A 57671-nucleotide genomic window follows, 5' to 3' on the forward strand; every position below is an offset into this window, starting at 1 on the left:
CGCCTGACACGTTCACCGTCTGTCGGGCGCCGCAGCGTGTCAGGATGGAATGACTCAGCCGTGGGAAGTCAAGGTCTGGCGGCGGCGAGGCTTCGTGTGAGGAGACCCGGGTGGGCTACATCGCGTACATCAACCTCCTGAACCCGCTCTGGTGGCTGTCGGTCGGGATCATCCTGTTCAAGGGGTTCGCCTTCGTGGACGCCGCCGTGCGGCGGGAGGACGCGTACCGCGCCGCCGACAAGAAGACCAAGACGTTCTGGCTGGTCGTGCTCGGGATCGCGCTCGGCCTCGACCTGCTCTTCGGGGCCAACTTCATCGGCAGCTTCCTGACCCTGGCCGGTCTGGTCGCGGCGATCGTCTACATGGTCGACGTCCGCCCGGCCATCAAGGCGCTGACGGGTGGCCGCGGCGGCAAGGACGACCGTCGCAACATGGGGCCTTACGGGCCCTGGTGACGCTGCGGCTTGCCAGCGAGCTTGGGCTGAGGCGGCGCTGCTCCCGGAGCGGGTCCAGCAGCCGCCACTCAGCCCAGTAGCGGTGGCTGCTGGATCCGCTCCAGGAGCAGCACCGCGACGTCATCGGTGAGTGCGCCGCCGTTGAGGTCCTCGACCTCGGCGAGGGCGCCGTCCACCAGCCGACCTCGGGTCAGCCCGTTCGCCTGGTGGTCGCCGATCAGGCCGAGCAGGCCGTCCTGGCCCAGCCGGCGTGAGCCGGCGCCGACCCGGCCCTCGATCAGGCCGTCGGTGTAGAGCAGCAGGCTCCAGCCGGGCGGCAGTTCGAGGTGGTGCGGCGGCCAGCTGGCCTCGGTGTCGTCGCAGGGCAGCAGGCCCAACGCCGGGCCCGCCTGGTCGAAGGAGACCACCACGGGACGCTGGGACGGCGTGAGCAGCAGCGGCGCCGGGTGCCCCGCGAGGTAGAGCTGGGCGTGCTCCACGCCGGGCCGGTCGGACGGCAGAGGCTGCTGACCGACCCCGGGAGCCGGGCGCTCGCCGGGCGTGCGACCGCCGTCGGTGGCGCGGCGGTGGCCGCGCGGAGCCTGGTCCGGCGGCGCGCCCGGAGTGATCACCAGCATGCACAGGGTCGCGAAGATCTCGTCGCTGCGCCGCTCGTGCTCCAGCACGTGCTGCAGGGTGGTCAGCAGGGTCTGGCCGGTCAGGCCGGCGAAGACGAGGGTCCGCCACGCTATCCGCAGCGCGACTCCGAGGGCGGCCTCGTCGGGGCCGTGCCCGCAGACGTCGCCGATGACCACGTGGACCGTGCCGTCGTCGGTGCGGACGGCGTCGTAGAAGTCGCCGCCGAGCAGGGCGCGACGGCGCCCCGGCCGGTAGCGGCGGGTGAAGGAGAGTTCGGCGCCCTCCAGCAGCGGGGTGGGCAGCAGGTGGCGCTGCAGCCGGGCGTTCTCCTGGCCGCGCAGCTCGGCCTCGACCAGCCGGCGCTGCGACTCGTCGGCCCGCTTGCGCTCCACGGCGTAGCGCAGCGCGCGGGCCAGCAGCGGGCCGTCGGTGTCGTCCTTGGTGAGGAAGTCCTGGGCGCCCGCGGCCACCGCGGCGGCGCCCAGCTGGGCGTCGGCGGCGTCGGTGAGCACGACGACGGCCGCGTTCGGGGCGAGCCGCAGCAGCTCGCGCAGCCCGTCCAGGGGGTCGGTGCCGACGGCGGCCGCGGCCCGGGCCGGGTCGGCGGTCGGCGGGGTGGCCAGGTCGAGCAGCACGCAGCTGAAGTCGATCGGCAGGGTGCGGGCCCGGCGGCCGGGGACGGCGGGCTGCGGGGTCAGCTGGGCGGCGGCCTGGTCCAGACCGCGAGCCCAGGAGAGCTCGACCGGCGTGCCGCTGGCGGCGATCAGCTCCTCGAGCAGCCGGGCGTCGCTGGTGTCGTTCTCGATCACCAGCAGCTTGAGCGGCGCGGCGGCCCGGTCGATCGCCGCGCGGCGCCAAGTGGAGCGGGGGCCGGGCAGCGCGAGGGCGGCGGCGGGCTCGCCGTCCGTGGCCGCCGGGTGCCCGGCGGCGTGCGGGGGCTCGCCGAATGCGCTCAGCGCGCCGAGTCGACCGAAGGTCTCGAGGGTCTCCAGGCCGTGCAGGGAGTCCAGGCCGCCCAGTCCGTTCAGCCCGTTCAGTCCGTCGGCACCGAGCGTGGCGGTGGCCGGATCAGGGCAGGGGGCAGCGACACGCTGACGGACGCCAGCTCCTGTCGGGGCACCGGACCGGCTTTCGGCGCCGAGTCCTGGCCCGTCTCCCGTAGCGGGCACGGATGTTCCTCCCTTTCCCTGACGGGGTAACGGTTGCGGTCCGCGCGCAGTGCCCGCGAGGCACCGCGAGTCAGGGAGCTTCTCGCGACCATAACGTGATCTCCGGGCATTTCCCTGACGGGCCGCTGTGGATGTGGTTATTGCCACGCAGGTGGCGGGCTTGCTCGCTAGCGTGAACGGGTTGGGGCCGGGCGGCGGCACGGCCGGATTGCGGGAGGCTGACGGTGACGCAGATCACTTTGGTTCAGGGTGATATCACGAAGCAGCGGGTGGACGTGGTGGTCAACGCCGCCAACTCGTCGCTGCTCGGTGGCGGTGGTGTCGACGGGGCGATCCACCGTGCGGGCGGTCCCGAGATCCTGGCCGAGTGCCGCGCGCTGCGGGCCTCGCACTACGGGCGGGGGCTGGCGGTCGGCCGGTCGGTGGCCACCACGGCCGGTCGGCTGCCGGCCGATCATGTGGTGCACACCGTCGGGCCGGTGTACGGGGCGGAGCGGTACGAGCAGGGGGCACGGCTGTTGGCCTCCTGTTATCGGGAGTCGCTCCGGCTGGCGGTGCTGGAGCTGGGGGCCAGGAGTGTGGCGTTCCCCGCGGTGTCCACCGGGGTGTACCGGTGGCCGCTGGAGGACGCGGCCCGGATCGCGCTGTCGACCGTGGCCGAGGTGCTGGCGGAGGATCCGGTCGAGCAGGCGGTGGACCTGGAGGTGCGGTTCGTGCTGTTCGGCGCGGAGGCGTACGAGATCTTCGCGCGGGTGCGGGAGGAACTGGGGTTGGCCGGCTAGTCGGGCGGGGCCCGACAGCAGTGTGATCGAGTCAAGGAGCGGGTGTCACCAGGTGCGCCCCCATAGTGGCCTGATGCCCCGTCAACACGCCAGGGGAATTCGATAACTCGTTCGAGTGAACCTGAATGCCCTGCTCAGGGCGCCAGTGCCGACCAGGGCAGCGTGACCTCGCCCTGCCGCCAGCGCCCCCGCGCGTCCACCAGCGGCCACTGCCCCGACAGTGCCGTGCACGCGGCCACCCAGCGCTGCCGGGCGCCGAACGCCCCGTACGGCGCGGCGGCGGCCCAGGCCCGGTCGAAGTCGGTGAGGAAGGCGTGCACCGAGCGGCCCGGCACGTTGTGGTGGATCAGCGCCTTCGGCAGCCGCTCGGCCAGGTCCGAGGGGCGCTCCAGGCCCGCCAGTCGGGCGGCGAAGGTCACCGTGCGCGGGCCCGTCGGGTCGAGCGCCACCCACACATGGCGGCGGCCGATCTCGTCGCAGGTGCCCTCGACCAGCAGGCCGTCCGGCGCCAGCCGGCCGCAGAGCCGCTCCCAGACCCCGCGCACCGCCTCCTCCTCGTACTGCCGCAGCACATTGGCGGCCCGGATCAGCTGCGCCGCACCACCGTCCAGCGGCACTTCGAAGCCGCCGCGGCGGAAGGTCAGCGCCGGCGGCTCGGCGTAGGGCAGCGCGGCGGCGACCCGGGCGGGCTCGATCTCGATGCCGACCGTCCGTAGGTCGGGCCGGACCGTCCGGAGCCGGTTGGACAGCTCGACGGCCGTCCAGGGCGCCGCGCCGTAGCCGAGGTCGACGGCCACCGGCGGCCGGTCGGCGGCGCGCAGCCGCGGGCCCAGGGTGTGGACGATCCAGCGGTCCATCCGCCGCAGTCGGTTGGTGTTGGTGGTGCCTCGGGTGACCGTGCCGACCGGGCGGGCCGTGGCGGTCGGCGTCCTAGACGTCCTGGGCGTCCTGGGCGTCCCCGTCGTCCTGAGTGTCCTGGGCGTCCCCGGCGGCCGGAGCGCGGCGGAGTGCCCGGACGAGCCCGGGTCGAAGGAAGCGGCCATCCCCGCAGGGTACGCCGGGCCGGGTCGGGGCCGGGCGCGGCGGTCGGCGTGATGTGCGTCGCTCCGTCGGCCCGACCTGCCCGGTCGCGGGAATGCGGCGTGCACTCTGGGAGGTTGTCTTCCAGTTGGAACCACAGGAGTGGTCGTCGCCCAAGGCGTCGCAGTGCAGACCAGAGAGGCCGCAGCCACGTGATCAAGCCCCCCGTGTCGACGGTATGGCGTGACCGGCAGACCCCGCCGATCCGCGGGCGCCTGCACGCGCTGGCGGCCGGCCGGCCGCGTCGTCCGCGCCGGATCGCGATGCTGAGCGTGCACACCTCACCGCTCCACCAGCCGGGCACCGGTGATGCCGGCGGCATGAACGTCTACATCGTCGAGCTGGCCAAGCGCCTGGCCGGGCTCGGCATCGAGATCGAGGTGTTCACCCGGGCCATCTCCTCCGAACTGCCGCCGACCGTCGAGCTCGCGCCCGGCGTGCTGGTCCGCCACGTCACCGCCGGGCCGTACGAGGGCCTGATCAAGGAGGACCTGCCGGCCCAGCTGTGCGCCTTCACCCACGGCGTGCTGCGCACCGAGGCCGGGCACCGACCCGGCCACTACGACCTGGTGCACTCGCACTACTGGCTCTCCGGGCAGGTCGGCTGGCTGGCCGCGCAGCGTTGGGGCGTGCCGCTGGTGCACACCATGCACACCATGGCCAAGGTCAAGAACGCGGCGCTGGCCGAGGGCGATACACCCGAGCCGGCGGCCCGGGTGATCGGCGAGACCCAGGTGGTCGAGGCGGCCGACCGGCTGATCGCCAACACGGCGGACGAGGCGGGCGAGCTCGCCGCGCACTACGGCGCCCGGGGCGACCAGCTCGCCGTGGTGCACCCGGGGGTCAACCTGGAGGTCTTCCGGCCGGGCGACCGCCGCGCCGCCCGGGCCCGGCTCGGCCTGCCGGCCGACGCCGCGGTGCTGCTCTTCGCCGGCCGGATACAGCCGCTCAAGGGCCCCGAGGTGCTGCTCGGGGCGGTCGCGGCACTGCTGGAGCGGCGGCCCGAGCTGCGCGAGCGCCTGGTGGTCCCGGTGGTCGGCGGCCCGTCCGGGACGGGACTGGCCAAGCCGCTGGGCCTGCAGAAGCTCGCCGCCCAGCTCGGCGTCGCCGATGTGGTGCGGTTCCACCCGCCGGTGGGCCAGGCCGAGCTGGCCCAGTGGTACCAGGCGGCCACGCTGCTGGCGATGCCCTCCTACAGCGAGTCCTTCGGGCTGGTGGCGCTGGAGGCGCAGGCCTGCGGGACGCCGGTGGTGGCCGCGGCGGTCGGTGGCCTGCCGGTCGCGGTGCGGGACGGCGAGACCGGCACGCTGGTCCGCGGCCACGAACCGGCCGCCTGGGCTCGGGCGCTGGAGCCGTACGTGACCGAGCCCGAGCTGGTGGCCAGGCAGGGCGCGGCGGCGGCCCGGCACGCGGCCGGCTTCGGCTGGGGCGCGTCCGCGGCGGCCACCGCCGACGTGTACGCGGGGGCGCTGGCCCGCCCGGCCGGTCGGCTGGCCGGAGCGCGGCGGCGGCTGAGCCAGCAGTAGGCAGCGCACCAGCGGCGGACCCTCCAACAAGGGGAGAACACGGCGCGGACCGGTACCAGCCGGTAACGTCACGGTCATGGCAACCCGTACCAAGGACGAGGCCCTCGGACTGCTCGCCGCCGCGCTCGACGAGGCCGGTGTCGACTGGGAGCCGGCCGTCGCCGACCCCTACACGCTGGTCGCGACGCTGCCCGGCACCCGCAAGCTCAGCACCACCTGCGCGCTGCGGGTCGGCGACCACACCCTCTCGGTGAACGCCTTCGTGATCCGCCGTCCGGACGAGAACCACGAGGCCGTCTTCCGCTGGCTGCTGGAGCGCAACACCAGGCTGTACGGCGTCGGGTACGCGCTGGACCCGCTCGGCGACGTCTACCTGACCGGCCGGCTGCCGCTGGAGGCGCTCACCGGGCCGACGGTGGACCGGCTGCTCGGCACCGTGCTGGAGAACGCAGACGAGCCGTTCAACACCCTGCTGGAGCTGGGATTCGCCTCGGCCATCCGGCGGGAGTGGGAGTGGCGGACCAAGCGTGGCGAGTCCACCCGCAACCTGGACGCCTTCAAGCACCTGGCCAAGCCCGGGCAGCCCGTGCCGGACGCGGGGGCCGGGACCGACGCTCAGGCCGAGACCGGTACCGGCGCCGGCTGACGCGCCGCGTCCGCCCGGCGGCCCAGCACCAGGTAGCCCACCGCCGCGACCGTGCCGACCACCGCGCAGCCGTACCAGAGGGTGCGGTGGCCCGCGTGGTCCAGCAGCAAGCCGCCGGCGGCCGGGCCCAGGAACGAGGCGGCTGACCAGGAGAGCGAGTAGACCCCCTGGTAGCGGCCGCGGGCGTGGGTCGGCGAGAGTTCGGCCACCAGACCCATGCTGGTCGGCGCCTGGATGATCTCGCCGAGCGTCCAGACCGCGACGCTGCCGGCGTAGATCAGCGCGGACGAGCCGGCGAACGCGGTCAGGCCGAAGCCCCAGCCGATGAGCAGCGCGGCGGCCAGCAGCAGCACCCCGCGGTCCCGGCCCTGGAGCAGCCGGGTGACCGGGATCTGCAGCAGGACGATCAGCAGACCGTTGAGTGCGATCACCAGACCGTACTGCTCCGTGCTGAGCCCGGACTTGCCCATGCTCACGGCCAGCGTGGTACTGCCCTGCTGGAAGACCAGCGCCACCAGGAAGGTCAGCCCGACCAGTGCCATGAAACGGCGGTCCCGGAAGACCGTCCCGAGGCTGACCGCGGACCCGGTGGCCGCTGCCTGGCCGGGCGCGCCCGGTGCCTGGCCGGACGCGGTCGGGCGGCTCTCCGGGACCTTGACGAAGACCACGAACGCGCAGAGCAGGGTGGTGGCCGCGTCGGCGATGAAGAGGGTCAGGTAGCCGTGCGCGGCGATCAGCCCGGCCACCGCCGCCGAGACGCCGAAACCGATGTTGATCGCCCAGTAGTTGAGCGAGAAGGCCCGCACCCGGTCGGCGGCGGGCACCACGTCGGCGATCATCGCGGAGACCGCGGGCCGTGAGGCGTTGCTGCTCAGGCCGACCAGGAAGGCCACGGCGGCGATCATCAACCGCCCGTCGGCGAAGCCGAGCGCCGTGGTGCTGAGCGCGGTGAGCGACTGGGCGACCAGCAGGGTGGGCCGCCGCCCGATCCGGTCCGTCAGCACCCCGCCGACCAGCGCGGCGATCGCCCCGCCCAGGCCGAAGAGCGAGGCCACCAGACCGGCGAAGGAGGCCGAGTAGCCGCGGTCGACGGTGAGGTAGAGCGCCAGGAAGGTGACCACGAAGCCGCCGAGCCGGTTGACCAGGGTCGAGGTCCAGAGCCACCAGAACGCCGACGGGAGTCCGCCGACCGACTCGCTGGTCGCGGTGCGCAGCCGGCCGGTCAGGGAGGCAGGGGCGACTGGGGCGGTGGGCATGGGGCGTCTCCCGGGCGGCAGGTGTCCCGGTGAGCGGTCGGTGGGGTTCGCTCAGCAGGGGGACGTGCGACGGTAAGTGGTGCGGTGGCAGGGAGCACATTACCGGTGCCGCCTTGGGACAGGCCAGCCGTTTTTCGGGCTCCACTAAGCTGTGCCTCATGGCTGACACGACCTACCGACTGATCCTGCTCCGCCACGGCGAGAGCGAGTGGAACCAGAAGAACCTGTTCACCGGCTGGGTCGACGTCGACCTCAACGAGAAGGGCGAGAAGGAGGCCGCGCGTGGCGGCGAGCTGCTCGCCGCCGAGGGCCTCTTCCCGGATGTGGTGCACACCTCGCTGCTGCGCCGTGCCATCCGCACCTCGCAGATCGCGCTGGACAAGGCCGACCGGCACTGGATCCCGGTCAGCCGCAGCTGGCGGCTGAACGAGCGTCACTACGGCGCGCTGCAGGGCAAGGACAAGGCGCAGACCCTGGCCGAGTTCGGCGAGGAGCAGTTCCAGCTCTGGCGACGCTCGTACGACACCCCGCCGCCGGTGCTCGCCGACGACAACGAGTTCTCGCAGGCCGGCGACGCCCGCTACGCGGAGATCCCGAGCGAGCTGCGGCCGCGCACCGAGTGCCTCAAGGACGTCGTCGAGCGGATGCTGCCCTACTGGTACGACGCGATCGTGCCGGACCTGGCGGCCGGCAAGACCGTCCTGGTCACCGCGCACGGCAACAGCCTGCGTGCGCTGGTCAAGCACCTGGACGGGATCTCCGACGAGGCTATCGCCGGCCTGAACATCCCCACCGGCATCCCGCTGGTCTACGAGCTCGACGCGGACTTCAAGCCGGTCGCCGCCGGCGGCCGCTACCTGGACGCGGAGGCCGCCGCCGCCGCCATCGAGGCCGTGAAGAACCAGGGCAAGAAGTAAGCCCTGAAACGATCAGGCCCGGCCCGGTGCACTGCGCACCGGGCCGGGCCTGCGTCGTTCCGTCAGTGCCCGCCGCAGCAGCCACCGCTGGCGCTGCCGCACTGGCAGGGGGCGCCGGACTGGCAGCCGCAGCCGCAGCCGGGGCCGCAGCCGCAGGCACCGATCAGCACCGGAAGAGTGGTCCGGGCGGCCGGTGTGGTCGGTTCGGCGGTACCGGAAGTCGGAGCGGGCCGGGCGGGTGTGGTGGTCATGGTGCGGTGCCCTCCTCGATCGAGGCAGGCAGTGGGTGACGGGCTGCCTGCTCCTCGAGTGAAGCCCGGCGGCTGACGGAGCGTCAATGGGCGCGTAGGTGTGGGACGCTGCGTCGCCGTGCGCCCCCGCACCGATCGCCGGCCGTTGTGGCGGCCGTCAGGTTTGGGCCTGCTCGGCTTCAGGCCTGCTCGGCGACGAAGTCGCCCGCGTGCTCACCGGTGACCAGGAAGACCACGCGCTTGGCCACCGAGACCGCGTGGTCGGCGAAGCGCTCGTAGTACCGGCCGATCAGGGTGACGTCCACGCCGGTCTCGATGCCGTGCTGCCAGCGGTCGTCGGCCAGGTGCGCGAAGAGCTGGCGGTGCATCTCGTCCATCGCGTCGTCGTCGCGCTCCAGCTGCAGCGCCGCGTCCACGTCCTTGGTGGCGATGACCTGGCCGGCCTTGGCCACCAGGCGCTGGGCGAGCTGACCCATCTCCAGCACGATGGGCTGCAGGTCGCTCGGCACGGCGGTGTCCGGGTAGCGCCGCCGGGCCACCTTGGCGACGTGCCGGGCGAGGTCGCCGCAGCGCTCCAGGTCCGCGCTCATCCGCAGCGAGGTGACCACGATCCGCAGGTCGGTGGCGACCGGCTGCTGGCGGGCCAGCAGGTTGATCGCGGTGTTCTCCAGCTCGTGGTGGAGGGCGTTGACCTTCTCGTCGGCCGCGATCACGCTCTCCGCCAGCTCCAGGTCGGCGTCGAGCAGCGCGGTGGTGGCACGACCCATGGCCGAACCGACCAGCCGGGCCATCTCGACCAGGCCGTCGCCGATCGAGTCGAGTTCCTCGTGGTAAGCGTCACGCATGCGCTTCTCTTCTCCTTCTTGCTTGCGGTGTCGGTGGCGGTGCCGACCGGCCGCCGGACCCGGGCTCCGGGTGGGCGGCCGCTGCTGGTGGCGCGCATCGTACGCGCGTTCCCTACCCACACGGGCTGCGCGATCGAGACTGCGCTGTCCGGGCGACGGCCCACGGCCGCCGCAGTGAACCCGCAGCTACCTGAAGGTGAATTCTCGGCAACGCATGGTCGATGCCTTGTTCTGATGCTTACAAAGCGGCCGGTCGATGCGCTTAGGCTGGCCGCATGGACGTGAATGTGGCCGCCGCCGCTGCCTGCGCCATCGCCGGCCTCGGCGTCGGTCTCACCGCCTCCATCGCCTTCCGCTGGAGCGAGCGCGAACAGGGCCGGGGCAGCAGCAGCGGCAACGGCAAGAGAAGCAGCTCATCAGCAGTGAGCAGGCCGCTGCAGGACGCGGCGCTGCCCCCCGGCGTGGACACCGTGCTCTCGGTGCTGCGGTCCTGCGCGATCGTGCTGGGTGACGGCGACGAGGTGGTCAAGGCGAGCTCCGCCGCCTACTCGATGGGCCTGGTCCGCGGTGGCGCGGTGGCCGTCGAGCAGATGCTCGCGCTGGCCAGGGCGACCCGCCGGGACGGCGAGATCCGCCAGGCCGACCTGGACGTCCCGCGCCCGGGGGTGGCGCGCCACGGCGAGCCGCTCTCGGTCTCGGTCCGGGTCGCCCCGCTCGGCTCCCGGCTGGTCCTGGTGCTGGTCGAGGACCTCACCGAGCGCCGTCGGATCGAGGCGGTCCGGCGCGACTTCGTGGCCAACGTCAGCCACGAGCTCAAGACGCCGGTGGGGGCGCTGTCGCTGCTCTCCGAGGCGGTCGCGGACGCGGCCGACGATCCGGAGGCGGTGCAGCGTTTCGCCGGCCGGATGCAGATCGAGGCCACCCGGCTGGCCAGCCTGGTCCAGGAGATCATCGACCTCTCCCGGGTCCAGGACGACCGCCTGCTGATGGACCCCGAACCGGTCCCGGTCGACGAGCTGATCGCCGAGGCGATGGACCGCTGCCGGCAGCAGGCCGCGGCCAAGCAGATCCACATCGCGGCCGGTGGTATCGCCGGCCTCCACCTCTTCGGCGACCGCGGCCAGCTCGCCGCGGCGCTCGGGAACCTGGTCGAGAACGCCGTCAACTACAGCCCGCCCCGCACCCGGGTGGCGATCGCGACCCGCCGGATAGCCAGCGCCGCCGCGATCGGGGAAGCGGACGGCGAGCTGATCGAGATCTCGGTGACCGATCAGGGCATCGGCATCTCGGAGAAGGACCGCGAGCGGATCTTCGAACGCTTCTACCGGGTGGACCCGGCCCGCAGCCGGGCCACCGGCGGTACCGGCCTGGGCCTGTCCATCGTCAAGCACGTGGCGGCCTCGCACGGCGGAACCGTCTCGGTCTGGAGCGTCGAGGGCCAAGGCTCCACTTTCACCGTCCGGCTCCCCGCCGGGCAGAACCCGGCCGCCACCGGCGGCGCGGCGAGCAGCGCAACTGACGCATCCGCAACCCCAACCCCCCTTCCTGCCCCGGAGGCCCGATCGTGACCCGAGTACTGGTGGTCGAGGACGAGGAGTCGTTCAGCGACGCTCTCTCCTACATGCTTCGCAAGGAAGGCTTCGAGGTGGCGGTCGCCGCCACCGGGCCCGACGCACTGGAGCAGTTCGAACGCAACGGCGCCGACCTGGTGCTGCTCGACCTGATGCTGCCCGGGCTGCCCGGCACCGAGGTCTGCCGCCAGCTGCGGGTGCGCTCCAACGTGCCGGTGATCATGGTGACCGCCAAGGACAGCGAGATCGACAAGGTCGTGGGCCTGGAGATAGGCGCTGACGACTACGTCACCAAGCCCTACTCGACCCGCGAGCTGGTCGCCCGGATCCGCGCGGTGCTGCGCCGCCGCGGCGAGGAGGGTGGCATCGGCAACGACGGCGGCGGCCCCGGCGCGCTGGAGGCCGGCCCGGTCCGGATGGACGTGGACCGGCACGTGGTCACCGTGGACGGTGGCAAGGTCGACCTGCCGCTCAAGGAGTTCGACCTGCTGGAGATGCTGCTGCGCAACGCGGGCCGGGTGCTCACCCGGATGCAGCTGATCGACCGGGTCTGGGGCGCCGACTACGTCGGTGACACCAAGACCCTGGACGTCCACGTGAAGCGGCTGCGCGCCAAGATCGAGCCGGACCCGGGCGCGCCGCGCTACCTGGTCACGGTCCGTGGCCTGGGCTACAAGTTCGAGCCGTAAGTCGAACCGCTCGCAGTGAGTTACGACTGAGGGCCGCACCCCGGAGAACGGGGTGCGGCCCTCGGCCGTACGCGGGGCGCGCCACCCTTGCGCCGGGTGCGCGTCCAGGGCATCAGTGCGTGGGGCTGGAGCTGGGGGAGCCGGTGGTCGAGCCGCTCGCGGTGGCCGAGGTGCTCGCGCCCGTCGAGGCGGCGGCGGAGCCGCTCGCGGCGGGAGAGGTGGAGGCGGCGGCCGAACCGCTCGCCGAGGCCGCGGCGGAGCCGGACGGCATCACCGGGCCGAAGGACTCGTACGGGCCCTGGGCCGGGTTGACCAGCGCCGAGGCGTCGACCTTGCCCGCGCTGGAGAACGAGAACGAGGTCGGCGTGAAGCCGCCCAGGGCCAGCGTCGCGGAGGCGACCCGCGCGGACGGCTGCCCGCTGGCGCCGAGCGCCACCGCGCTGTTGGCCGGGATCACGATGCCGCCGGGCAGCGGCGCGCCCGAGGCGTCGTCGAGGGTGGCGGCGACGCCGCCGACGGTGACGTTGGTCAGCGTCTGCGGGGTGCTGCCGGTGTTGCTGATGTTGACGGTCAGGTTCGCGGGGCCGGGCTGGCCCGGGCTCTGGTCCTGGCTGACCACGACGACGATGCCGTTGAGCTTGAGGTCGGTGCCCAGTGAGGTGGCCGGCGTGTTCGGCTTGATCGTCTGAGTCTCGGCGCTGCTCCCGGCGGAGCAGGCGGACAGCGAGACGGCGGCGAGGGCGAGGACGATGGCAGCAGTGCCACCGCGTCGAAGGCTGCGGCTCACGGCGGCGCATCTCCTTGGGTCACGTGTCGGGTTGTCAGCGCTCAGCGTACCCACCACACTTATCCGCCCCTCACGGGGTGGCCCCGTGTCGCGTGCGGACCACTCCAGTGATCGGATCCGCGCCGGGCGCCAGGATCGGCTCGGCGGGTCTGGGCGAGTCGGGGCGGGTTGAAGCGGTCCGGTCGGGGCACGGTGTGGCGATGTTGTGTGTGGTTCCGGAACCGCGTCAAGATCAGATCACGATCGGGAAACGGTGAATATCCGGTGTCGACTTCAAGATCGAATGCCGATCGGCCGGGTGTTGCCCGCGCTTTCGATCGTCGCGAGAAGGGCCTCCGACCTGCGAGAAGCCGCTCACGCGGGGTGGTCGCAGCACGCCGCAGGGGTCCTTGTCAAGCCCCGAGACCGGCCCTGACCTGCGAAAACGCCCTTCGGGCGGACGGAAAAGCGTGTTATTCTGGAAAGCCACGGAAGGGGTCCTGTCACATGACGTTCAAGGTTGGCGACACGGTGGTCTACCCCCATCACGGGGCTGCACTGATCGAGGCCATCGAAATTCGCCAGATCAAAGGTGTGGACAAGACCTACCTGGTGCTGAAGGTTCAGCAGGGTGACCTCACGCTGCGCGTCCCCGCGGAGAACGCGGAGTTCGTCGGCGTGCGCGACGTGGTCGGCCAGGAGGGTCTGGACCGGGTCTTCGAGGTGCTGCGCGCACCGTACACCGAAGAGCCCACCAACTGGTCTCGCCGTTACAAGGCGAACCTGGAAAAGCTCGCGTCCGGTGACGTCATCAAGGTCGCCGAGGTTGTGCGTGACCTGTGGCGGCGGGAGCGCGAGCGCGGCCTGTCGGCCGGCGAGAAGCGGATGCTCGCCAAGGCTCGGCAGATCCTCGTCAGCGAACTGGCGCTGGCGGAGAACACCAACGAGGACAAGGCGGAGACGCTGCTCGACGAGGTGCTCGCCTCGTAGGGCGTCGCCCGTTCGCCGTGACGTACGTGTGTGGTGCGGCTGAGTGCCGTTCGACTGCGGCCGTTCAACAGCGCCCGGTGCCGAGAAGGCACTCGGGCGCTGTGGCATGCCCGGGGCCGAATGACCGCGCCCGGGTGTGACGTGTGATCTGTCGTGCTCGTAGCGTGGGGGCCTGCACACCGGTACCCGAGAGGCGGCGCCGGGGTGGAAGGGGTCCGGTGCACCGTCTGACGGGTACGCCTGGGCCATACCCACTTCGCCGAAGGAGTGAAACCCTGAACAGCACAGGAGTAGTGGCGGCGGCCGTGGTTCCGGCCGCCGGGCGGGGCGAGCGGCTCGGCCCCGGGGCGCCCAAGGCGCTGCGCGACCTGGGCGGCGCGCCGCTGCTGGTGCACGCGGTCCGCGCGCTGGCCCGCAGCCGGGCGGTCGGGCTGGTCGTGGTCGCCGCGCCGCCGCAGGGGGTCGCCGAGGTGCTGAGCCTGCTGGACAGCCACGGGTTGGACGGCAAGGACATCCGGGTGGTGGCCGGTGGCGCGACCCGGCAGGAGTCGGTCCGCCTCGGCCTGGCGGCGATCCCGGAGTCCACCGAGATCGTGCTGGTGCACGACGCGGCCCGCCCGCTGGTGCCGGTCGAGGTGGTGGACGCCGTGGTGGCCGCGGTGCGGGCCGGTGCCGAGGCCGTGGTGCCGGCCGTGCCGCTGGCGGACACCGTCAAGCGGGTCCGCCCGGTGGCCGCCGGCGAGCCGGAGCCGGTGCTCGACACGCCCGACCGCGCCACGCTGCGGGCGGTGCAGACCCCGCAGGGCTTCCGCCGCGAGACGCTGGCCGAGGTGCACGCCAAGGCGCTGACCGAGGAGGCCGCGGGCGGCTCGCCGGTGGTGACCGACGACGCCGGCCTGGTCGAGTACTACGGCGGCCGGGTGGTCGTGGTGCCGGGCCACGAGGAGGCGTTCAAGGTGACCCGTCCGCTGGACCTCGTGCTGGCCGAGGCCGTATTCGCCCGTAGGAGGGCCTCCGATGGCTTCTGACGTCCCGTCACCGATCATTCCCCGGGTGGGGATCGGCACCGATGTGCACGCCTTCGCGGACGGCGTGCCGCTCTGGGTGGGCGGCCTGCGCTGGGACGGCTACGAGCAGGGCCTGGCCGGCCACTCGGACGCCGACGTGGTCGCGCACGCCGCCTGCAACGCGATCTTCTCGGCCGCCGGGCTCGGCGACCTGGGCACCCACTTCGGCACCGGCCGCCCCGAGTGGAAGGGCGCCTCGGGGGTGACGCTGCTCACCGAGGCGGCCCGGATCGTGCGCGCGGCGGGCTTCGAGATCGGCAACATCGCGGTGCAGGTGATCGGGGTGCGGCCGCGGATCGGCAGCCGGCGCCAGGAGGCCGAGGAGGTGCTCTCGACTGCGGTCGGCGCGCCGGTCTCGCTCTCGGCGGCGACCACCGACGGGCTCGGCATGACCGGGCGCGGCGAGGGGCTGGTGGGCCTGGCCACCGCGCTGGTCTACCAGCGCGGCTGAACCGGGACCGCCATTGGGCGAACGGAACTGATGGAGGGTCAGGTGCGCGGGTGGTGGTCGGTCCGCCCGCGCAAGCCGGCCGGGCGGCTGTGGCCCCGGCTCGTGGCCGGCGCAGGGCGGTCCGGCTCGGACGAAGAAATCGGAGCCGGATCGTCCGGTTTGCCATGAACTCGTGACGGGTGGGACGCCCAAACGTCGCGGGGCATCCCCTGATTCCCACTACGCTGGACGGTGTGAGCCTTCGCCTGTACGACACCAGCACCCGCCAGGTACGCGACTTCGTCCCGCTTGTACCGGGCTGCGTCTCGATCTACCTGTGCGGTGCCACCGTGCAGGGGGCCCCGCACATCGGGCACATGCGGTCCAACCTCAACTTCGACGTGATGCGCCGCTGGTTCGCCTACCGCGGCTTCGAGGTGACGTTCGTGCGCAACGTCACCGACATCGACGACAAGGTGATCCGCAAGGAGCACGAGCTCGGCGTGCCGTGGTGGCAGATCGCCTACGCCAACGAGCGAGCCTTCGACGACGGTTACACCGTGCTCGGCTGCCTGCCGCCGACCGTGGAGCCGCGGGCCACCGGCCACATCCCCGAGATGATCGACATGATGCAGACGTTGATCGCCAAGGGCCACGCCTACGCGGCCGACGGCAACGTGTACTTCGACGTCAAGTCCTTCCCGCAGTACCTGGAGCTCTCCAACCAGAAGCTGGAGAACCTCCTGCAGCCGGAGGGCGAGGGCGAGACCGGCAAGCGCGACCCGCGCGACTTCGCCATGTGGAAGGCCGCCAAGCCGGGCGAGCCGAGCTGGACCACGCCGTGGGGCCAGGGCCGCCCCGGCTGGCACCTGGAGTGCTCGGCCATGGTGCACAAGTACCTGGGCAACGCCTTCGACATCCACGGCGGCGGGCTGGACCTGATCTTCCCGCACCACGAGAACGAGATCGCCCAGTCCAAGGCCTTCGGCGACGACTTCGCGAACTTCTGGGTGCACAACGCCTGGGTCACCATGAGCGGCGAGAAGATGGCCAAGTCGCTCGGCAACTCGGTGCTGATCTCCGAGATGGTGCAGCGCTGGCGCCCGATCGTGCTCCGCTACTACCTGGCCGGCCCGCACTACCGATCGATGATCGAGTACAGCGAGGAGTCGCTGCGCGAGGCCGAGGCCGGCTTCGCCCGGATCGAGGGTTTCATCCAGCGGGTGGTCGAGCTCTGCGGTCCGGTCGAGCCGGCCGCCGAGGTGCCGCCGGCCTTCGCCGAGGCGATGGACGACGACTTCGGCGTGCCGCAGGCGCTGGCCGTGCTGCACACCGCCGTTCGGCAGGGCAACAGCGCGCTGACGGCGGACGACAAGGAGAACGCGGTAGCGCGACTCGCCGAGGTCCGTGCGATGCTCGGAGTGCTGGGGCTCGACCCGCTCGACCCGCAGTGGACCGGCACGGAGCGCGGCGAGGACCTGCACGGGGTCGTCGACTCGCTGGTCCGGCTGGTCCTGGACCAGCGCCAGGCGGCCCGGGAGCGCAAGGACTTCGCCACCGCGGACGCCATCCGTGACCAGCTGGGCCTGGCCGGCCTGGCGATCGAGGACACCCCGTCCGGCCCGCGCTGGACGATCAGCAACCAGTAGCCCCGCGCGTACTCGCAGGGCGCCGGTGGGCCGTACTCCGAGGAGTCTCGACGAGCCTCGACCAGTACGGCCCATCGGCATGACGCAGACGGATAGAACAGGAAGTATCGCCATGGCCGGCAACAGCCAGCGCAGGAACGCACGCAACCCCGGATCGAAGAAGGGCGCGAGCGTCGGGACCGGCGGCCACAGCCGGAAGGCACTGCAGGGCAAGGGCCCGACCCCGCCCGGTGAGGCCCGCAAGGGGCACCCCAAGCAGCGGGCCGCCAACGCCGCGGTCAAGCGCGAGCGGGACGCCAAGGCCCGGGCCGGCATGCGCCGCTCCGGCGGTGGCGGCCGCGGCGGGCGCGGCGGCGCGGGTGCCGCCGAGCTGGTGGTCGGCCGCAACTCGGTGGTCGAGGCACTGGTCGGCGGCGTGCCGGCCAGCGCGCTCTACGTGATGCAGTTCATCGACACCGACGACCGGGTGCGCGAGGCGTTCCAGGCCGCCAACGAGCGGGGCATCCCGCTGATGGAGGCGCCGCGCCCGCAGCTGGACCAGATGACCGGTGGCCTCAACCACCAGGGCCTGGTGCTGCAGGTCCCGCCCTACGAGTACGCGCACCCCGAGGACCTGCTGGGGGCGGCCGCCGACCTGGGCGAGGACGCGCTGGTCATGGCGCTGGACGGGGTCACCGACTCGCGCAACCTGGGCGCCGTGGTCCGGTCGGCCGCGGCGTTCGGCGCGCACGGCGTGGTGATCCCCGAGCGGCGGGCGGCCGGCATGACGGCCGGTGCCTGGAAGACCTCCTCGGGCGCCGCGGCCCGGCTGCCGGTGGCCCGGGCGACCAACCTGACCCGGGCGCTGCAGGCCTACCAGAAGGCCGGGCTGCTGGTGGTCGGCCTGGCGGCGGACGGCGAGGCGGAGATCGGCGACCTGGAGGCGCTGACCGGTCCGGTGGTGATCGTGGCAGGCAGCGAGGGCAAGGGACTGTCCCGGCTGGTCGCGGAGACCTGTGACATCCGGGTGCGGATTCCGATGCCGGGTCAGACCGAGTCGCTGAACGCCGGCGTCGCGGCCGGGATCGTGCTCTACGAGGCGGCGCGGCTGCGGGCCAAGGTGGGGTGAGGCGGGCGGCGCTCGAGGGTCGGTGGCCGGTGAGACGGCGCTGCTCGACGGTCGGTGGCCTGACGGTGACGGGTTCTTTCCGAGTCTGATCCGAACGGTCACCATCCCGCGCGAGACTGACCGGATCCGTCAGCCACGCCCGGGAGTTGCACCCGGGAGAGTGTCCTAACCGGGTGTCACCCGGTTAGAGGGGTGTGGACACCAGAACACCTCGGCGCCCCCGGTTCGGCCAAGCGACAGGGATAGAGGCTGAGCCCACCCTCAGCACCGTCAAGGTGCCGAGCGATCCCGCTCGGCTCAGCAACACCCAGGTCAGCTTCCGGCTCAGACTGCCCGCGCCGCTCGCGCCGCTGCTCGACGCGCCGCCGCCGGTGGCGGTGCCGTACGCGGACTCCTTCGGGCGGCCGTACGCGGCGTTGACGTACGGCGGCCGGCCCGGGCTGGTCCGGGCCGGGAGCGCGGACGGCGGTGCCGGATCGCTGGCCGGTGCCGGAGCGCTGGCGGGAGCCGGGTCCGCGCTGGGCGGCTCGACGGCGCTCGGCGCGCCACGGCGCAAGGGCCGGGTCACCGCCGTCACCTGGAGCGGTCAGGCGGCGCCGGGCGACCTGGCGGCCACTCAGCTGCTGGACGCGGTGCGGCTGAACACCGTGCCCGCGCCGGCGGGCGGCCCGGCCTCGGCCGGGGCGCTCTCGGGCGGCGGGTCCTCGCTGGGCGGGTCCTCGATCGGCGGGTCCTCGGTGGGCCTGGTCGATTCCGAGGAGACCCAGCCGCTGGAGGCCGTGCCCGGCTGGGACGACGCGCCGGTCGGCGGCTCGTACGGCTACGGCGGCCACCACGGCTCCTACAGCGGGCGTGGTGCGGTGCCCCGGCAACCGCACGGCTGGGCGGCGGACGAGCCGCCCGGCCCCCGCACGCCGCCCGGGTCCGCCACGCCGGAGCGGCCCGCCGAGCCGCGCCGGGAGCGGACCCGCGCGGCGGGTTGGCAACCTAGCGGGGAACTGCCCGAGTACTCGGCCGCCGCCATGGCGGGCGAGTCGAGCCGGCACGCCTGGCACCCCGGTCGGAAGGTCGACCTCGGGCTGGTGCTGCTGCCGCTGCGGGTGCTGCTCGGCTCGCTCTCGGTCTACGCCGGCTTCAGCAAGATCTGCGACCCGGTGTACTTCGACGGCGGCGACCGCGGCTCGATGATGCGCTGGCTCGCCTCGCTGCACGCGTGGAAGGCGGCCCAGCCGCTGCTGGACTTCGCCATGGCGCACCCGGTCGGGGCCGGCCTCGGCGTGGCGTTCACCGAGATCGTGGTCGGCGTGCTGTCGCTGCTCGGGCTCTGGCAGCGGCTGGCCGCCGGAGCCGCGATGCTGCTCTCCGCCGCGCTGCTCTTCACGGTGAGCTGGCGCGCCGTGCCGGTCTACGACACGCCCGACCTGATCTTCCTGGCGGCCTGGAGCCCGCTGCTGATCGCCGGCGCGCCGTTCGCCTCGCTGGACGGCCGGATCGCGCTGGATGCCTGGCGCCGGTACGGCCCGCAGGCACCCAGGGCGGTGCGCCGCCGGGTGCTGCGCCGGGGCACCGTGGCGGCCGTCGTGGTGATCGGGCTGACCCTGCTGCTCGGTTCGCTGCTGGGCGCCGCCGTGCGCACCGGCGGGCGGCCGCAGCCCGGCCCCGGCCAGCCACCGACCGACTACGGCACGCCGGTCTGGCCGGCCACCACCGGTCGCTCGGGCGTGTCGCAGGCTCCCGTGGTGCCCGTCCCGGCAGTGCCGGGCGGCGGGGCGGCCACCGGCCACGGGGCAGGGACACCGTCGGCGGCGCCGTCCGCGTCGTCCTCAGCCGCACCCTCGGCCGGGAAGAGCGCCAAGGCGCACCCGTCCACGTCCACCCGGGGCGCCACGAGTGAGGGCTCCGGGGCCGGCAACGCGACCGGGCAGGGCGGTTCGACCGCCGGCGCGCCCGGCCCCGGCACGACCCCCGCCGGCGGCGGGGCGCCGGCGTCGGGCGGCAGCCAGGGCACCGGGTCCGGGGCGAGCACCCGGGCACCCAAGTCCAGCCCGAGCGACGGGCTGATCGGCGGGGTGCTGGGCAGCGGCCCGCCGCAGCTGCGGCTGCCGTCGACGCTGGGGATGCCGGGTCCAGGGACCTCGGCGGACGGCTCCTCAGGGCGCGCGCCGCTGGCCTGAACCGGCGGGTGCGTCACGGGCCCCTTTGCTCCGTTCCGGCCGGAACGGAGCAAAGGGGCCCCTGACTTGTTCTGGGAGTTGTTCTGGGAGCGGGGATCAGTCCTGCCGGGCTGCGGCGAGCTCCTTGGCGGCCTCGATGAGGTCCTTGGCGGTGTCGATCGCCCGCCAGTAGACGCCCTGCGGCAGCTGGTAGCCCGCGAGCCGCTTGGCACGGGCGAGTTGCGGGAAGGTGGTGCGCTCGTGGTCGCCCACGTCGGGCAGCAGCTCGGCGAAACCGGCCGCGAAGACGTAGAGCCCGGCGTTGATCAGGAACGGGGAGGGCGGCGCCTCGATGAAGTCCAGGATGTTGCCGAACTGGTCGGTCTCCACCGCGCCCCAGGGGATCCGGGGCCGGGCCAGCGCGAGGGTGGCCAGGGCGTCCCGCTCGTGGTGGAAGGCGGCCATCTCGCGCAGGCTGAACCGGGTCCAGATGTCCCCGTTGGTGGCGTACCAGGGCTCGTCCGGGCGCGGCAGCGCCTTCGAGGCGAACTTCAACCCGCCGCCCCGGCCCAGCGGTTCGGCCTCGACCACGGTGCTGGCCCGGAGCGGCAGGTCGGCCTGGTCCAGCCAGGCCTGCAACACCTCGGCCAGATGGCCGCAGGAGATCACCACGTCGGTCACGCCTTCGGCTGCCAGCCAGGCGAGTTGGTGTCCGACGATCGGCGTACCGGTGCCGGGGATCTCGACCAGCGGCTTGGGCCGGTCATCGGTGTACGGGCGCAGCCGCGAGCCCTGACCGCCGGCCAGGATCACGGCCTGCGTGACGGTGGCCGCAGGGGTCGGGGCGACCAGAGGGCTCGGGCTGGCAAACGGCGCGGAAGGGGGCGCGGGGAGGTCGAAGCCGGTCATGGGCAGCAGGATAGGCCTGGATGCCGCTCACCGGGTTCGGCCTCGGGTGGCGTGCGGGTGGTCCTGGGGTGACGTGCGGACTCCGCTGACGGTGCGTCAGCCCGCGATGCCGGCCGCGAAGGAGCCGTCGCAGACCGGGCGGGCGAAGGACCGGGCGCGCTGCACGTCGCCCTGGTACAGCTTCAGCGTCGCCTGGCCCAACTCCTTGGCGAGCGTGCTGCAGTACGGGGTGAGCGCGGGCTGCGCGGTCATGCTGCGGTCCAGCAGGTCCAGCGCCGCGGCGGCGCCACGGGACCGCAACTCCTGCATCAGGTCGGTGCGCAGGGCGTCCTGCGGCGACATGCCCGAGTGGCTGGTGGCACCGCCGCCGTTGGTGGCACCGGTGACGTCGGCGGTGGTGGCGGTGCGGCCGATGCCACCGCCGACGCCGCTGGAGGCGGCCACCACCTGCTGGTTGTCGTTCACCGGCGGCGCCCAGGCCACTCGGGTCACGGCGAGGGTGCCGGTGGTCACGAGGACCACGGGCAGGGTGAGGGCGATGGTCTGGCCGATGCGGCGAACGAGCTGCTTCACGCCAGTGAGGTTAGCGCCGTATGACGCCCCGCAGGCACTCCGTCACACGGATGAGTGACGCAGCGGCGCGGCCCCGTCGGACGGGTGTCCGACGGGGCCGCGCGCGGTCGTTCGGTTGTGCGGAGCTGCCTGTTCGATCCGGGGCTTCGATCAGGGGCTTCGATCCGGGGCTTCGATCAGGCGCTGAGGCGCTCGCCCGTGCTGGTCGAGAAGACGTGCGTCTCGCCGCCGGTCGGGACCACGTTGATGGTCTCGCCCTTCTGCGGGATCTGCCGGCCGTGGACCCGCACCACGATGTCCACGTCCGTGCCGCTGACCTTGGTGGAGCCGTAGACGAACCCGTCCGCGCCGAGTTCCTCGACCACGTTGACCGTGACGGCCACGCCCTCGATCCCGCCGTCGGAGACGATCTCGAAGTGCTCCGGGCGGATCCCGACGGTCACCGTCTTGTCGCTGCCGGCGCCGGCCAGGTGCTCGCGGTCGATGTTGATCACCGAGCCGCCGAACTTCACGCCGCCGTCCACCAGCGGGACGTCGACCAGGTTCATCGCGGGCGAGCCGATGAAGCCGGCCACGAAGACGTTGGCGGGCTTGTCGTACATCCGGCGCGGGGTGTCGACCTGCTGGAGCAGCCCGTCCTTGAGCACCGCGACGCGGTCGCCCATGGTCATGGCCTCGGTCTGGTCGTGCGTCACGTAGACCGTGGTGATGCCCAGGCGGCGCTGCAGGCCGGCGATCTGGGTGCGGGTCGAGACGCGGAGCTTGGCGTCCAGGTTGGACAGCGGCTCGTCCATCAGGAAGACCTGCGGCTCGCGGACGATCGCCCGGCCCATCGCGACACGCTGGCGCTGACCGCCGGAGAGCGCCTTCGGCTTGCGGTCCAGGTAGTCGGTCAGGTCGAGGATCTTCGCGGCCTCCTCGACCTTCTTGCGGATCTCGGCCTTGTTGACGCCGGCGATCTTGAGCGCGAAGCCCATGTTGTCGGCGACGGTCATGTGCGGGTAGAGCGCGTAGTTCTGGAACACCATCGCGATGTCCCGGTCCTTGGGCGGCAGGTGGGTCACATCCCGCTCGCCGATCCGGATGGCGCCACCGTTGACGTCCTCCAGACCGGCCAGCATCCGCAGGCTGGTCGACTTGCCACAGCCGGAGGGGCCGACCAGCACGAGGAACTCGCCGTCCTCGATGTGCAGGTCCAGCTCGTCGACGGCGGGCTTGGTGCCGCCCGGGTAGAGGCGGGACGCCTTGTCGTACGTGACAGAAGCCATGATGGTGCGTCTCCTTCACCGGCAGGAACGTGCCGGACGATCCGAGTAAAGGGGTGAGTGGTGCGGGCCGGTCCTCGTCTGTCCGATGGTCTGGACCACTCGAGAACCCGCTCCGGCCGAGGCTACCCGCCCCTTTCCCCCTTGTCAGCCCCTCTCACCGCCCACCCTCATACCGGTCCGGTCACACTCCCGCCGATCTCCCCGGGCCATCCACCCCACCGCGCCCGCCCCTGCCGGTAGACTGCGACCCGGTTGCCGCCATGGCCTCGCCGTGGACGGTCGCCGTGCCTCCTTAGCTCAGTTGGCCAGAGCACCGCTCTTGTAAAGCGGGGGTCGTCGGTTCGAACCCGACAGGGGGCTCAGTGCGCCACCCCGGATGAGCTGCAGGTTCGGCCTTCTGGGGGCTTGATCACCGGCCTCGGACTCCTGGTCCGAGGCCGTTTGCGTGAGCGATGCGTGAGCGGATGGCGCGGTGGGCTGGGGGTTCGCGGTGGACTGGGCAGCCTTGCGCGGCTTGTTCGCCCGGGGGACGAGCTGCGCTGCGGCCTCGGCGATGGCCCGGTCGACCTGGGGGAGCAGGGTCGTGTACGTGTCTGAGGTGATGCCGATCGAGGAATGGCCGAGCATCTCCTTGATCGTGTGCAGGTCCGCTCCGGCGGCGTGAGCGAGGCTCGCCGCGCCGTGGCGGAGATCGTGCAGGCGGATCGGCGGGAGGCCGGCCTCGTCGGCCAACTCGCGGAAGCGGTCTGTGACGGCGGTGGGGTGCAGCCACTCGCCGCTTTCCTTGGTGAAGACCCGGCCGGTCTCGACCCAGGCGCCGCCCCACTTCTCGCGGTCGGACCGCTGCCGCTCGCGGTGCGCTTCCAGGACGGCCACGGTCTCGGAGTCGAGGGCGATGGTGCGGGCGCCCGCGTCGGTCTTGGGGTCGTCCTCGTAGACCGCCCAGCCGTCCACGACGAGCTGTTTGGCCACCGTGAGGAGTCCGGCCCTCAGGTTGGTGTCGGCCCACCGCTGGCCGCACGCCTCGCCACGCCGGAGCCCGCGGAAGGTGATGAGGTGGAACAGCGCGTAGAGGCGGTCGCCAGCGGCCTGGTCGAGGAAGGCGCCGGTCTGCTCCGGCGTCCAGATCATCACCGAGGACGGCCGCTCGCCGGTGAGCTCCCACTGCTCGATCCGCTCATCCGTCCAGACGAGCGGCTTGGGCCGCTTCGCGGACTCCAACTCGACGTGGGAGGCCGGGTTGAAGGTGATGATCTGCCGCCGGATCGCGGCGTTGAGACCGGCCCTGAGCGTGGAGCGGATCCGCTGGCAGGTCGCTGCGCTGACGGTGCGCCGGAACGGCTCCATCTCGGCGAGGGCGGCCTTGAGAGCCTTGCGCTGCGCGCGGAACTCCCGCCCCTTCCAGGGAATCTGGGCCAGCTCGTCGATGGTGGCCTGCCGCTGGGCGTTCGCCTCGGCGATCTCGATGTTCGCTTCCTCGATGGCCGCGAACATCTCCTCCAGGTGCTGGACTCGGAGGCGGTCGAGCCGGATGTGGCCGATCCGCGGCTTGAGGTGCAGCCGGATGCTGCTCTCGTCGCGGCTGATCGCGGTCTGGCGGCCGCGCTTGCCCGCCAACCACTGATCGAGCCACTCGCCGACCGTCAGCCGGTTCTGGAGGTCCTGGCCGGAGGTGAGTCGGCGCCGGATCTCCTCGACGTCGGGCAGCGGGGCCTTCTCGTGGCCGACCTGCTCCAGGAGGTCGGCTATCTGGGCAAGGCCCTCGGGGTCGTCCGAGTCCGGGATGTGCAGCAGCTCGCGGACCTGGTCGAGATCGGCCTGGGCGGCCTTGCGGGACTCGTAGCCGGAGCGGTTGAAGGCCCGGCGCGAGCCGTCCGGGCGGTTGGGCAGCTCCTGGCGTATCGCGTAGGAGCCGTGCTTGCGGCTGGCGAGCTTGGGGCACGACTTGCCGAGCGGCTTCCCGGTGTCGGAGTCGCGGCAGTAGCAGCGATGGTAGGTGGAGCCCTTCAAGACGGTCCTTCCTATGCACGGTTGGCGGAATTGGCTTCCTCATCGAGGAACGCGAGGTGGCTCGGAAGCGGGGGAGGAGTCAGGTCCCACTCGCGCAGTCGGGCTCGGATCGGCAGGAGCTCCGAGCGGACGGCTTGGACCAACAGCTCGAACTTCGCGTCGGATCCGGGCGGCCAGGTATCTCCTCCGGGGAGGAACTGGAGCTGCCAGGCGTCGTGGTGGCTGGTTCGGAGGTTTTCCTCCTTGCTGGCGTACGTCCGGAACAGGGCCGCGTCGCCGGTCGCGTGATCCACGTCCTCGCCGACGAACCAGCTGAAGGCCGTCCACGGGTCCGAGCGTTCGGAGGGGAGGTACTCCACGCTGCTTCCGCCGAGGGGGAAGACCAGCGCGGCCGGCGGCGTGTCGACCGCTCTGGCGAGCACGATGAGCTCGGGAACGGTCAGGGTCAGCCGCCGTCCTGACTCCCAGTTCGCGATGACGTTGCGGGGGATGGGGTGGCCCAGCTCCTCGCAGGCATCGGCCAGGTCCTGCGCGGTCATGCCCAGCTCCTTCCTGGCCCTGCGGACCTCGGCGATCACGGCTTTCGTGATCCGGGCTGCCCACTCTTCCATCGCTTCTTGTGTCATATCGACACTTTATGGCCGCGCATTCTGTCCCTTGTTCCCGCGACCCGCCGGGGGCGCGCCGACGAACGGAGACAGCTGTGCGAACCGAGACCGTGAACCAGGAGACCTTCGGCATGAGCCGGGCCGAGCTGCTCGTGCTGCCGGCGGCCATCGACCTGGACACTGCGAACCGGGCGATCGGCCTCGGCCGCAGCAAGGGCTACGAGCTGGCGCGCCGGGACGCCTACCCCTGTCGAGTCCTGCGGCTGGGCAAGAAGTACCGCGTCATCACTGCCGATCTGCTTCGCCTGCTGGGCATTGACCCGTCGGTCGAGGGCAGTGTCGGCGACGCCGCGTGACGGTGTTGTGGGCGGGCTGCGCGCACGGCTGTCTGCCGTGGGCGGACTGCCCGCCCGAACAGTGGATCTTCCCCGGAAGCGGTCGTATCGTCGCGGTCGCCAGCAGGTCGCCGCGACCGCAACGCGGCTCCGTTGCCTGCACGTTGAGTCGCAGACGCGGCCAGGCATGCGAAGGCCCCCGGTGCTACGAACACCGAGGGCCGGGCGAAGTCCCCAGATCAGGCGAACCGTTCGAACCGGTGGCGCGCGACTGCCAGGTCGTGCGCCCCAGCGAGGAGCTTCACCATGGACTCTACTTCTCCGCAGTCCATACCGGGAGGCCCGAAGCCTTGGCCTCCCACCGCGATCCCCGGCAGGCCCGGTCAGTACCGCCCGGCGATCGGTCAGAACGCTGAACTGACCGACGAAGCTGACCGGAACTCCGCCGGACTGACCGGGTCACTGACCGCCGTGACCACCGACCAGCCGGTCAGTGACCCGGTCACACCGGTCACTGACGCTGAGCTACCCAAAGCAGTTGGGCAGATTGACCGGCTGACAGCCGAGTCTGCGCTGACCGACCCGGGCGCCCGGTCAGGTGACCCGGTCGCCCCCGCGACGCCAGGTGCGGGCCTGCTGTCCGAACTCCGCTCGGCCATCGCCAGGTACGTCATCCTGCCGTCCGAGCAGGCCCTGGACGCGGTGACGCTGTGGGTGGCCGCCACCCACCTGCAGCCTGCGTGGCAGCACGCCCCGCGGCTGGCGGTGATCGGCCCCGCCAAGCGGTGCGGCAAGTCCCGGCTACTCGACGTGATCACCGAGACCGTCCACGACCCGCTCATCACGGTCAACGCGACCCCGGCGGCCATCTTCCGGTCGATAACCGACAAGCCGCCGACCCTGCTGGTGGACGAGGCTGACACCCTGTTCGGCAGCGTCAAGGCTGCGGAGAAGAACGAGGATCTGCGCGGCCTGCTGAACGCCGGTCACCAGCGCAACCGGCCCACACTGCGGGTGTCCGGGCCCGACCACAAGCCAATGAAGTTCCCCACCTTCGCCATGGCGGCCCTGGCCGGGATCGGTGACCTTCCGGACACGATCATGGACCGGTCGGTGGTCATCCGCATGCGTCGCCGAGCACCGGGCGAGACCGTCGCCTCGTTCCGCACCATTCGGGACACCCCGGGCCTGCACGGCCTGCGAGAGCGCCTCCGCGCTTGGGTGGCACCTCTGGTCGACGTGGCTGGAGAGCTGGAGCCTCCCATGCCCGTCGAAGACCGCGCCGCGGACACCTGGGAGCCGCTGGTGGCGGTCGCCGACCTCGCCGGAGGCGAGTGGCCCGTCCGCGCCCGTGCGGCCTGCCGCGCCATGACCGCGCACGAGTCCGGACAGGACGAGGACGGCGGCCTGAAGAGCAGGATCCTGCTCGACATCCGCCGAGTCTTCGCAGCGGGCGGCAATCCGGACGCCCTGTCTACCGAGCACCTTCTGGCCGCCCTGAAGGCCGACAGTGAGGCCCCGTGGGCCGAATACGGACCCACCGGGCTGAGTGCACGAGGACTGCAGCTCCTGCTCAAGGACTACGGCATCAGCTCGGCGAACATCTGCTTCGACCGCGACACCCAGCGCAAGGGCTTCACCCGCAACAGCTTCCTGGACGCCTGGAACCGCTACTGCCCCGATCCGGCCGAGCAGCCCTCCAGGATCGGCCGCTGACCCTCCACCACCCGTACCACCCGTCCCCGCCCAGCTCAGGGCGGGGACGGGTCACTTCCCCGCAACGAGTCCAGCCGTCCCGTCTCCGCGATCCGTACCAGCCTGACCAGCAACGCGACGGGTGGGACGACTGTGACGGCATCCTGGTGTCCGTCGGAGGACCACAGGCTGAGACCGCACGCGGAGCAAGTTATGGGGTAAGGAGTCCTTGCCCCGAGGTTCTGCTTGGTCGGCGGCGGAGCAGCCGAGCCTGCGGGCCGAGGGCGGCCAGAGTTGCAAGCGGCTCGACGTACTGCACCTGTCCCAGAAGCCCACGCCCGTCGCGCGCCCCGTGCGCTTGTGCGCTCTTCCTGCGCCTCCCTACGCGTCGATACCGTACGCCGCTGTGGCTAATAAGAAGAGAATGAACGGCATTTGGCGCTACTGGGGGCTGATTGCTTTCGTCGTTGCTATGACCGGATGGTTGACCGCTGACTTTGGGCCCCTAGCGATCACAGCTCTGTCTGCTCTGAGCTTCCTGTGGTTTCTCTTCCAAGCACCAGTCCCGTGTGCCGCTCTGAATCGTGGTGAGGCGCAGACCTGCCGCAACAACGGCCGTGGTGTTCTTCGTGGTTGCCACATCAAGCAGCATCAATGGCAGAAGCTGAAGGGACTCGTCGTGCGACGCCGGTGGCGAGAGATCTCGGCGGACCTTTTCCCCAACGCCACTACGAGCCTCGCGAGCCTGGGTGCGATCGTTGCCCTCCTCTCCTCGATCATCGGTGTCGCGAAGTCCCTTACCGGAAAAGGCTGATGTGTCTGCGACAAGCTGAGTCGCACTCCTCAGTCCCACCGAGCGAGTGGGCAGAGCAAGTTGTCGCGTTGGATATCCCAAGGGCTACTCGACGTGGTTCCCTCGACCGGAGGGCCGAGCGCTGGTGATCTCGAAGACTCGCCTCCGCAGGGGCTCCTCAAGGTCGAGGTTGTCGCCCCGGGTGGTGGTCTGCAGGAGTTCGGTGATGACCACGAGTTCCGCGAACCTCCCGGCGGGCGTGTCGAGGATGTGCCCGAGCCGCCGCCGGATGTCGGCAGCGGTGTCGGGCACCAGGAGGCTGTAGGAGTACAGCAGCGCGGCGTCGTAGCCGGCCGGCGCGATGCCCCAGCCTTCCCAGTCGAGGACCGTGAGGGTCGGGCCTGTGAGGTTGGCCCAGTGCAGGTCGCCGTGGGCGGTGGTCCAGGAGGGGGCCTTGGTGTCGATCGGGATGCCGAGGTACTGCGGCATGGCGCGGTCCAGATACTCCTGACGGACCGCCACCCGGTCGCTGGGGACGGCGGCGATGGCGTCGAGGGCTGTGCTGAGTCCGTCCCACCAGGCGTCGTCCAGGTCGGGAGCCTTCCGGAGGATCGGCTCGTGGGTGGTGATGGTGGGAACGGTGACCCTGTCGTACAGCTCGGCCAGGTAACCGTCTTCGTCTTCGGTCCAGGTGTGTCGGCTCCTCAGGCGTGGCCTGGGGACCGTAGGAGGCATGAGGAGCTCTGCCTCCTGCGGTCCCTCCCAGAGCTTGCCGCCGGCCTTCTCGGCCGGGGCGGACAGCAGACGGAGCCAGCCCACGCCGGACGCCGTGGTGACCGGACGGCTGAGGGTGCGTCCGCGCCAGCCCCACGACTCGTGGGAGCCGTTCGGGATCGCGCCGAGCACCGTCGCCGCTGTGGCGTGCGCCTTGCGCATCCGCTCGGCGGTGTTCGGCTCAGGTTCCGAGTACATCAACGACCCTTCGGAGTAAGTCCGGAGACAGCGGCGGTCGGCCGACGGCTTCGACTGCCTGCGTCCAGTGTTCCGGGTTTCCGGTCGACAGGAGCACACGCGTCACCCCAGGGGCAGATGCCACGATGGCGAGAGCCACCTCGGCAGGAGCCCAAATGGGGTTGATCAGCTCGGACAGCTCCGGGGTCACCATGCCGGGGATCTCGCCGCCGTGGAGCGGGGCGGAGGCGAACACCTCCAGCCCCGCTGCCGCCGCATCGACGACCGGTCCGCGTCCGTCGAGAGCCTGAGCGACGGGCGCCAGGTGGACGAGCGAGATCGGGAGCTGGATCGCTCGGAGGTGGTGGTTCGCGCCACCAGCCTTGGTCGCGAGGTCGAGCAGCGTTGGCACGTCGAACACACTGCTGCTGATGCCCCGCCAGGTCGCCACGCCGTAGGAGCTGATGACCTGGTGGTTGCACGCCTCTTCCAGAGCCACGAAAGCGGCATGCAGCCGCGCGGGGACGTCGGCCTCCCCGCAGCCGTGTTCGGGGTTGTGCACGAACACCAGGTCGGGCACGCGGCCGAGCACGCGCTTGCTGCGGGCGAGCTGCCAGGCGATGTAGTTCGGGGCCAGGCAGTGCCCGCGTTCGGCGTCCGCTGCGGTCAGCACGTCGGCCTGCAGGCCGAGTTCCCTGGCGTTGGCTGGGACGAAACCCACCTTCGTGGAGATGCGCAGCCCCGGATAGGCGGCTAGCACCTCGGCGAGGGACGCCTCTGCCCGGCCGTGTTCGTAGTTGGGTGCAGTGTCCACCCAGTCCGCTCCGTGGGACGCGGCCATCAGTGCGGCCTCGGCCACGTCAGGGCAGCGGTAGGTGCCCAGTCCCAGCTGCGCCGTCACCGTGGGCGTCCGATGGCAGCGGCCTGGCCGTCGACCAGCTCCGTCACGACACCAGCCGCCTGAGCGAGGGTGATGCCTGCGGCCTGTGCGAGGTCGGCCAGCCGGTGGGGCTCACCGTCGGTGAGGAGCACGAGCATTGGCTCGGCCTTTGCAGCGAACGTCCACTCCTCTCCGCCGGTGGTCAGGTTGATGGTGTCGTCGGGTAGGGCCATGAGGGCGGGCCGCGTGGTGATCAGGCGCACCTGCAAGTCGGGGTCCGGCGGGGCCGCCGTGATGTGGGGCAGCGACGGCGCGAGCCGGGCGCGCTCGGTGGCATCGCGAGCGGTGCAGAAGCGGGCGATCAGGTCGTCGTTCTCCAGCTCGGCCGCGATGAGCTTGCCGAGCGTGTCCAGGAAGGCGCGTTGCTCCTCGGCGGTTCCGAAGCGCGGGATGTCCGCCCGGACGGCCTCGTGGGCTCGCAGTTTCTCCGACAGCCAGGTGATCAGGTCGGCGCCCGTGGTGCTCTGCAGTCCGCACGTGACGTGGAGCGAGTGCTCACCCTCGGAGGCCGCGACGGCGTGCCACCAGCCCCGAGGTAGGTAGAGCACGTCACCGGCGGTGAGGACCAGGTCGGCGATGGGCTCCTCGGGCGGCGGCTCCGGCGTCTCGACGTCGCGGTGCATCGGTGCCGTGCGGGTGGGCCCGTAGATGCGCCAGCGCTTCGCGCCGTCGAGCTGGACGACGACCACGTCGTGGTCGTCCCAGTGAACACCGAAGCCCTCAGTGCCAGTCCAGGAGGCGTACAGGTTGGCCTGTACACCGATCCGCAGCCAGCGCTCCAGCTGGCCGGCCAGGGCACTGATGCCGGGGTGGAGTTCGTCGACCGCGTCCAGCACCAGCGTGGCGCCCTCGGCGAGACGCTTGTGTAGTTCGGAGGGCTGGAGGCGGTGCCAGACGGTGCTTCGCCGGGTGACGATCGGCTGGGAGTACGTGTGCGCGGGCACCTGCTCGCCGTTGGCGGCGAGGCGGAAGCGCGGGGGTTCGAACCGGTGGTGGGTCAGGATGGCGTTGAGGTCATCCCAGCTCATCAGTCCGGCGAGTGACGCGGCGTGCCCGCGTGCGACCTTGAAGCTGAGGCCGAGCGTCTGGGCGAGGAAGTCATCCCCGCCCAGACGCTCAACCACCGAGAAGCGCTCGGCGGTCATCGTGATGCAGCCGTCAGTCGTTGGTGTCGGTGCGGCCGGTGGAACCGCCGTCGGACGGCTGCTCGCCGCGCGAGCGGGCCGCGGTGACCTTCGCGCGGGCGACCAGCAGGCCGTCGCCCTCCAACTCGGTGCTGGTGGTCATCAGGTTCTCGGGCATGAAGTGCTCCTTCGAGGTCATGGGGCGGGCTGGCTGCCCGGCCCCGTCGTGTGTGCTGCGATGGCTCCCGTTGCCCGGGCAAGCCGTAGCGGGGAACCTCAGGTGCTTACGCCGCAGCGCTGTTGGCGGTGCGGCCACCTGCATCCCTCCCGCCCGAGGTGGGTGGGAGGAAGTCTTGTCAGACGTCGGTCGGCACGACCTCCTGTGCGCTCGGGGCAGCGGCCCTCACCAGCGCAGTGAGGCGCTCGTCCCCTGACACGGCGGCGGTGGTGCCGACCTCGAACCAGACCCGCTTGCCGGCGGGGTCCGGCTCCGCGCCCCAGTCCGTCGCGAGTGCCGCCACGAGGAACAGCCCCCGCCCGTCGGTCGCGTCGAGGTCGATCCCACCGGGAGCCGGCAGCTTGTGGCTGCTGTCCACCACCTCGACGCGCAGCCGCCCACTGCCCCAGGACACGCACACGACGCACGGGGCGTTCGTGTGGGACACGGCGTTGGTGATCAGCTCGCTGGAGAGCAACTCGACGTCCCGGAGCGCGTCCTCCGCCAGCGGCAGGCCCCAGCCGCGCACGGTCCGTATCACCCGCCGCCGTGCGTCCGGTACGGCCTCGACACTGGGTAGTACGCGGAAGCCGAACGGGGTGGGGGCGGTGGGTTGCTGGGTGGCGACGGACATGCGCGCGGACCTTTCACGGGGACGAGGTCGGCATCGGGCCGATTCGCGCCGGGATTCACCCGACAGGGATCTACAGAACCGCCTCCAAAGCTGGTGAACCAGAGCAGAATTGATGCGGCAATGGGGGATCCGTGCTGCAAACCTGGCCATGACCTGGCTTGTTGTGGCTACAGACGAACTGACGTACCACTGGAGGACTCGGGATGGCACCCAGGAGGTCCCAGCTGGTCCAGCGCAGGGAGGCCGTCGGCCACACGCAGGAGTCCCTGGCCGAGGCCCTCCAGGTGGACCGTTCGACCGTTGGGCGCTGGGAGAGCGGTAGAGGTAGTCCGCAGCCCTGGATGCGACCGAGGCTCGCCCGGGCCCTGCGGCTCTCCGTCGACCAGTTGGCGGACCTGCTGGCGCCCTCCGGAAGCACCGAAGCAGTTTCATCTCCGGCTGGTGATGACAATGCCTTGGCTCCCGTGCCTGCTCTGCGCACGGACCACGGCAATGGTCTCGTGGCGGTAGTGGCGGCCGACTCAGCGGAGTCCGCGGTCTTCCTCCGCTTCGCGAGCGCCTCCAATGTAGATGACACGCTGCTGGAGCAGATCGATGCGGACATCGCCAGGCTGGCAGAGGATTACGTCAGCAAGCCCGTAGCCGAGGTCTTCCACGACATCGGGGCTCTCCGGCGAGGGGTGTTCGAGCTATTGCACGGCCGCCAACACCCCTACCAGACAAGTCATCTCTACCTACAGGCCGGGCGTCTCTGTGGCCTGGCCACGCATGTTGCCCTCGACCTCGGTCAGTACACAGCTGCTGCTACGCACTCGCGCACGGCCTGGCGCTGTGCGGAGTCAGCTGGCCACAACGGCCTTCGGGCCTGGATCCGATCCGTCCAGTCCCTTATCGCCTACTGGCAGCAGGACCATCGCCAGGCGGCCGAGCTGGCCAGAGCTGGGCTGCTGTACGCGGACGGAGGGACGATCGCAGCCCGTCTGCTCAGTCTCGAAGCACGGGCCACTGCGGCACTGGGCGACAGTGTGAGCGCGCTCCGAGCGGTAGGGGCAGGCGAGGCAGCGCGGAGCACAGTGGCCGCCGTGGATCTCCCAGGCGTGTTCACGTTCCCCGAGGCAAAGCAGTTCACCTACGCCGGCACGGCCCTCCTTGCCCTGGGTAGCCAGGCTCACGTGAACCGCGCCATCGAGGCGTCTTCCAGGGCCATCGCCATGTACGAGTCCGCACCGCAGCAGGAGCAGTCCTCCGGTGACCTACTGGCCGCCCACCTTGATCTCGTCAACGCCCATCTCGCACACGGCGACCTTGACGGTGTGCAGGAGAAGCTCTCGGTGGTGCTGGCTGCCGCACCGGACCGGCGAACAGCGAGCATCTCCAGCCGCCTTCGGGCGCTAAGCACTCGTCTCGCCGAGCCCGCCTACGCAGGCTCCCCGATCGTCCTGAGTCTCCGTGAGAATGTCAGAGAAGCCTGCTCTCGACCCGCACTCACGAACCCTCCGGAGCTGCCACAGTGACGAGCAACGCCGCACAGCAGGACGCCGCTGTCGCCGACAAGTCCATCCTCGCGAACAGCGCCTACGCTGACGGACGCCACCTGGCCGCCCGCCAGTCCATCTACCGGTGGCAGCAGCCGCAGTACGACCTGCCCGGGATCGTCCTCGAAGAGTTGGCCGGCAGCAGCGGGATCGTCCTCGACGTCGGCTGCGGCAACGGCAAGTTCGTCAGCCGCCTGCACAATGACCGGCCGGACCTTCAGGTCGTCGGGATGGACATCTCGGCGGGCATCCTTGCCGATGTCAAGAAGCCGGTCCTGGTGGCCGATGTCCAGGCCCTGCCCTTCGCCGACGACAGCGCCCATGCCGTGCTGGCCCTGCACATGCTGTACCACGTCAGCGACATTGAGGCCACGATCAAGGAGCTGGCCCGTGTCCTTCGGCCTGGCGGCGCGCTCATCGCCTCGACCAACAGCGACACCGACAAGCAGGAGCTGGACAAGCTTTGGGCCAGGGCCGCAGGAGACGTCCTCGGGATCCCCAAGGGGCCGGCACGGGTCTCCCTCAGCTCCCGTTTCTCCCTGGAGAAGGCTCCCGGGTACCTCGGAACGGCGTTCAAGGACATCCGGGTGCGGGAACTGCCTGGCACCATCGAGATCACCGACGCGGCGCCGATCGTCGCCCACCTTGCCTCCTATGAGGCGTGGGCCGACCAATGCGGTGTTCCGTTCCATGAGACCGTCAGCCGGGCAGCCGATATCGCTGCCGCCACTATCGCGACCGAAGGCTCGTTCAAGATCACATGCATGGGCGGAATTCTAGTATGCCGTTATTAGGAGAGCCGCCCGCCACCGTGCGCGGGTCTATTTCTAGGGGATTAGGATCCCTCCCGTAGCAGAAAATCATTGACGCGCGCCAAATAGATTCTCCGGAGTTCACTCATTTCGAGCTCGCCAAAGAAATCGGCGACCTCGGCTGCGTCTTCGACTGGGATTATTGGGCCAGAGTGGGCCATGCGTTGCGCATACTCCTCAACGACGCTTCTGGGGGCGCAGGCATTCAATTTTCTGAGCGTGTGAGCTGCTGCCCCAGTCAAGCCAGGATCATATTCCTTGGACACCCGGACGGCTAGGCAGAAAGCGCCGTCATGGAAACCCTCTCCCTGGAGGAGGGCCATTATCTCAAGTGGTGCATACGACTGATCGATCGACAGATCACCAATCGTCTCCGACACGCGCCTCAGCAGTGCCCGGCTTGCATCCGTTAGTCCGAGTGACCTCATGTTAAAGGCCAGTGGGTGCGTCTGCATGAGATTTGTCGTGTCGACCTTATCGAGCATTCCCTCCAGTCGCCGTACCCCCTCGCTGAAGATATCTGTATCGTGCATAAGTGCAAGCAGAAGAGCAAAATTCCCAACGCTAATTTCGGTCTCGCAGACATGGCGCGCGACGACCAAGGCAGTTCTCTGGGCCTGATCGGTGGCCGATTCCCGGAGGATTTCGACAAGGAAGAGCGGCTCTGATGGCTCGGTCAAGTCAATGCTTGAGATATTCTGTTCTATCTTAAGTGAATATTCGGCTACCGATTCGAGGTGGCCGTGGCGCTCGAGCAACTCCAGGATGGAGCCCATATCAATTGGCGAAGCGACAGGCAGGGTCGCAATTCTCCTGCTGACCCTTTCTGTGGCGATCCCGCTCCACTCAGGAAAGTCCCTCAGTTCTTGGAGTAGCCATCCGAGGCTACTTGAATCCCATTGATCAAGGCTGTCGATAGCACTGGCAGTCATGCTTTGTACTGCAATTTGATCCGCGCGTGGGTTGCGAAGAAGGGAAGCAAGGGCCACAGGGTCACCGTCCATGGCCATAGGAGCCCAGAGCTGTGCTGCTGTTTCATGCATTCCCCTGTCTTCGGCAGCATGGGCATATGTGGGAATGTAAAACCCATCTTCTGCCGCGAGCACGCCACGCCAAAAGCTTGCAGGCACGGGGATCGAAGACCGGTTCTGTCGGGCATCCTGAAGAAGATAATCGGCCAGCCGATATCGTATACCCGGGCTGTCGTCATCCCGGGAGCGAATTCGGGTAAGTGGCCTGATTGCTCCATGGAGTTGTGTCATCGCGTGATCTAGCGAGGCGCAGAACCATTCGTCTTGAAGTGTTCCCCATTGATCGTCATCCAGGTAGCCCTCGGAAGCGATGCGAAGAAATCCTTCGGTGGTCTCGTTTGAATTTCCTACGACACACCAATCCATCGCAGCAGATAGCATGGCCCAGGCCCCTGGGGCGATTTGCTGGGAGTCTATGAAGAACTCCACAAGGGCTGGGCCGGCTGCGATGTATTGAGTTACCCGATCTCTTGCCGATTTGAGAGCCATTCGGACTCTAGGGTCGCGATTCCCCAGCTCCTCGAGTTCACTGGCCGAGAAGTCTGGGGCTATGTCAATTCTTTGGGCTGCATGCTTTAGGAGCCCTCGGGCCTGGCTATGATCGTCCTCCTCGGGGCCGCGTGCCCGGGTGAGGTCTTGCCAGTAATCGGGCCAAAGCGTCCCTATCGCTACTACTTCATCGTTTCCGGAGAGGAATTCTCTCAATGCGGCAGCAGCTTTTTCTCCGCTTGCGGGGAATAGGTATTCTTGAAGCTCGTTGAGCCAGATTATGGTTCTAGGCTTCAGTTTCCCGGGCTGGAGGCATTTAATCAGGGCCTCTGGCTTATTGGGTGATATGGGATGGTGGAGATACCAATCTTGAGGGAGCTTTCGGATGGCCTCGTAGGCGGCGCGAGTCTTGCCGGTTGAGGATCCACCGACGATCACTATCAAGCGCGGCAAGTCTTCGGCGAGGGCGTTCGCGATTATCTGGTCATGTGCGCGTTCTAGGTATTCAGGTAGATCATTTGAGGATCCGGCCACATTGATCGGGCGGTGAACCTCAAGAGCTATCGGATCGCTCCAGGCTGCCAGTGGACGGCCCACCCAATGGTGCGTTGCATCTTCCTTGGCGGCCGTCGGTGATCGCTTTTCGGCCTGCGCGGCCAGTCGCAGTCGCTCAATTCTTGCTATCTCCTCGATTGCCAGCCCGGCGTTTTTCTGAGAGGCGAATGACGAATTCCCCCAGAGTAGTAATGTTCTGACTAGGACGGCTAGCTCGCGCTTTCTCCCTGGTATGGATTTGCAATTAATCCACTCGCTGATTGATGACGTGTTCAATGGCGAGTGTTTGTCGTGTTCCGCCGCTCGTCGCACGACGGCGTGAAGAGATGGGCCCCCGGCGGACTGGTGCAGCGTCCGCAGTGCGGCAGCCAGCCTGGTCCGGGCGTTGCCAGCCTTATCCAACCGTTCCACCTGACCGTCCCGTCCATGCTGCCCACTGTCCGACTCCGGATACTCCGGACATGCTTCTCACCTGCGGGTTTCCCCGGCCGACCGTCTTGAGCGATCGACGGACACTTCCCAGTCTGGACTACTTCCAGTCGTCAGCGAGCAGGGACGAGGAGTTCGGAGACTAGGGTGAAGCTTCTGACTGGAGTTGTGCAGGCAGCGGATGTGCCGGTTGTCTTGGCGGCGGCGGCGGGCCTTGCGCTGGTTGTGGTTGTCGGTGTCGCACTACCAGCGGTTTGGTCCCGTCACGCGTATCGACGGGCTGCCGCTCGTTCAGTTCTACGGTTGCTGATGGAGGCTCTCTCTCGTCGCCGTCGCTGATATGGGAGAACAACGCAGGGAGGCTCCCGTGTGCGTGAGCGATGCGTGAGCGGACGAGATGGCAGGACCTAACTGGATGTGGATCAAGCAATCGGCTGCGTGGCGCCGACCTGCAGGTTCAGCGCCACGCGGCATCAGGCGTCACGCGCCGTCATGATCCGGGTTCGTCTTGTAAAGCGGGGGTCGTCGGTTCGAACCCGACAGGGGGCTCAGGGAACGAAGCTCCACAGCGCATGGCAAGGGCCAGGTCACCCGGGGTTGTCCGGGGAGCCTGGCCCTTGATGGTTGTTCGGGCTGCGCGGGTGGTCGGTCCGGCCGTGCCACTGTCGCGCTCTGGGCGACGCCCCCCAGGTTCGTGTCCACCGCGGGCGCAGGCTGGCGACCGCCAGCGGGTAGGCAGGATCACCGCATCCAGGTCTGAGGCTGCCGAGCCACTGCGAAGAGCGCATCCACCTGCTCCTGCGCGAGCACCGGCGTCAGCCCGGACAAGCGCTGATCGACTCGCGAGCCGTCCACGAGAAGCACCACGGGCGGAAGCGCGCTCTTCGTCGTGACGGAGGCGGCGCCGACAACTGCCAACACCGGCCGGACAGGCACCAGGAACCCGCTACGAGCAGACAGGACGCGCCCGACACGTTCTGCTTCGCTCTCGCTGATCGGCAGATACCTGGTGGTTGATCGGTTCACCGTGATGGCGTGATCTCCCTGCCAGACGGACTTGCCCTTGTGGTGCTTCGTGTTGACGGTGAATACGCCGGGCGGACCGATGACCAGATGATCTATGTCCGATCCGCTCGGCAGCTGGATCGAATGCAAGACCTTCCATCCGCCTCGTCGGAGACGATTCAGTCGGCCACCCACGAGCCGCTCACCGGCCAGGCCCACGGCCCATGAGTGCGCCTCCGTGGTTTCGTTCGACAGCCACCGAGCGAACACCCGCTTCCATAAGGTGGGTTCGAGCTGAGCGATCTTCCGCCGGAGCGCGTCACCTGGCTGGTTGGAAGCGAGGTCCCCCGCTGGTGAGATCTCGATGTCATCCATGGCGGCCGGCTCCGGTGCAGCGGCAGGAGCGGGCGTGAACACCACGTCAGGCAGATGAGGGGTCAGCGCCTCGACCACAGCGGTCCGACTGCTCTCATCCGTGATCACAAGCTGATGGCTCTTCAAGTCGTACCAGCCGACGGCCTTCCCGCCCTCGGTCCGGTTCACATACAGCCGGTCCTGCCCGTGCCGTCGCCAGCGTGCAACGCCGAAGCCGTCCATCCCCACCCCCGGGAGTCGTTGATCAGCCTGCACCACCTCAGCACATCCCAGGGGGCGCGCCAAGGGCGCACCAGCGGAGCACAGGGGGCCAGGAGCCCGGAGCGGTTGGGTGAGCAGAGGCCTTCTCTGTGGGTTCAAGGCGCCGCGCACGGCGAGGCGCGGCACGAGCCCGGCCGCTCGCTCCTTGGCCGGCCACCCAGGGGCGTACCCGGGTGCATTGTGGCCCTCTGAAGGGGCCGGCGGACGGCATGATGTCTGGTGTGGCAACGAAGAAGTACACCGTGATGCTGCCGGAGGAGCCGGCGGAGGGGATCCGCGCCGAGGTGGCGCGAGAGGGACCACCTGCATGAGTTCGTCGGCTGGTGGGACGGCGAGCACGGGGGCGTCACGGATCAGCGCATCGGCGGCCGCCCACGCGCTGAGTCGAGCGTCAGTTGCGCTACTTCGCCGGTGCGGGGACGACCACGACGGCGTCGCCGACCGGGCGTTCGCCGGTGGCGTCGGGCTTGCTGACCAGGGCGTGGTCGACGTGCATGGCTGAGGAGCCGCCGCCGTCGAGGTTCATGGCCGCGAACACGCCGAGGGACTTGAGGGTTTTGGCCTCCTCGTCCAGGGTCAGGCCCTGGCTGGAGCCGGACTCGCGGCCGTCGGCCTCCAGCAGGACGAGGTGGCTCGGCTTGTCCTTGCCGATCATGGTGCGGGGGTTGCGGCGGATGCCCCAGCCGTAGAAGTAGGACGGGTCGCCGGGGTGGGCCACGCCGTCGGCGACCGGGTTGATGTCCTCGTGGCCGTTGCCGAGGAGTTGCGGGCCGCCGTTGATGACGGAGTCGTGCGGGCCGAAGGTGACCGGGTGCCGCGTTCGTCCGTCACCTTGGTGTTCAGGGTGACCGGCTGGCCGGTCTTCAGGGTGGTGGAGAGCCAGTTCGCCTCGGTGCCGATGGACTGGAGGACCGAGTCGCCGGGCGGGGCGGGTGTGTGACGGGGCCTGAACCCGGCGGGTCGGCCGGCACGTCGAACGAGGTGGCGGACCTTGAGCGACAGGAGCGGCACCGTGGTGGAAGCGATCAGTGGGCAGGCGGGCGGTACCGCGCGGTTCGAGTTGGCGGCGGTCTTCGACCTGGTGGACCCGGTGACAGGGCCGGCGTTCGCCGAGGACCACCCGGTGATCGAGGACGAGGCGGGGCTGGAGGCGCTGCTGGGGTATCTCGGGGCCGGGGTGCCGGTGCTGATGACGCCCACGCTGATGGACGACGTGGTGGACCCGTCGCGCGGGGCCGTGGTGCCGATGAACTTCCGCACCGACGGCAGCTGGATCTGGACCGACACCGTCACGTACTACCTGGAGGAGTACGGGCTGGCGCCCGAGCCGGGGCTGTTGGCGCACCTGCGTGAGCGGGGGAGCTTCGACTGGACCCCGGACCAGGAGACGGTCGAGCGGGCTGCCGCCTTCATCCTGACCCCGCCGGAGACCGCGGACGACGAGCCGGTCTGGCGGGCCGGCTGACCGTCAGGGCGGTTCCGGATCACCGCCGCACCGTGCGTTGAACCCTGAACGGCTCGTGATCCGTCGAACCGGGTGCACGCACCATGCGCAGCGGATCGTCGAAGGGGCGAGGGGGCCAACAGTGGAAAAGGATCGGCACGACAGCGCGGGCGAGGCGGTCGCACAGGCAGCGGCCGGCTACCAGTTGCCGGCCGTCGCCTGGGAGAGCGAGCCGGAGCCGGGTCAGGCCCACCCTGACAGGGCTGAGACGGCGGCCAGGGCTGGGACAGCGGCCAAGGCTGGGACGGCGGACCCGGCGCTGATGGCCGGGGCGGCGGTCGGCGCGGCGGGTCAGGCGCCCGCCGTCCCCGAGCAGGTGGCCGAGACCGCGGCCGAGTCCGAGGCGGTCGTCGAGCTCGTCCCCGCTGCCGGGGTGGAGCGGGTCGCCAAGCCGGGGCGGATCTCCCGGCCGATGATCGCCGCGGCGGCCACCGCCGGCGTGGTGCTGATGGGGCTGCCGTTGCTCCTCTCCAACCTCGGCGGGTCCGGTCCGCACCGTGGGTCGAGCGTGCCGCCCGGGCCGGCGCCGGCCGGGTTCAGCCAGCAGAACGGCGGCAACGGCTTCGTGCCGACCTTCGACTCCCACGGGAGCAGTGCCCCGGCGGCGGCCATGGTGGGCGGGTCGCCGAGCCCCTCCCCCTCCTCCGCCGCGCCCGTCGCCGCCCAGGGCAGCACCTCGGCCGCGCCCGGTCCGGTGGCCGCTGGTGCCGGTGCCGGTGCCGCTGCCCAGCGGAGCAGCGGCAACCCGGGAACCAGCACACACCCCAGCAGCGCCCAGCCCCCCGCGCAGGCCGCCCCGCCGGTTCAGCAGGCCCCCGCGCAGCCCGCCGCGCAGCCCACCACCCAGGCCGCCGCCCCGCCCGCTCCGGCGACGTACACCGGCGTGGCCGGGCCCTGGTGCTCCAACAGCGGCACCGGGTTCAACCAGTACGGCTGGTTCGACCAGGGCCAGACCGGTTGGTACAACACCAGCACCGGCGGCTGGACCGGCGACAGTTGCAGCGGCAAGTACAGCGCCGTCCCGATGTCCGGTGACGCGACGCACGATGACAGCAACTCCACGGTCTGGACGTTCAAGACCGGCGCGGTCTCCAGCGGGTCCTGCCAGGTCTCGGTCTACATCCCGAACGACGGCGACATCAAGGCGGTCGGCGGCGACCCGACCTACTACACCGTGCAGAACCAGTTCGGCCCGGGCAGCGGCACGATCGGCTCGTTCTCGATCAACCAGACCGCCAACCGGGGCCACTGGGTCGGCGCCGGGAGCTTCTCGGTGAGCAACGGGCAGCTCGCGGTCATGCTGCACACCCGTGGTCAGGACTGGTCGGGTTCGACGAAGACCTACGCCCACCACGCGGCCGACGCCGTCAAGGTCAGCTGCACCGCCTAGGTACGGAACGGCCGGGACCCGGCGGTCACCGCCAACCACCATGGACGAAGGGAACACCAGGGCATGTCGCGCCATGTGCTGACAGTGTGTGCGGAGCAGAGCGGCTCCTACCGCACGATCGGCGAGGCTCTGAAGGTGGCGCGCAGCGGCGCGGTGATCTCAGTGCGCCCCGGCCGGTACGAGGAGAGCCTGGTCATCACGAAGATGGTGACCATCACCGCCGAGGACGGCCGGGGCAGCGTCCGGGTCAGCCCCGCGAGCGGGCCGGTGGTGCAGGTGGTGGCGGATGCCGTCCAGCTGACCGGCCTGGTGCTGCAGGGGCGGGACGACGACCTGCCCGCCGTCGATGTCCCGCGCGGTCAGGCCGCGTTGCAGGACTGCGAGGTGATCGGCAACTCGTGGACGGCCGTGCTCACCCGCCAGCAGGGTTCGCTCGCGATGCGCGGCTGCCGGGTCGTCAACCCGGCCGGGGCGGGGATCGTCGAGACCTCCACCGGCACCAGCGTGATCGAGGACTGCGTGGTCGAGCACGTGGCGACCTCCGCGGTGGTGATCGGTGAGCGCGCCAACCCGGTGGTCCGCCGGGTCGTGATGCGTGACGCGCGCGGCAACGGTGTGTGCGCCAACGGCGAGGCCCGGGGCACCATCGAGGACTGCGAGATCTCCGCGACCGACAAGCCGGCGATCGCGCTGGAGGAGCAGAGCTCGACCCGGGTGCTGCGTACCGAGGTTCGGGACGTGACGCTCGGCGTCTACATCAGCTCCGGCGCCCGGGTGGTGCTGGAGGACTGCACGGTCACCGCCACCGCCGCGCACGGCATCGCGCTGGTGGCCGGCACCGACCCGGTGCTGCGCCGCTGCCGGACGGTGCGGACCAAGGGGCACGGCATCCACGTCACCGCCAAGTCCCGGGGCACCTTCGAGGACTGCGAGGTCAGCGGCGCTGAGCAGACCGGGATCTGGGTGGGCGAGTCGTCCAGTCCGGCGCTGAACCGGGTCTCGGTGCGGGACTGCGGGGCGATCGGCGTGGAGCTGGTCGGCGAGAACGCGGCGGAGTTCGACCGGCTGGAGGTCCGTGACGTCGGCGCGGAGGGCATCAGCATCCGTGAGGGCGCCAACCCGCTGATCCGCCGGGCGAGCGTCTCCGACACCCGTGGTCACGGGGTGGAGGTGCGCCAGGACGGCCGGGGCCGGCTGGAGGCGTCCGAGGTGTCCGCGACCGGCAAGGCCGGGATCCGGGTCGCCGAGGGTGCCAACACCTACATCGGCAACACCACCGTGCGGGACGCCGGGACCTCGGGCGTCAGCGTCGGCGGCACCGGCATCGCCGCGCTGCGCGACTGCGACCTCAACGACTCCCGGGAGGACGGGCTGGTCGTGGAGGACAACGGCGAGGCGAACCTCACCAGGACCCGGGCCCGGGGCAACCGCCGGCACGGGATCCTGCTCGCCCAGGGCGCCCGCGCCAGCCTGACCCAGTGCGAGGCGCTGGACAACGGCGCGGACGGCATCCGGATCGACTCCACCGACCCGGTGCGGATCATCGACTGCACGGTCACCGGCAACCGGGGCTCGGGCCTGCGGCAGAGCAAGCCCAGCTCGCGGCTGTCGATCGAGACCGTGCACAGCCGGGACAACGGCATGCCCGACGCGCACAGCACCGCCACCGCCGAGAGCGGCGGCGAGCGGGGCGCGCGGGGCGAGTTCGGCGAGTACGGCGAGTACGGCGAGTTCGGCGAGTTCCGCGAGGGCGAGGGCGAGCCCACCGAGTCCGGCGAGCGGGCCGCGCGGGCCGCGCGAACCGAGCGGGTCGACCCGGAGGGCCCGCTGGCCGTGCTGGACGCGCTGGTCGGCCTGGGCAGGGTGAAGGAGCAGGTCAACACGCTGGTCAACCTCAACAAGGTGGCCCGGCGGCGCGAGCTGGCCGGGATGCCGGCGCTGCCGATGGGACGTCACCTGATCTTCGCCGGGCCGCCCGGCACCGGTAAGACCACGGTGGCGCGGCTCTACGGCGCGATCCTGGCGGAGCTGGGGGTGCTGCGCAGCGGGCACCTGGTCGAGGTCGCCCGGGCGGACCTGGTCGCCTCGATCATCGGCGGCACGGCGATCAAGACCACCGAGGTCTTCACCCAGGCACTCGGCGGTGTGCTCTTCCTGGACGAGGCGTACACCCTTTCGCAGGGCGGCGGCGGCTCAGGACCCGACTTCGGCCGGGAGGCCATCGACACCCTGGTCAAGCTGATGGAGGACCACCGTGACGACATCGTGGTGATCGTGGCCGGCTACTCGGCGGAGATGCAGGGCTTCCTCGACTCCAACCCGGGCCTGGCCTCCCGCTTCAGCCGCACCATCGAGTTCGAGAACTACTCGGTGGCGGAGCTGACCACCATCGTGGAGCGGGCGGCCACCGGGCACGGCTACCAGTTGGCCGAGGGCGCCCGCGAGGCGCTCGCCTTCCACCTCGACAAGCTGCCCAAGGGCCCCGACTTCGGCAACGGCCGCGCGGCCCGCAAGGTCTTCGAGGAGATGGTGGACCGGCAGGCCTCCCGGCTGGCCACGCTGCCCGAGATCGGCCACGAGGACCTGGCGCTGCTGGTCCCCGAGGACGTCGGCGCGGAGGCGGCCGCCGCGATCGCCCGGCCCGCCGAGCAGGCCGAGGCGCCGAAGAGCACCGAACTGCTGGACGAGCTGCGCGCGATGATCGGCCTGCCCGCCGCCAAGGAGCAGGTCGAGGACCTGGTCAACCTGATCAAGCAGGTCAACCGGCGCAAGGAGGCCGGCCTGGCGACCGCGACGATCAGCCACCACCTGGTCTTCGCCGGGCCGCCCGGTACGGGTAAGACCACCGTGGCCCGCCTCTACGGCAAGCTGCTGGCCGAGTTGGGCGTGCTGCCCGGCGGCCAGCTGATCGAGACGGCCCGCTCCGACCTGGTCGGCCGCTACGTCGGCCACACCGCGCAGTTGACCAAGGAGGCCTTCGACAGGGCGCGCGGCGGAGTGCTCTTCATCGACGAGGCGTACACCCTCACGCCGAGGAACGGCAGCGGCAACGACTTCGGCCAGGAGGCCGTGGACACGCTGATGAAGCTGATGGAGGATCACCGCGACGAGGTCGTGGTGATCGTGGCCGGCTACCAGGACGAGATGGAGCACTTCCTCGGCTCCAACCCCGGTCTGGCCTCCCGCTTCTCCCGGCAGATCGCCTTCGAGCACTACACCGACGACGAGCTGGTCACCATCGTCGAGAAGATGGCCGAGGGCGCGGGCTACAACCTCGCGAGCGAGACGGTGGCCGCGCTCGGTGGGCTCTTCGCGGCGATGCCGCGCGACCGCACCTTCGGCAACGGGCGCTCGGCGCGCCAGCTCCTGGAGAGCATGATCACCCGTCAGGCGGGCCGGCTCAGCAAGTTGGAGATCAACGACCTGGCGGAGCTCAGCCTGTTGCTGCCCGGGGACCTCCCGGCGGACCGGCTGGGGGTCGCGGGATGAGGGCGCGGCAGGCGGGCGCTGTCGCGGCCTTGTCCAGGGCACTGCTGTCGGGGTCTGTGCTGGTGGGGGCGCTGCTGCTGCCGGCGGGCGCCGCCGTCGCGGACTCGCCGTCGCCGTCGGCCTCGCCCTCGCCGTCGGCCTCGCCCTCGCCCTCGCCGACCGGATCGTCGTCCGATGCCGGCACGCTGCCGGGCCTGGCGCAGACCAACAGCGGTACCCAGCAGAACGGTTGCCAGACCGGGTCCGGTGCGAGCAGCACCCGGATCCCGTGGGCGCAGACCTTTCTGCGGGCCGACGAGGTCTGGTCGCTGACCCAGGGCAGCGGGGTGACCGTCGCGGTGGTCGGCTCCGGGGTGGACGACACGGCGGGCGTGCTCGCCGGACGCCTCACGCTCGGGCAGCGCGCGTACGGGACGACCACCTCGGGGCAGGACTGCGTCGGCCACGGCACCTTCGTGGCGGGTCTGATCGCCGCCCAGCGGCGGCCGGGCGTCGGCTTCGCCGGGATCGCCCCGCAGGCCCAGGTGCTCGCGGTGGGCGTGACCGACCAGACCGGCATCACCAACGCGGACACGCTCGCCGCCGGCATCCGCACGGCGGCCGACGGTGGTGCCCGGGTGATCGACATCGCGATGCCGGCCCAGGTGGGCAGCCCCGCGCTCTCAGGCGCAGTGCAGTACGCCCAGGGCAAGGGCGCGCTGGTCGTCGCCCCGGCCGCGCTGGACAGTGGTGGCGGCGGCAACCAGGCGGCGGCCTATCCGGCGGCCTACCCGGGCGTGCTCTCGGTCTCCGACCTGGGCCCCAGCGGGACGGCCCCGCAGGGGAGTTCGAGTGCGCTCGGGCAGAGCGAGCAGAGCGGGCAGAGCGGGCAGAGCGGTGTCCGGGTCGACCTGATGGCGCCGGGCGACTCGGTGATGAGCACCGGGCCCGCCGGGACGGGCTACTTCACGGCCTCCGGGCCCAGCTTCGCGGCGGCCTTCGTGTCCGGTTCGGCGGCGTTGACGCTCGGCTACCGGCCGAATCTGACGGCCATTCAGCTGGCGCACCGCCTGGAGGCCACGGCCTACCATCCGGGCACGATGCTGCCCGACCCCCGGTTCGGCTACGGCACGGTGGACCCGGTCGCGGCGGTGACGGCCTTCGTCCCCGGCGAGACCGGCGCGGCCGCCTCGCCGCGACCGGCGCCGCCCGGCACGCCGATGACCATGCCGGCGGTGGTCCGCGTGGTCAGCGGCCGAGGGCAGGCGCTGATGGTCGGTGGCATCGCGTTCGCCGTGGTCGTCGTGGTGGCGGCCGTCGGCGTCATCCTGCCGCGCGGGCGGCGACGCGGCTGGCGTCCGGGACGGTACGTGGGCCCGACGGGGCAGGCCTAGCCGTGTCGGGGTCTGTTGACCAGACGGTGGATGCCGCGCGGGCGGTGGCCCTGGCGCACGCGCTGCCCAGGCTAAAGGAGTACGGGCGGCGCGCCGCAGGGGAGTTGGAGGGGCTGCTGGGGCGCGCGGCGTTGGGCGAGGCGGACCTGGCCCGGCTGCTTGCCGAGGCCGAGACGATGACCCGGCTGGTGACGACGGGCGATGCGCGCCTGGCCCAGGAGCACGCCGCGAAGCTCGCCCGGGAGGCGATCGACGCGCTGCCGGCCGGGCGGCTCTCCGCCGACCTCGCCGAGCGCGCCGTGACCGCGGCCGGTGCGGTGGCCCGGGTGCGGCGGATCGTGCAGGAGCTCAACGGGCCGGAGCACGCGGCGCGGGTGGCCGAACTCCTCGCCACTGGCGGGGTGTTGGACGAAGTGGCGGTGCGTCGGGCGCGGAGCGCGGCGATGGCCCGGGGTGGGGCGGCGGCGCTGGACGAACACGGGGCGGAGCTGGAGCAAGCCGTCGAGCTGATGGTTCGTCAACTCGCTGAGCCAGCAGCCGATGAGGTGGCCTCCCGGGCCGGAACGCGCCGACGGCTCGCGGCGGCCCGGCGGGGGCGGGAGCGACGTGCGGCGGAGCTGACCGGGCGGCTGCTGGCCCGGGTCCGGCGGGGTCCGGCCGTCGGCGATCGGCCGACCGTGCCGACCGATCCCCAACTGCTGGACTGGCTGCGCGGGCTCACCCACCCCGCCCTGCACCTGCCGGAGTGCGAAGACGTGAAGGCGGCCTGGCTCGGCGCCGATCCGTTCGGCCTGCGCGAACTGCCCCCGCCGCCACCCTTCCTGGCCGGGCTGGACCTCGACTCACTGCCGCCCGAGCACCTCGCCCCGCTGCTGCGGCGCCTGAGCATGACCCGCCCCGCCCCGACGGCCGCCGAACTCACCCCGGACGCACTGGACTTGGATCCAGGACCGGTCAGCGAGTCGGCCCGCACCGCCGAGCTGCGGCGCTGGGGGCAGCCGGCGGACTCGGGAGCGCCGCCACTCCCCGAGCTGACCCGGATACCGCGGGTCGTGCACGGCATCTGGCTGGGCAAGCCGATGCCCCGGACCACCGTGTTCCGGGAGAACTACGCACGGGCCGCCCGCCGTTACGCCGGCCAGGTGGACTTCGTGCTCTGGACCGACGTGCCCCGCGAGCTGTTCGACGCGGCCCGCGCCGAACCGGGCCCCGTCGAACCGGGCCCCGTCGTACCGGCCCGCGCCGAACCGGTGCCGAGGCGCGGCCGCAACGACCCGTTGGCGGCCGTCCGGTCGCTGCTCGACTGGGCCACCGGCAACGGGATCCACCTGGTGAACATCTTCGAGGTGTTCCACGCCGAGGCTCCGATGAAGCTGCGCGCTCCGTTCGTCCTGGAGATGTCCAAGCAGTTGGCCCGGGGCTACGCCTCGGCCAGTGACCACCTGCGGGTGGACATCATCGAGCGGCTGGGCGGCGCGTACGCGGACGGCGACGTCGTCCTGGTCGGCGCGGACGCGGAGTCCGAGCCCGAGGAGCGCCTGCCGGACTTCTTCGACCGGGTAGCCGGCTCGCTCCTGGGGTTCACCATGAACCCGCTGCCCGGCGAGGGCGTCTGCAACGACATCCTGGTCGCCCCGGCGCACCACCCCGCGATCGCGCTCTGGGCGGAGTGCGCCCGGCTGAACTACAGCCGGACCCAGGCGGACGTCTTCGGCGGCGTCCAGGCGATGGCCAGGCCCTACGTCGGCCACGACGACCAGGACCTGCGGCAGATCGCCCCCTGCCGGTCCGGCCGGATCCACCACGACGTCCTGCGCCTGCTCGGCCTCCAGGGGGACGACCTGCCGCCCACCGACCCCGCCCGGATCTACGGCAGCGAGGGGAGCTGGTGCCGGCCACTGCCGGCGGACGCGGCTGGGGCCGCGGCCCGACAGTCGTCCGCCGACGAGGTGACGGAGGTGCTGGCCCGGTGCCTCACGTTCCTGGAATGGCAGTTGCTGGCCAGGGAGGGGGACCTCTACCTCGCCGCGGTGGACCCGGTGATCCGTGCCCTGCCCGATCCCGACGCGGCGTGGACCGCGCTGCTCCGGGTCCTGCCGACGGTCGTCGGCCCCTGGCAGGCGGTGGCCTCGGTGACCGACGCGCGCCGGGGCGACGACGGCACCGCCGAGCGGGTCGACCTGCCCCCCGAGGCGGAACTGTTGCTGGACCGCGAAGCGTGCCCCGAACACCGTTGGATCGGTTCGCAGTTGCCCGTGCCGGAGGTCCCGGCCAGGCTGCTGGACGAGTTCGTCTCACCCGCCGTCCTGCGCGAGCCGGACGAACCGCTGCCGGCCTACCTCGACCGGCTGGCGCCGCTGACCGAGGTCGCCGTGGATCCGCTCGGCCAGGTCATCGGGCTCTGGCTCAGAACGCCGCAGACGACCGGCCTGTGGCGGCACGAGGGCCGCTTCGCCGCCGTGCCGCCCGGACACCTGCGGATCAGCCTCGGCCTGGTCCCCGGGCTGGACTGGACCGAGCAACTGGGGGTCCGGCCGGAGGGTCTGGCGCTGCTGGTGCTCGCGGTCGGCGCGGCCGGGCGGCCGGTGGACCTCGTCGTACCCGCAGGCAGCGCGGCGGCCATCCGGGACTTCGCCCGGCGGTTGGAGCGCTACCTCGGCGTGCCCGTCCGCCTGGTCCGGGCCGGACCCGGCGCCCTTGCTCCGCCACCGAAGGTCCGCCCGCTCGTGCCGCCGGTCGGCTACCTGCCGCTGCCCGCCTCGAACCAGCGGGTGCGCGCGAGCCGTTCACCGGGGTGAGAGCGCCCAGCTACGCAGGAGGTATGGAGAATCATGGCCTGGTACCAAGGACCCTGCCGGATCACGGTGACCGGAGTGGAAGCCGAGTGGCCGCAGCGGGCCGTGGTGACCATCCGGGGCACCGGCCGCACCATCATCATCCCCGGCACGGAGGGGGCGAGTGAGGTGATCGAGGCCGAGAGCTGGGACCTCGCACTGGAGCATCGGATCGACGGCACCTGGTTCGCCAACATCCGTGCTGTGCAGTCGCGTTGGCAGGAGGTGGGGGGTGTCGAGAGCCAGCTGATCCGCAGCAAGGACCGGGACCGCCCGGGCGACCGACGGGACCGGAACCTGACTCTGCGGGTCGAGAAGACGGTTCGCGGTGGGCGGGCCCCGGAGGCGGAGGCCGTGACCACCGCGCGTGCGTCGGTCGAGTCGTCCTGGTCCGCCCGCACGAGCACGCAGCCCGCGCGCAGGACCACCTCAGGCGGCATGCCCGTCACCGGTGGTGCGCCGACGCGGGTGAGCACCTCCGGTGGGGCGGGCGCGGGCGCGGGCGCGGGCGAGGCGCCGGCTCGGGTCGCGACGGCGGGGGACGACTACAGCGCGTTCCTCTGATCGGTGCGTTGGACGCATCACTCTTGATGGTCGAGCCGAATGCCGATGGCCCCGAGCCGGACTCGGGGCCATCGCAGTGGTCGCTACCCGAAGACGCCGATCGTGTTGTCGAGTTCATCCAGTCAGACCTTGTTCGCTTATGAGGTCACGGTGAGCCCGTAGCGGTCGAGCCCCGGGCGCCCGCTGGACAGCCATTTCGTGGCCACAGCCTCCAGGGTGGACCAGAGGGCTCGTGGGCCGCTCTGGCAGGCGCACACGGTGCCGTCGATCCGGCTCTCCAGCACCGCCCACGCGCTGGGCCGGATGCTCGTCCCGTCGGACCTCGGTCTACGCTCAGCCGCGGAAGGGGATGACACCAACATCGGCCTGTCGATCGGGCCGGACGCGGTGGGCGTCCTCTCGCGGATCTGGAGGGCTGACTTGGACCGCCGTCGCTCTCTCTCGACCTCGGCTTACTCGGTGGCCGGCGCCCTGCTTCCGCTCGGCCAGGTCCAGGAGATCGCCCAGCGGACCGAGGCGGCCCGCAGAGGGGCGGTGTCCGGCAAGCACGAGGTCGTTGCCGTGCGCGACATGATCCACATGTTCACGGTGATGGACGAGCGCCACGGCGGCCAGCACGGACGCAGTTCACTGGTGCAGTACCTCATGAGTGATGTGGCGTCGCTGTGCCGGGGTCGGTTCCGCACGGAGGACGACCGAGCCGCGATGCTGTCGGCTGCCGCGTCCGGTGTGCATCTGGCGGGCTGGAAGGCGTACGACGCGGGCGAGCAGGGGCTTGCCCAGCGGTACTACCTCCAATCCCTCGCGCTGGCTCGGGAATCGGGTGTCACCGGGCACGAGGCTTTCGTGATGCGGACCAGGTCGCAGCAGGGGATGAAGCTGAACCGGCCGGAGCACTGCCTGGCGCTCGCGGAGGTCGCGATGCGCAAGGTGCGCGGGCGGGTGGACACCCGGACCGAGGCGCTGTTCGAGGTGACCCGGGCGCATGCCCTTGCGGGGGCCGGGCGCCGCAGGGGCGCGGTTCAAGCCGTCCAGCGGGCGCAGGACTTCCTGATGGCCGATCAGGGGGACGAGGTGCCGTTCTGGGCACTGTCGTGGGGGCCGGTCGAGGCCACCGTGCATTCCCACACGGCCAAGGTGTTCGACAAGTTGCGGGACCAGCGGCGGGCAGCGGAAGAATACGCGGCCGCCGCCGCTGGGCGGTCGGCGAGCACCTACGCCCGGATCTTCGCCCTCGACCTGGTGGTACAGGCCAAGATGCAACACGCTCAAGGGCACATCGAGCAGGCGTGCGCGACGTGGGGCCGGGCGCTCGACAGCATGGAGCGCGTGCAGTCGGTCCGCACCCGCAAGGCCGTGGTGGAGATGCGGCGCAGTCTCGCGTCGGTCCGGGCCCGGAACATCCGGCCGGCCCAGGAACTGGACGAGCGGGCGGCGGCCTTCCTCGCCGCCTGATCACCGGAACGAATCAGGTCAGCTCAGCGTCACGCCCGGGGTGAGGTGGAAGCGCTCCGGGCGGTCGATCGCGCGGCGTTCCTGGGCGGAGAGGCGGTCGCGGCGTTCCAGCCAGCTCAGCAGGCGGTCCTGGATGCCGCGTTCGCGGTTCGCGCCGCGGTCGTCCTCGGTGGTGGCGCTGACCTCGCGGAGCAGGACGCGGCTGGGGGTGCCGGGCTCGGTGCTGGGGAGCACGCTCAGGACGCTGAAGCGGGTGCCGGGTGGGAAGACCACGGCGGGCTCGTCGCCTGGGGCGCCGAAGAGTGCGGTGCGGCGGCCGGTGGTGGACCAGACGGCGAACTCGACGGGTGCGCCCAGCTCGACGTCGTGGGCGGGCAGGGCGGCGACCGGGGCCGGTTCGAGCAGCAGGGAGCCCGGTGTGTACTGCTCGAGCTCGCGTTCGCCGGCGATCGCGCCGAGCAGGACGGCGCCGTGGTGGCTCGGCAGGCGGCGCAGGCCCGAGCCGAGGCAGGTCAGGAAGGCCGAGAGGTGGCTCGGCCGGTCGCCGCGGGCCGCGTCGATGAGCTCGGTGCGGGTGGCCGGGACGCCGGTGTCGGTGTGGTGCAGCAGCACGGCCACCAGGTCGGCCTTGATGTCGGCGACGGTGGTGGAGCGCAGGCCGGGCAGCCGGGTGGCGATCTGGTCGGCCTTGTTCGCCAGCCGGACGAAGGTCGGGCCGAGCAGTGCCTTGAGCTGCTCGCGGTCCTCAGGAGTGCTGGCACCGGCCTGAACTGATGGTCCATCAGAACAGAAGGCGCGCGGCGAGAGCGAGAGCGAGAGGGAGTCGGTGACCGCCTCGGCCGGTTCGGGCTCGATGGCGGGGATGGGGACGGGGTCGGGTTCGCGGGCGCCGATGACGCCAAGCGGCCTCCCCGGCTGCGCCGCGCTCGCCATGGTGGCCAGCTGTGCCGGTGCCGCGATGAGCGCGGGCTCGGTGCTCGCCTGCGCGGGAGCGGGCACGGCCGCCGGGCGCTCGACCCAGTCGAGCTGGTGCACCCGCGCCACGAAGCGTGCGACCGCCCGCAGGTCGGCGCTCAGCGACGCGTCGACCAGCAGGCCAGGGCGCACCGGGCTGCCCGGCGGCAGTCCGTCCAGCAGCTGGCCCAGCCGCTCGAAGACCTCCTGGGCCACCGGCCGGTCGGGCTCGCCGACGACCAGCACGGGCCGGTTCGGGTCGGGCGGCAGCAGGCGGGTCGCCGGGTCGGCCGGGTGGCCGTCCGTGCGGAGCCAGAGCCCGGCGGGGATCGCCTCCAGCAGCCAGCCCGGCAGCGCGGGGACGCCGAAGAGGGCGGGGGCCAACGGCGTCCAGCCGTCCTGGCGGTGGCGCCAGGAGGTGGCCACCACCCGGCCCCGGCTCGGGGAGGCGGTCAGCTCGGTCAGGTAGGGCTCCCAGGTGGCGGAGCCGTCCGGGCCGAGCAGCACGGTCGAGTTGCCGCTGCCGGTGAGCGCGGGGAGGCCGACGGCGGCCCGGACGTCGCGGTCCAGCTCCCAGGCCAGCTCGGTGGCGAGCGCCACCAGCTGCTCGGGGTCGGCCCACGGTGCGCTCAGCAACAGCCCGGCCGAGGCCGGTGCGTGGGTTCGGACGGTGGTCGCCAGGACGCTCGCGGGGACCACCGGGGCGGCCGGGTGGCCGACGACGAGGACGAGGGTGCCGGGGTCGGCGGCGAGGGAGTCGAGGCGCGGGCCGAGGACGGCGTCGTCGTCGAACGCCGCCGACCTGATCCAGTACCCGCACTGGAGCGGCGTCACGGCCGGACCGCCGGGCTGGGGGGAGGGCGCTGCGATAGGAGCTTCGAAGGCCACCGGAGCCACCGGAGCCACCAGCTCCGCCTCGAACACCGGCGCCGGCCAGCTGGCCCCCAGCGGCTCGGCGGGCCCGGTGGCCGTGCACCGCCACCAGGATGCCGCGCCGCCCGGCCCGGCCGGGGTGACCTCCAGCGTGCCGTCCGGCTGGATGGAGACCATGCCGTCCGGCGCGATCACCGTCAGCCCGACCATCCCGGCCACCTGCTCGGCCGGGCGCCGCCCGCTCCCAGCGGCGGCGGCCAGGCCGGAGGCGGCGAGCACGATGGTGCTCGCCCCCCGGGCCCGGGCGGTGCGGGCGAGTTCGGGCAGCTGCTGGCGCAGCACCGGCGCGGCGTTCGCCGTGGCCACCAGCAGGATCAACGCGTCCGGCACGGCGGGCAGCCCGCCCAGCGCGGCCCAGAGGCTGTCGTCCTCGGCTCCCGGCGGTGCGATCACCAGGTGCGGGCCGACCGGCCGCAGCGTCGCGGCGGCGGGCGGGACGGCAGGACCGGGCGCCGCCCCGGTCTGCGGGGTTCCCTGCGGATGCATGGTCGTCGCCTTCATCGTCTGCCGCCTCCGTCGCTGATCGCCGGGTGATGCTCTGTCAGTACCGGCTCCCACCCGGTTCTACGAGCCGGTGGACACCGGGGGTTCAGCCCTGGTCCTCCGGCAGCAGGCCGGTCTGCACCTGGACGGTGCGCCGCCGGGTGATGTAGAAGCCGCGCCCGGGGTGCAGTTGGCGGGGCTTGAAGTTGCCGAACAGGAAGCCCTCGGACGGCGGGCAGGAGAGCAGCACCGCAGGCGAGTTGACCTCCTGGATCTTGCGCAGCAGCGGGTCGCTGAGCCCGCGCGAGGCTCCGTTGGCGCCGCGGGCGACGATCAGGTGCAGGCCGATCTCGGTGCCCTGTGCCAGGTAGTCCAGGACCGGCGCGAACGGATGGGCGCCGCTGCTGGTGCTGACCAGGTCGTAGTCGTCGACCAGGATGAACAGTTCGGGACCCTGCCACCAGTCGCGCAGCTTGAGCTGGGCCGGGCTGATGTCGGCCGAGGGGACGCGGTTCTTCATGGCCTTGGCCGCGCCGTCCACGATCTCCCGGACGCTGTCCACGGAGACCGCGTAGCCCAGGCGGTACGCCTCCGGGATGGTGTCGTACAGCTCGCGTCGGAAGTCGATCAGCATGATCCTGGCCTCGGCCGGGGTGTAGGCCTTCATGATGGACTTCGCCATCAACTTCATCAGGTTGGTCTTGCCGGACTCGGTGTCGCCGACCACGATCAGGTGCGGGTCGGACTCGAAGTCGTGCCACTGCGGCTCGACCTCCTGGTCCTCCAGACCGATCGCGACCTGCAGGCGGCCGCGCGGCGCCGGCAGCTCGGTGGCGTCCAGGCTGATCGGGAGCATCCGGACCTGCGGGGCGCGCGGGCCCTGCCAGTGGTCGGCGATCGCGTCGACCAGGTCGGCGATGCCCTCGCCGAGGTCCTCGGTGCTGCCCGAGCCGTCGGTGCGGGGCAGCGCGATCAGGAAGTGCATCTGATCGTCCGTCAGGCCACGGCCCGGCAGCTTCGGCACCTTCTGGGCCGCGCGCATGTTGATCTGGGAGTCCACCGGGTCACCCAGGCGCAGCTCGTACCGGGTCTGCAACTGGTCGCGCAGCGAGCCGGAGAGCTCGCCCCAGCGGCTGGTGGCGATCATCAGGTGCACGCCGTAGTTGAGCCCGCGCTGCGAGATCAGCGCGAGGACCGCGACCAGGTCGGGGAACTCCTGGCGGACGGTGTTCCAGCCGTCGATCACCAGGAAGACGTCGCCGTTCGGCTCGTCCGGCAGCTTGCCGGCCGCCTTGAGCTTGCGGAACGCGGTGATCGAGTCGATGCCCTGCTCGGCGAAGGAGCGCTCGCGCCGGGTGATGATGCTGTTGACCTCGGCGATGGTGCGCAGCACCCGCTCCGGGTCGTGCCGTCCGGTGACCCCGCCCATGTGCGGCAGGCCGCGCAGGCCGGAGAGCGTGCCACCACCGAAGTCCAGGCAGTAGAACTGCACTTCGGCCGGGGTGTGGGTGAGCGCCAGCGCGGTGATCAGGGTGCGCAGCACGGTGCTCTTGCCGCTCTGCGGGGCGCCGGCGATGCCGACGTGGCCGCCGGCCGCAGACAGGTCGGCGAACATCACGTCGCGCAGCTGGTGGAACGGGCGGTCGATGACGCCGACCGGCACCCGCAGCCGTCCGCGTTCGCTCTGGCTCTCCACGGTCAGGCCGTACTGCGGGTGCGGGGCCAGCGGCGGCAGCAGCTCGTCCAGGGTCGGCGGCACGTCCAGCGGCGGCAGCCAGACCTGGTAGGCGGGCGGACCGGCGTCGTAGAGCTTCTCCGCCGCGATCTCCAGCAGCGAGCGGGTCTCCTCGAAGGCCGGGGTCTCCTCCTCGATCTCGACCTCGACGTGCCGGGGCTCGACGTAGTCGGTGCCGTAGCGGACCACCTGGCCGGCCACCACCGCCTGCCGGGCGGGCCGGCGCTTGAGCTTGTAAGTGCCGGAGACGTAGGCGGCCTTGAAGCGGGTCAGGGTGGAGATGTCGCTGCGCAGGAAGCCGTTGCCGGGCTGCGAGGGCAGCTGGTAGGCGTCCGGGACGCCCAGCACGCCGCGACTCTCCATGGCGGAGAAGGTGCGCAGACCGATCCGGTACGACAGGTGCGACTCCAGCGCGTTCATCCGGCCCTCGTCAAGCCGCTGCGAGGCGAGCAGCAGGTGCACGCCGAGCGACCGGCCGAGGCGGCCGATCATGATGAACAGCTCCATGAAGTCGCGGTGCGCGGCGAGCAGTTCGGAGAACTCGTCGACCACCACGAAGAGGCTGGGCATCGGGTCGAGCGGGGTGCCGTTCAGCCGCGCGGTCTCGTACTCGAGCAGCGAGGAGTAGTTGCCGGCGGAGCGCAGCAGCTCCTGGCGGCGGACCATCTCGCCGTGCAGCGAGTCGCGCATCCGGTCGACCAGGTGGGCCTCGTCGGCCAGGTTGGTGATGACGGCGGAGGTGTGCGGCAGACCGTCCAGGCCCAGGAAGGTGGCACCACCCTTGAAGTCGACCAGGACGAAGTTGAGCAGCTCGGAGGAGTGGGTGACGGCCAGCGCCAGCACCAGCGTGCGCAGCAGCTCGGACTTGCCGGAGCCGGTGGCGCCGATCAGCATGCCGTGTGGGCCCATGCCGCCCTGCGCGGACTCCTTGATGTCCAGGTCGATCGGCTGGCCGTCGGCGCCCAGGCCGATCGGGATCCGCAGCTTGGTCTGCAGGGTCCGCTTGGCCCAGTGCGCGGCCACGTCGTGCTCGTACAGGTCGCTGATGCCGAGCAGTGCGGTGAGGTCGAAGTCGGTCTCCAGCGGCTCGCTGGTGTCGGCCGAGTCACCGATCCGGTAGGGCGCCATCAGCACCGCCAGCCGGGCGGCCTCGGCGATCGACATGCCGTCGGGGCGGCCGAGTTCGGTGTCCGTGTCCTTGCGGTTGCGGTCGGCGGTCACCATCGAGAGCGTCTCGCCCTCGATCTTCAGCCGCAGCGTGTACTTGGCGTGCTTGTACTCCAGCACGCCGGCGAGGTCGATCACGATGGCGTTGCGGTAGCCGGTCAGGGCGGCCCGGCTGGTCGCCGGGACGGGCACGCCGTCCAGCACGATCACGGTGAACGGCTCCTCGCGGTTGGGCACCGCGTCGGCCTCGTACGGCGGACGGGCGCCGAACTCCTCGCCGAGGACCTGTTCCACCTCGATCATCGAGCTGGCCATCAGGCGCACCGCGCCCGCGCCGTCGGTGTCGGTCGGGTGCAGGGCGTGCGGCAGCCACTTGCTCCACTCCCACCGCTCGCGCTGCTCGCCGTCGGCGACCACGGCGATCCGCAGCTCGTCGGGGGTGTGGAAGACGGACAGCTGCGCGATCATGGCGCGGACCATCGCCCGGGCCGCCTCGGTGCCCGCTGCGCTCTCAGCGGCCTCGGCGTTCTCGCTCTGGACCAGGAGGTGGGAGAAACCGCGCAGGTAGATGGCGATCGGCTGGTCGGGGACGGTGCCGTAGGCGTGGATGAAGCGCCGCAGGGCGTGCGCGGTGAGCGGCTCCAGGTCCTCGACCGGCTTGGTGGAGAGCGGCGCCAGCTTGGCCGCGAGCCGCTGCGGGCCGGTGCCGATCCGCACGTCGCTGAAGTCGGGGTGCTGGGTGCGCCGCTCCCAGAGCCGGGTGGTGCGCACCAGGGCCGCCAGTTCGGCTGTGACGGGGTGCCGCCAGGCCTGCGCCTCCTGCTGCTTGGCGATGGTCTTGCGGACCTGCTTGCGCATCTGCGAGAGGTAGCGGAGGTAGTCGCGGCGCTCGGCCTTCAGCTGGCGCTTGCGGTCGCCGGAGCCCCGGACCAGCGAGACCACCAGCATGCCCACGGCGGACAGGCCCATCATGCCCATGCCGAGGTACGACATGGCGCCGCCGCCGCTGCCGCCCGGGCGGATGAACATGAAGAGCATCGAGAGCGAGCCGAGCGCCATCGGCAGCATCTGCATCATGTTGGACATGGCGCTCTGCGCCTCGGGCAGTGGCGGCGGCTCCTGCAGCTGGATCTCCCCGTCCGGCATCTCCGGGCCGGGGCGCCTGGCGGTGCGGTTGACCAGGACAACGCTCAACGAAGGCTCCTCCACTTGACCAAGGCCGTCTCCCCGGTCCACGGCTCGCGTTCGCGGTCCGGTTCATTCGGCCGGGTTG

At 71.2% G+C, this 57671-nt stretch carries 46 protein-coding genes, 2 tRNA genes and 2 pseudogenes; 29 read left to right on the forward strand and 21 right to left on the reverse strand.

What is annotated here, in order from left to right; translation table 11 throughout:
* Window positions 1–110 precede the first annotated feature (110 nt).
* Window positions 111–455, forward strand: coding sequence for a DUF2516 family protein (locus tag ABH937_RS07065; protein ID WP_280688470.1), 345 nt, complete (start codon window positions 111–113; stop codon window positions 453–455).
* A gap of 68 nt (window positions 456–523) precedes the next feature.
* Here the strand turns inward: ABH937_RS07065 and ABH937_RS07070 are convergent, their stop codons facing one another.
* Window positions 524–2242: a SpoIIE family protein phosphatase gene (locus tag ABH937_RS07070; protein WP_348533631.1), complete on the reverse strand. Its 1719-nt coding sequence runs from the start codon at window positions 2240–2242 to the stop codon at window positions 524–526.
* Between the two features lie 224 nt (window positions 2243–2466).
* On the opposite strand from ABH937_RS07070, the gene ABH937_RS07075 reads away from it, so the two are divergent.
* Complete coding sequence (locus ABH937_RS07075; RefSeq protein WP_280688468.1) at window positions 2467–3024, forward strand: O-acetyl-ADP-ribose deacetylase; 558 nt, start codon at window positions 2467–2469, stop codon at window positions 3022–3024.
* A 134-nt stretch (window positions 3025–3158) separates the two neighbouring features.
* Here ABH937_RS07075 and ABH937_RS07080 read toward each other — a convergent pair whose 3' ends face one another.
* Entirely contained in the window at window positions 3159–3881 is a 723-nt protein-coding gene (locus ABH937_RS07080; protein WP_280688466.1) for a class I SAM-dependent methyltransferase, read from the reverse strand.
* Window positions 3882–4259: 378 nt separating this feature from the next.
* Here ABH937_RS07080 and mshA point away from each other — a divergent pair, with 378 nt between their 5' ends.
* Window positions 4260–5630: a D-inositol-3-phosphate glycosyltransferase gene (gene mshA, locus ABH937_RS07085; RefSeq protein ID WP_370145954.1), complete on the forward strand. Its 1371-nt coding sequence runs from the start codon at window positions 4260–4262 to the stop codon at window positions 5628–5630.
* 76 nt (window positions 5631–5706) lie between these two features.
* Window positions 5707–6276 carry a YbjN domain-containing protein gene (locus ABH937_RS07090; protein ID WP_370217587.1) on the forward strand — a complete coding sequence of 190 codons (570 nt, stop codon included), beginning with the start codon at window positions 5707–5709 and terminating at the stop codon, window positions 6274–6276.
* Here ABH937_RS07090 and ABH937_RS07095 read toward each other — a convergent pair.
* Window positions 6246–7532, reverse strand: coding sequence for an MDR family MFS transporter (locus tag ABH937_RS07095; RefSeq protein ID WP_370217588.1), 1287 nt, complete (start codon window positions 7530–7532; stop codon window positions 6246–6248). The genes ABH937_RS07090 and ABH937_RS07095 overlap by 31 nt on opposite strands.
* 158 nt (window positions 7533–7690) lie before the next feature.
* Between ABH937_RS07095 and ABH937_RS07100 the strand changes: the two genes are divergently transcribed.
* On the forward strand, window positions 7691–8449 hold the full coding sequence (locus ABH937_RS07100) for a phosphoglyceromutase (protein WP_280688461.1): 759 nt from the start codon (window positions 7691–7693) through the stop codon (window positions 8447–8449).
* A gap of 62 nt (window positions 8450–8511) precedes the next feature.
* Here ABH937_RS07100 and ABH937_RS07105 read toward each other — a convergent pair whose 3' ends face one another.
* Together ABH937_RS07105 and phoU are read right to left on the reverse strand one after the other, a co-directional pair.
* Window positions 8512–8700: a hypothetical protein gene (locus ABH937_RS07105; protein ID WP_370217589.1), complete on the reverse strand. Its 189-nt coding sequence runs from the start codon at window positions 8698–8700 to the stop codon at window positions 8512–8514.
* A gap of 179 nt (window positions 8701–8879) precedes the next feature.
* Complete coding sequence (gene phoU, locus ABH937_RS07110) at window positions 8880–9545, reverse strand: phosphate signaling complex protein PhoU (protein WP_280688458.1); 666 nt, start codon at window positions 9543–9545, stop codon at window positions 8880–8882.
* Window positions 9546–9820: 275 nt separating this feature from the next.
* On the opposite strand from phoU, the gene ABH937_RS07115 reads away from it, so the two are divergent.
* Window positions 9821–11113: a cell wall metabolism sensor histidine kinase WalK gene (locus ABH937_RS07115; protein WP_280688456.1), complete on the forward strand. Its 1293-nt coding sequence runs from the start codon at window positions 9821–9823 to the stop codon at window positions 11111–11113.
* A complete protein-coding gene (locus tag ABH937_RS07120; protein ID WP_280688454.1) occupies window positions 11110–11805 on the forward strand; it encodes a response regulator transcription factor in 696 nt (231 codons plus the stop codon). Before ABH937_RS07115 ends, ABH937_RS07120 begins: the two co-directional genes overlap by 4 nt.
* Window positions 11806–11917: 112 nt before the next feature.
* Here ABH937_RS07120 and ABH937_RS07125 read toward each other — a convergent pair whose 3' ends face one another.
* Entirely contained in the window at window positions 11918–12592 is a 675-nt protein-coding gene (locus ABH937_RS07125; protein WP_370217592.1) for a DUF461 domain-containing protein, read from the reverse strand.
* A gap of 486 nt (window positions 12593–13078) precedes the next feature.
* Here ABH937_RS07125 and ABH937_RS07130 point away from each other — a divergent pair, with 486 nt between their 5' ends.
* The 6 genes from ABH937_RS07130 to ABH937_RS07155 all read left to right on the forward strand — a co-directional run bounded on the left by ABH937_RS07130 (window position 13079) and on the right by ABH937_RS07155 (window position 19989).
* Complete coding sequence (locus ABH937_RS07130; RefSeq protein ID WP_030244332.1) at window positions 13079–13561, forward strand: CarD family transcriptional regulator; 483 nt, start codon at window positions 13079–13081, stop codon at window positions 13559–13561.
* 275 nt (window positions 13562–13836) lie between these two features.
* Window positions 13837–14589, forward strand: a complete 753-nt coding sequence (ispD, locus tag ABH937_RS07135; RefSeq protein ID WP_370217680.1) for a 2-C-methyl-D-erythritol 4-phosphate cytidylyltransferase — start codon at window positions 13837–13839, stop codon at window positions 14587–14589.
* Window positions 14579–15079 (forward strand): 2-C-methyl-D-erythritol 2,4-cyclodiphosphate synthase, encoded by a 501-nt coding sequence (ispF, locus tag ABH937_RS07140; protein WP_280688449.1) that lies wholly within the window; start codon window positions 14579–14581, stop codon window positions 15077–15079. The genes ispD and ispF overlap by 11 nt, the downstream gene beginning before the upstream one ends.
* Before the next feature lie 233 nt (window positions 15080–15312).
* Window positions 15313–16707: a cysteine--tRNA ligase gene (gene cysS / locus ABH937_RS07145; protein WP_280688448.1), complete on the forward strand. Its 1395-nt coding sequence runs from the start codon at window positions 15313–15315 to the stop codon at window positions 16705–16707.
* 112 nt (window positions 16708–16819) lie between these two features.
* Window positions 16820–17815, forward strand: coding sequence for a 23S rRNA (guanosine(2251)-2'-O)-methyltransferase RlmB (gene rlmB, locus ABH937_RS07150; RefSeq protein WP_280688446.1), 996 nt, complete (start codon window positions 16820–16822; stop codon window positions 17813–17815).
* A 275-nt stretch (window positions 17816–18090) separates the two neighbouring features.
* A complete protein-coding gene (locus tag ABH937_RS07155; protein WP_280688444.1) occupies window positions 18091–19989 on the forward strand; it encodes a DoxX family membrane protein in 1899 nt (632 codons plus the stop codon).
* A 96-nt stretch (window positions 19990–20085) separates the two neighbouring features.
* Here ABH937_RS07155 and ABH937_RS07160 read toward each other — a convergent pair whose 3' ends face one another.
* From ABH937_RS07160 to ABH937_RS07170, 3 genes are all read right to left on the reverse strand, one after another.
* On the reverse strand, window positions 20086–20877 hold the full coding sequence (locus ABH937_RS07160; RefSeq protein ID WP_280688442.1) for a nucleotidyltransferase family protein: 792 nt from the start codon (window positions 20875–20877) through the stop codon (window positions 20086–20088).
* Between the two features lie 96 nt (window positions 20878–20973).
* A complete protein-coding gene (locus tag ABH937_RS07165) occupies window positions 20974–21450 on the reverse strand; it encodes a hypothetical protein (protein ID WP_280688440.1) in 477 nt (158 codons plus the stop codon).
* 176 nt (window positions 21451–21626) lie between these two features.
* Window positions 21627–22718, reverse strand: a complete 1092-nt coding sequence (locus ABH937_RS07170) for a sn-glycerol-3-phosphate ABC transporter ATP-binding protein UgpC (protein ID WP_280688438.1) — start codon at window positions 22716–22718, stop codon at window positions 21627–21629.
* Window positions 22719–23004: 286 nt separating this feature from the next.
* On the opposite strand from ABH937_RS07170, the gene ABH937_RS07175 reads away from it, so the two are divergent.
* A tRNA-Thr gene (locus ABH937_RS07175) sits at window positions 23005–23078 on the forward strand.
* Window positions 23079–23213: 135 nt separating this feature from the next.
* Here ABH937_RS07175 and ABH937_RS07180 read toward each other — a convergent pair.
* Window positions 23214–24728, reverse strand: a pseudogene (locus ABH937_RS07180) (tyrosine-type recombinase/integrase); the annotation flags it as partial.
* Between the two features lie 11 nt (window positions 24729–24739).
* Window positions 24740–25354 (reverse strand): helix-turn-helix transcriptional regulator, encoded by a 615-nt coding sequence (locus tag ABH937_RS07185; RefSeq protein WP_280688311.1) that lies wholly within the window; start codon window positions 25352–25354, stop codon window positions 24740–24742.
* 113 nt (window positions 25355–25467) lie between these two features.
* On the opposite strand from ABH937_RS07185, the gene ABH937_RS07190 reads away from it, so the two are divergent.
* The 3 genes from ABH937_RS07190 to ABH937_RS07200 all read left to right on the forward strand — a co-directional run bounded on the left by ABH937_RS07190 (window position 25468) and on the right by ABH937_RS07200 (window position 28180).
* Entirely contained in the window at window positions 25468–25692 is a 225-nt protein-coding gene (locus ABH937_RS07190; protein ID WP_280688691.1) for a hypothetical protein, read from the forward strand.
* Window positions 25693–25977: 285 nt separating this feature from the next.
* Window positions 25978–27387, forward strand: coding sequence for a DUF3631 domain-containing protein (locus tag ABH937_RS07195; protein WP_370145809.1), 1410 nt, complete (start codon window positions 25978–25980; stop codon window positions 27385–27387).
* Between the two features lie 385 nt (window positions 27388–27772).
* Window positions 27773–28180 (forward strand): hypothetical protein, encoded by a 408-nt coding sequence (locus ABH937_RS07200; RefSeq protein ID WP_280688309.1) that lies wholly within the window; start codon window positions 27773–27775, stop codon window positions 28178–28180.
* Window positions 28181–28264: 84 nt separating this feature from the next.
* On the opposite strand, the gene ABH937_RS07205 is transcribed toward ABH937_RS07200, so the two are convergent.
* The 5 genes from ABH937_RS07205 to ABH937_RS07225 form a co-directional block, all read right to left on the reverse strand.
* Window positions 28265–29131 carry a hypothetical protein gene (locus tag ABH937_RS07205; RefSeq protein ID WP_280688307.1) on the reverse strand — a complete coding sequence of 289 codons (867 nt, stop codon included), beginning with the start codon at window positions 29129–29131 and terminating at the stop codon, window positions 28265–28267.
* Window positions 29115–30011 (reverse strand): aldo/keto reductase, encoded by an 897-nt coding sequence (locus tag ABH937_RS07210; RefSeq protein WP_280688305.1) that lies wholly within the window; start codon window positions 30009–30011, stop codon window positions 29115–29117. Before ABH937_RS07210 ends, ABH937_RS07205 begins: the two co-directional genes overlap by 17 nt.
* Entirely contained in the window at window positions 30008–31195 is a 1188-nt protein-coding gene (locus ABH937_RS07215; RefSeq protein WP_280688303.1) for a cupin domain-containing protein, read from the reverse strand. The genes ABH937_RS07210 and ABH937_RS07215 overlap by 4 nt, the downstream gene beginning before the upstream one ends.
* Before the next feature lie 13 nt (window positions 31196–31208).
* On the reverse strand, window positions 31209–31352 hold the full coding sequence (locus ABH937_RS07220) for a hypothetical protein (protein ID WP_280688301.1): 144 nt from the start codon (window positions 31350–31352) through the stop codon (window positions 31209–31211).
* 178 nt (window positions 31353–31530) lie between these two features.
* Window positions 31531–32025, reverse strand: a complete 495-nt coding sequence (locus ABH937_RS07225) for an ATP-binding protein (protein WP_280688299.1) — start codon at window positions 32023–32025, stop codon at window positions 31531–31533.
* A 203-nt stretch (window positions 32026–32228) separates the two neighbouring features.
* On the opposite strand from ABH937_RS07225, the pseudogene ABH937_RS07230 reads away from it, so the two are divergent.
* The 3 genes and pseudogenes from ABH937_RS07230 to ABH937_RS07240 all read left to right on the forward strand — a co-directional run.
* Window positions 32229–32411, forward strand: a pseudogene (locus ABH937_RS07230) (helix-turn-helix transcriptional regulator); the annotation flags it as partial.
* Between the two features lie 114 nt (window positions 32412–32525).
* The gene (locus ABH937_RS07235) at window positions 32526–33539 is read left to right on the forward strand and encodes an XRE family transcriptional regulator (RefSeq protein ID WP_280688297.1); all 1014 of its coding nucleotides are present in this window, start codon (window positions 32526–32528) and stop codon (window positions 33537–33539) included.
* The gene (locus tag ABH937_RS07240; RefSeq protein WP_280688295.1) at window positions 33536–34354 is read left to right on the forward strand and encodes a class I SAM-dependent methyltransferase; all 819 of its coding nucleotides are present in this window, start codon (window positions 33536–33538) and stop codon (window positions 34352–34354) included. The genes ABH937_RS07235 and ABH937_RS07240 overlap by 4 nt, the downstream gene beginning before the upstream one ends.
* A gap of 41 nt (window positions 34355–34395) precedes the next feature.
* On the opposite strand, the gene ABH937_RS07245 is transcribed toward ABH937_RS07240, so the two are convergent.
* Window positions 34396–36723, reverse strand: coding sequence for a hypothetical protein (locus ABH937_RS07245; RefSeq protein ID WP_280688293.1), 2328 nt, complete (start codon window positions 36721–36723; stop codon window positions 34396–34398).
* Between the two features lie 615 nt (window positions 36724–37338).
* Between ABH937_RS07245 and ABH937_RS07250 the strand changes: the two genes are divergently transcribed.
* Window positions 37339–37425, forward strand: a tRNA-Thr gene (locus tag ABH937_RS07250).
* 192 nt (window positions 37426–37617) lie between these two features.
* Here the strand turns inward: ABH937_RS07250 and ABH937_RS07255 are convergent.
* Both ABH937_RS07255 and ABH937_RS07260 read right to left on the reverse strand, forming a co-directional pair.
* Entirely contained in the window at window positions 37618–38478 is an 861-nt protein-coding gene (locus ABH937_RS07255; protein ID WP_280688292.1) for a nuclease-related domain-containing protein, read from the reverse strand.
* A gap of 439 nt (window positions 38479–38917) precedes the next feature.
* Entirely contained in the window at window positions 38918–39298 is a 381-nt protein-coding gene (locus ABH937_RS07260) for a phosphodiester glycosidase family protein (RefSeq protein ID WP_280688689.1), read from the reverse strand.
* Here ABH937_RS07260 and ABH937_RS07265 point away from each other — a divergent pair.
* From ABH937_RS07265 to ABH937_RS07300, 8 genes are all read left to right on the forward strand, one after another.
* Window positions 39263–39457 carry a hypothetical protein gene (locus ABH937_RS07265; RefSeq protein WP_280688702.1) on the forward strand — a complete coding sequence of 65 codons (195 nt, stop codon included), beginning with the start codon at window positions 39263–39265 and terminating at the stop codon, window positions 39455–39457. The two genes, ABH937_RS07260 and ABH937_RS07265, sit on opposite strands and share 36 nt — an antisense overlap.
* A gap of 51 nt (window positions 39458–39508) precedes the next feature.
* A complete protein-coding gene (locus ABH937_RS07270) occupies window positions 39509–39982 on the forward strand; it encodes a hypothetical protein (protein ID WP_370217686.1) in 474 nt (157 codons plus the stop codon).
* A gap of 121 nt (window positions 39983–40103) precedes the next feature.
* Entirely contained in the window at window positions 40104–41411 is a 1308-nt protein-coding gene (locus ABH937_RS07275) for a hypothetical protein (protein ID WP_370217595.1), read from the forward strand.
* Between the two features lie 63 nt (window positions 41412–41474).
* Window positions 41475–44900 (forward strand): right-handed parallel beta-helix repeat-containing protein, encoded by a 3426-nt coding sequence (locus ABH937_RS07280; RefSeq protein WP_370217596.1) that lies wholly within the window; start codon window positions 41475–41477, stop codon window positions 44898–44900.
* 29 nt (window positions 44901–44929) lie between these two features.
* Window positions 44930–46273 carry a S8 family serine peptidase gene (locus ABH937_RS07285; protein WP_370217597.1) on the forward strand — a complete coding sequence of 448 codons (1344 nt, stop codon included), beginning with the start codon at window positions 44930–44932 and terminating at the stop codon, window positions 46271–46273.
* A 2-nt stretch (window positions 46274–46275) separates the two neighbouring features.
* Window positions 46276–49071: a hypothetical protein gene (locus ABH937_RS07290; RefSeq protein WP_370217599.1), complete on the forward strand. Its 2796-nt coding sequence runs from the start codon at window positions 46276–46278 to the stop codon at window positions 49069–49071.
* A gap of 33 nt (window positions 49072–49104) precedes the next feature.
* Complete coding sequence (locus ABH937_RS07295) at window positions 49105–49671, forward strand: hypothetical protein (RefSeq protein ID WP_370217601.1); 567 nt, start codon at window positions 49105–49107, stop codon at window positions 49669–49671.
* Window positions 49672–49929: 258 nt separating this feature from the next.
* Window positions 49930–51126: a hypothetical protein gene (locus ABH937_RS07300; protein ID WP_370217602.1), complete on the forward strand. Its 1197-nt coding sequence runs from the start codon at window positions 49930–49932 to the stop codon at window positions 51124–51126.
* Window positions 51127–51144: 18 nt separating this feature from the next.
* Here the strand turns inward: ABH937_RS07300 and ABH937_RS07305 are convergent, their stop codons facing one another.
* Together ABH937_RS07305 and eccCa are read right to left on the reverse strand one after the other, a co-directional pair.
* Window positions 51145–53514: a hypothetical protein gene (locus tag ABH937_RS07305; protein ID WP_370217603.1), complete on the reverse strand. Its 2370-nt coding sequence runs from the start codon at window positions 53512–53514 to the stop codon at window positions 51145–51147.
* Window positions 53515–53602: 88 nt separating this feature from the next.
* Window positions 53603–57592, reverse strand: a complete 3990-nt coding sequence (gene eccCa / locus ABH937_RS07310) for a type VII secretion protein EccCa (RefSeq protein ID WP_370217605.1) — start codon at window positions 57590–57592, stop codon at window positions 53603–53605.
* Between the last annotated feature and the right edge of the window lie 79 nt (window positions 57593–57671).

The sequence above is a fragment of the Kitasatospora sp. GAS1066B genome, assembly GCF_041262605.1.
GTDB lineage: Bacteria > Actinomycetota > Actinomycetes > Streptomycetales > Streptomycetaceae > Kitasatospora.

Bases quoted from the DNA above. Each gene is read 5' to 3' on its own strand.
- ABH937_RS07080 (WP_280688466.1), bottom strand. From the start codon at position 3,881: ATGGACCGCTGGATCGTCCACACCCTGGGCCCGCGGCTGCGCGCCGCC.
- ABH937_RS07090 (WP_370217587.1), top strand. From the start codon at position 5,707: ATGGCAACCCGTACCAAGGACGAGGCCCTCGGACTGCTCGCCGCCGCG.
- ABH937_RS07095 (WP_370217588.1), bottom strand. From the start codon at position 7,532: ATGCCCACCGCCCCAGTCGCCCCTGCCTCCCTGACCGGCCGGCTGCGC.
- ABH937_RS07100 (WP_280688461.1), top strand. From the start codon at position 7,691: ATGGCTGACACGACCTACCGACTGATCCTGCTCCGCCACGGCGAGAGC.
- ABH937_RS07105 (WP_370217589.1), bottom strand. From the start codon at position 8,700: ATGACCACCACACCCGCCCGGCCCGCTCCGACTTCCGGTACCGCCGAA.
- phoU (WP_280688458.1), bottom strand. From the start codon at position 9,545: ATGCGTGACGCTTACCACGAGGAACTCGACTCGATCGGCGACGGCCTG.
- ABH937_RS07115 (WP_280688456.1), top strand. From the start codon at position 9,821: ATGGACGTGAATGTGGCCGCCGCCGCTGCCTGCGCCATCGCCGGCCTC.
- ABH937_RS07130 (WP_030244332.1), top strand. From the start codon at position 13,079: ATGACGTTCAAGGTTGGCGACACGGTGGTCTACCCCCATCACGGGGCT.
- ispF (WP_280688449.1), top strand. From the start codon at position 14,579: ATGGCTTCTGACGTCCCGTCACCGATCATTCCCCGGGTGGGGATCGGC.
- rlmB (WP_280688446.1), top strand. From the start codon at position 16,820: ATGGCCGGCAACAGCCAGCGCAGGAACGCACGCAACCCCGGATCGAAG.
- ABH937_RS07160 (WP_280688442.1), bottom strand. From the start codon at position 20,877: ATGACCGGCTTCGACCTCCCCGCGCCCCCTTCCGCGCCGTTTGCCAGC.
- ABH937_RS07170 (WP_280688438.1), bottom strand. From the start codon at position 22,718: ATGGCTTCTGTCACGTACGACAAGGCGTCCCGCCTCTACCCGGGCGGC.
- ABH937_RS07185 (WP_280688311.1), bottom strand. From the start codon at position 25,354: ATGACACAAGAAGCGATGGAAGAGTGGGCAGCCCGGATCACGAAAGCC.
- ABH937_RS07190 (WP_280688691.1), top strand. From the start codon at position 25,468: ATGAGCCGGGCCGAGCTGCTCGTGCTGCCGGCGGCCATCGACCTGGAC.
- ABH937_RS07195 (WP_370145809.1), top strand. From the start codon at position 25,978: ATGGACTCTACTTCTCCGCAGTCCATACCGGGAGGCCCGAAGCCTTGG.
- ABH937_RS07205 (WP_280688307.1), bottom strand. From the start codon at position 29,131: ATGTACTCGGAACCTGAGCCGAACACCGCCGAGCGGATGCGCAAGGCG.
- ABH937_RS07215 (WP_280688303.1), bottom strand. From the start codon at position 31,195: ATGACCGCCGAGCGCTTCTCGGTGGTTGAGCGTCTGGGCGGGGATGAC.
- ABH937_RS07220 (WP_280688301.1), bottom strand. From the start codon at position 31,352: ATGCCCGAGAACCTGATGACCACCAGCACCGAGTTGGAGGGCGACGGC.
- ABH937_RS07225 (WP_280688299.1), bottom strand. From the start codon at position 32,025: ATGTCCGTCGCCACCCAGCAACCCACCGCCCCCACCCCGTTCGGCTTC.
- ABH937_RS07255 (WP_280688292.1), bottom strand. From the start codon at position 38,478: ATGGACGGCTTCGGCGTTGCACGCTGGCGACGGCACGGGCAGGACCGG.
- ABH937_RS07280 (WP_370217596.1), top strand. From the start codon at position 41,475: ATGTCGCGCCATGTGCTGACAGTGTGTGCGGAGCAGAGCGGCTCCTAC.
- ABH937_RS07295 (WP_370217601.1), top strand. From the start codon at position 49,105: ATGGCCTGGTACCAAGGACCCTGCCGGATCACGGTGACCGGAGTGGAA.
- ABH937_RS07305 (WP_370217603.1), bottom strand. From the start codon at position 53,514: ATGAAGGCGACGACCATGCATCCGCAGGGAACCCCGCAGACCGGGGCG.